A 57,467-nucleotide genomic window follows, 5' to 3' on the forward strand; every position below is an offset into this window, starting at 1 on the left:
TCAGGCCGGCTACCCGTCGTCGCCTTGGTAGGCCATCACCCCACCAACAAGCTGATAGGCCGCGGGCTCATCCTGCACCGCCGGAGCTTTCAACCAGAGAAGATGCCTTCCCCGGTATTATCCGGTATTAGACCCCGTTTCCAGGGCTTGTCCCAGAGTGCAGGGCAGATTGCCCACGTGTTACTCACCCGTTCGCCACTAATCCACCACCGAAGCGGTTTCATCGTTCGACTTGCATGTGTTAAGCACGCCGCCAGCGTTCGTCCTGAGCCAGGATCAAACTCTCCGTGAATGCTTACCCGTAATCGGGTATCACACACACGAGAGCGGAACCACCGGAGGAATAATCCGGACGGTTCACAGCGTCCTCGCTGTATTTGTGTGTTTCTTCAAAGGAACCTCATCCCCACAGCACAGAGACTGTGAGAACGGGGTATCAACATATCTGGCGTTGACTTTTGGCACGCTGTTGAGTTCTCAAGGAACGGACGCTTCCTTCGAGTCCCTCTCAGGACCCTCCGGGCTTTTCCCTTCGGTCTTGCGTTTCCGACTCTATCAGATCCTTTCGGGCCTGATTCCCGGTCGAAACTCGGGATTTTTGTCTTCCTGGCCTCTCGGCCGTTCCGACGTTCAAAACTCTAGCGGATTTCCTCCCCGACTCATAATCGAGTCGTTCGAAACAGATTTCGGCATGCCGAAATCATCCCGGTTGGGAGATCGTGCAGAGTTTTGGTTGCCGCATCAGCGGCGGGAGTGGCTGCCGCAGAACCGTTCCGGTCCCGTGACAACTCGAAGAACCTTACGGGCGGATGAAGGGGGTGTCAACTTCCGCCGACGGCCGTGCGCCGTGCCCCGACGGGTCGGGGGGATCGGCCCTCGTCGCCCCGTCCTGATCGACCCGTCCTGATCGTTCAGTCCAGGTCGGTCAGTCGACCGCCGGCGTCCGGCTGGGTGTGCTCCACCCGACGCAGGACGCGGATGAGGAGTTCACCGAGGACGCCCTTTTCCTTCGCCGAGAGGTCCTGGAGCAGGTCACCCTCGAAGTCGCTGGCCATGCGCATGGCCTCCTGCCACTTCGCGCGGCCCTCGTCCGTCAGCTCCACGATCACGCGGACGCGGTTGTTCTCGTCGCGGTCGCGGGTGACCAGGCCCTCCCCCGCCATGCGGTCGATGCGGTGGGTCATGGCGGCCGGGGTCAGTCCGAGGCGCTTGGCCAGCTCGCCGGGGCCCATTCGGTACGGAGCGCCGGCGAGGACCAGGGTCTTGAGGACCTCCCACTCCGCGTTGCTGATGCCGAGGTCCGCGACCTGTCGGCCGTACGCGACGTTCATGCGGCGGTTGAGCCGGCCGAGGGCCGAGACGACCTGCTCGACCTGGGGGTCGAGATCGCCGAATTCGCGCTGGTAGGCGGCGATCTGCTCGTCCAGGGTCGGCTCCTGGATGGGGTCCTGACCGGTCACTGCTTGGCCCTCGGGGCTCGCGGTAGGCATACGCCGCAGTATCGCACGCCGTTCATTGGCATTGAAGTCCTTCGCCATGTACTGTTAAGGATCTAACTTTACGTTTGAAGTCTTCAGGCTTCAGTCCTTCAGAGCTAACAAGGCAGGTGAGTGGTGACCAGGGAGATGGGCGCGGCCATGCGTCGGATCCAGGCAGGTAGCGCGCTGAGCGCGTTCGGACTCGGATTCACGGTTCCGTTTCTGTACATCTATGTGGCGTACGTACGGGACCTCGGGTCGACGACGGGCAGCATCGTCATCGGCGTCTTCGCCCTGGCCGCACTGATCGCCCTGCCCTTCGTCGGACGAGTGATCGACCGCCGGGGGCCGAAGCCCGTGCTGGTGGGGGCGTCCGTGGTGGCGTCGCTCGGTGCCCTGTTGTTCGGGCTGTCCCAGCACACCGTGACCGTGCTGCTGTCGGCGGCACTGCTCGGTGCGGGCACCGCGGTGACGCAGCCCGCGCTGGCCACGATGATCGTCTGGGCGTCGGACGCCACCAGCCGCACGCGCGCCTTCGCCTTCCAGTTCTTCCTTCAGAACGTGGGCCTGGGCGTCGGTGGTCTGATCGGCGGCAACATCGTCGACAAGAGCCGGGCGAGCACCTTCACCCTGCTGTTCAGCATCGAGGCCGTCATGTTCCTGGTGCTGGCGGCGATCATCCTGACGGTGAAGCTGGCCCGACCGGCGCCCGCTCCGGGTGCCGCGGCCCAGGGCGCCAAGGGCAACGGCTTCAAGGTGCTGCTGGAGCACAAGGCGATGGTGAAGCTGCTGGTGCTGGGCTTCATCCTCTTCTTCGCCGTGTACGGACAGTTCGAGTCGGGCCTGTCGGCGTACGGCACCGAGGCCGCCGGCATCGAGCCGTCGATGTTCGGTACGGCCCTGGCGGCGAACACCGCGGTCATCGGCATCGCGCAGTTCGTCATCCTGAAGTACGTCGACCGGTACAAGAGGACCCGGGTCATCGCCGCGGTCGGGCTGATCTGGGCGGTCGCCTGGGCCGCCGCGGGGTACGCGGGACTCGGCGCGACCAGCCAGGCGATGGCGACGGCCGCGTTCATCTCGACGTACGCGCTGTTCGGGCTCGGTGAGGCGATGCTCGCGCCGACCGTGGCGCCGCTGGTGGTCGATCTGGCCCCGGAGTCGATGGTCGGGCAGTACAACTCGGCGTTCGCGCTGGTCAAGCAGTTGGCGCTGGCGCTCGGGCCGGCGATCGGCGGGCCCATGGGGGCCGCGCTGCACGCTCCGTACATCGTGACGTTCGTGCTGTTCTCGCTGGCGATCACGGTGCTGGCGCTGCGGCTGGCCCGGCAGCTCACGCCGGTGCAGGACCGGCCGGTGCTCGCTGCGACGTCCAGGGTCGTGGCGCAGTACAAGCCGCCTGTCGAGCCCGCTGAGAAGGTGGGCACCGCCGCCTGACGGCGGTCACACGGGTCTGGGGAGTGCGAACTCGCACCAGACCGACTTGCCGCCGCCCGGGACGCGGCGGCTCCCCCAGGACGAGGCGATGGCCGCGACGATCGAGATTCCGCGGCCCGCCTCGTCTTCGGTTTCCGCCCGGCGGCGGCGCGGGAGGTGGTCGTCGCCGTCCGTGACCTCGATGATCAGCCGGCGATCGGTGCGGCGCAGCCGCAGGCGCATGGGCGGGGCGCCGTGCTGGAGGGAGTTCGCGACGAGTTCGCTGACCGCCAGTACGCCGAGGTCGTGCAGTTCGGGCGAGAAGCGCCAGGACGCGAGGACGCCGGAGGCGAAGGCCCGGGCGCGCGGCGCGGCTTCGACGCCGCCGAGCAGGTCGAGCGCCGCGTTGTGGAACAGTTCGGCCGCCGCGCCGGTGCGCACGGGGTGCTGGACGACGAGGACGGCGACGTCGTCGTCGTGTTCCGCGGTGATGTGCATGGCGCGGATCAGCCGGTCGCAGACGACCTGGGGCGTGCCGGTGGCGCCGGAGAGCGCGCGTTCGAGCGCGGCGACGCCTTCGTCGATGTCCTCGTCGCGCCGTTCGACCAGGCCGTCCGTGTAGAGGACGGCGCTGGAGCCGGGCGGGAGGTCGATCGTGCCGGAGGAGTGGAGCCAGCCGCCGGTGCCGAGCGGAGGCCCGGTGGGGTCCTCGGCGCGGTGCACCGTGCCGTCCGCGTGGCGCACGAGGACGGGGAGGTGGCCGGCGGAGGAGTACACGAGCCGGCCTTCGTTCGGGTCGTGGACGGCGTACACGCAGGTGGCGATCTGGCTGGCGTCGATCTCGGAGGCGAGGCCGTCGAGCAGTTGCAGCACTTCGTGCGGGGGCAGGTCGAGGCGGGCGTAGGCGCGGACGGCGGTGCGGAGCTGACCCATGACGGCGGCGGCGCGCACTCCGCGGCCCATGACGTCGCCGATGACGAGGGCGGTCCGGCCGCCGCCAAGGGTGATCACGTCGTACCAGTCGCCGCCGACGGCCGCGTCCTCGCCGCCCGGTTGGTAGGTGGCGGCGACGTGGAGGTCGTCGGGCTGCTCCAGTTCCTGCGGGAGGAGGGAGCGCTGGAGGGTGACGGCCGCCGCGCGCTGGCGGCGCTCGCTGGCGCGCAGGCGCTCGGCGGCTTCGGCGTGGTCGGTGACGTCGGTGGCGAAGACGAGGAGGCCGGTGGTGGAGGCGGCTTCCGACGGTCCTCGGCCGGTCGGGGTGTCCACGGGGAGGCAGGTCAGGGTGTACGAGCGGCCGTCGGGGGCCTTGCGGGACTTGACCGTGCGCTGCGTTCCGCTGCGCAGGACCTGGTCCATCAGCGGGGTCAGGCCCAGCTCGGCCAGTTCGGGGCAGACGTCGTCGGCGGCGCCGCCGACCGGGCGGGGGCCGAAGGCGGCGGTGTAGGCGTCGTTGACGTACGCGATGCGGTGCTCGGGGCCGTACAGCAGGGCGACGAGGCCGGGGATCCGGCCGAGGAGGTCGCGTACGGCGAAGTCCTCGGGGGCGGGGGCCGCGGGCGGCGCGGCGGCGTCGGCCTCCTGTGCGGCCGGGGCGTCGAACGTGCGGAAGATGGGACGGAGGCGGGCCGGGCGCAGCAGGCTGCCGCGGGCGGCGGGCACGGAGCTCTCGCCGCGGGCGTCGCTCCTGGACCGCTCGTCGTCGGCCTCGGGCCCGGCCCCGGCCGCTGCGCGGTCCTTGCCGCGGTCGGTGCTTCGGTCGGTGTCGTCCGCTCTGTTCTCCCCGCGCTGGGGCGGGCGGGGAGAGGAGGAGATCCCGCGGTCGGTCCTTCGCGCTGCGGCGCGGCGCTGTGTCCCGGGGAGCCTTGAGCTCCAACGCGTGAAGTTCACTGACTTTCAAGCCTCAATGGTGGTAGCCAAGGGTCACGAGGGTCACTCTGTGCAGATGTGAGCCCACCTATGGTCACACGTCCAGTGTGACCGTACGGACTGACAAGAGGTGTCGACCGGGCGGCTGCCGGGAGTCCGGCACATGGCCCGTCAGGTCTTTCTGCCGTCGTCGTCCGGTGCTTCGGGTGCGGTGTTCGGGCCGGCTGCCGGGCCGGTCGGCGGGGCGGTCGGCGGGGCGGTCGGCGGGGCGTGGTGTCCGTTGTTGCCGGGGCGGCCGCGGGCCGCCAGTTCGAACTCGGCCCGGGGGTGTTCCAGGGAGCCGAGCGAAACGATTTCCCGCTTGAACAGGCCAGCGAGGATCCACTCGGCGAGGATGCGCGTCTTGCGGTTGACGGTGGGCATGCGGTTGAGGTGGTACACGCGGTGCATCAGCCACGCGGGGTACCCCTTGAGTTTGCGACCGTACACATGGGCGACGCCTTTGTGCAGGCCCAGGGAGGCGACGGAGCCGGCGTACTTGTGCGCGTACTGCTTGAGGGGCCGGTCGCGCCGGGACGCGGCGACGTTGGCGGCGAGGACCTTGGCCTGGCGCAGGGCGTGCTGGGCGTTGGGGGCGCAGGTGGCGTCGGGGTCGTCGGAGGTGAGGTCCGGGACGGCCGCGGCGTCCCCGGCGGCCCAGGCGTGCTCGACGCCGGCGACGGCGAGTTCGGCGGTGCAGTACAGCCGGCCGCGGCCGTTGAGGGGGAGGTCGGTGGCGGCGAGCAGCGGCGACGGTTTGACGCCGGCGGTCCACACGACCGTACGGGCGGGGAAGCGGCTGCCGTCGCTGAGGACGGCGATCCGGTCCTCGCAGGATTCGAGCCTGGTCTCCAGGCGGACGTCGATGTTCCGGGCGCGCAGCTCGCGGACGGCGTAGCGGCCCATCTCCTCGCCGACCTCGGGCAGGATGCGTCCGGTGGCCTCGACGAGGATCCACTTCAGGTCCTGCGGCTTGATGTTGTGGTAGTAGCGCGAGGTGTAGCGGGCCATGTCCTCCAGTTCGGCGAGGGCTTCCACGCCCGCGTAGCCGCCGCCGACGAAGACGAAGGTCAGGGCGGCGTCGCGGATGGCGGGGTCGCGGGTGGAGGAGGCGATGTCCATCTGCTCGATGACGTGGTTGCGCAGTCCGATGGCCTCTTCGACGGTCTTGAAGCCGATGCCGTGGTCGGCGAGGCCGGGGACGGGGAGGGTGCGGGAGATCGATCCCGGCGCGATGACCAGTTCGTCGTAGGCGACCTCGACGGCGCCGGTGCCCTCCTCGTCGGTGGCGAGGGTGGTCACGGTGGCGGTGCGCTTGGCGTGGCTGACGGCGGTGACCTCGCCGACGACGACGGTGCAGCGGGAGAGCACCCGCCGCAGCGGGACCACGACGTGGGCGGGCGAGATGGAGCCGGCGGCGGCCTCGGGGAGGAACGGCTGGTACGTCATGTAGGGGTCGGGCGAGATGACCAGGACCTCGACGGTGCCGCGGGCCAGTTCCTGTCTCAGTTCCTTCTGGAGGTGCAGCGCGGTGTACAGCCCGACGTAGCCGCCGCCGACGACGAGGATGCGTGTGCCGTTCGCCGGGTCGGTGGGGCGCCCGGTCGGCGGGGTGTCGGGGGCCGCGCCCCGGGAGTTAGCAGCCGTCACCATCCCATGACGCATCGGTCCCCGGCGTTTGTCCACAGGCCCGGCAAATTGTGTGACCGGAGGTGTGGTGCTGCCGTACACTCCGCGGCTCGCGTGGACCGGGGAAGGTGCCCAGGTCAGGGGTGGCGAGGGGGGTGGCGGACGAGTACGCAAACGGGGGGCTTCCGGTCCTTGCTCCGATCGGGGGGCGCTCCGTGCGGAACTACCCCCTTCTGAATTGACCCGGGCTCAACTATGTTCGTACCTCGTCGGGGTGCGTGGTCAAGGCGCCGCCGGCAGACCAGGTGGGGAGGTCTCCGGGGGGAGACACAGTGACCGGGGGAACACGTATGACCATTCAGGATTCGCATTGGCAGGCCGCCGTTCCGCCTGTCACTGACGGCCACGGCACACCCGGCGTGCACGGTGCTCATCTCGGCGCGGACGGAAGCGGTGGAAGGGCCGGAACGGGCGGGACCACCCGTTCGGCGCCCTTGCGGGTGGATGCCCAGCGCAACTTGGAACACGTCCTGCGCGCTGCGCGGGAGGTCTTCGGCGAGCTGGGGTACGGCGCTCCGATGGAGGACGTGGCGCGCCGGGCCCGGGTCGGCGTGGGGACGGTGTACCGCCGGTTCCCCAGCAAGGACGTGTTGGTGCGGCGAATAGCCGAGGAGGAGACCTCCCGGCTGACCGAGCAGGCGCGCACCGCGCTGCGGCAGGAGGACGAGCCCTGGTCGGCGCTGGCGCGCTTCCTGCGGACTTCGGTCGCCTCCGGCGCGGGGCGGCTGCTGCCGCCGCAGGTGCTGCGGGTGCGGGTGGCCGCGGACGAGGCGGAGGACGTCGGCGGTCACCAGGGGACCGTGGACGCGGCCGGTGCGGCCGCCGCTTCGGGCGGTGATGGGCGGGACGAGACCCGGGTGCCGCAGCAGCGGGCCGGGGTGCAGCCGGCGGGCGGTCAGGTGCCCGGCGGGCCGGTGTCGAGCGCTCCCGAGCTCCGGGTGGTGGGGCCGCGGTCTCCGTCGTCCCACGAGGTGGACGACGCGGGCGCGGCCGAGCTGCTGGAGGTCGTGGGGCAGTTGGTCGACCGGGCGCGGGCCGCGGGAGAGCTGCGCGGCGACGTGACCGTCGCGGACGTGCTGCTGGTGATAGCCACGGCGGCGCCTTCCCTGCCGGACGCTGCGCAGCAGGCCGCCGCCTCGGCTCGACTGTTGGACATCCTGCTGGAGGGGCTGCGGCCGCGGTAGCGGTCGGGACGACTGCGCTTTGGGCGTGGCCCTGTGCGGGGGACGGAGCTGCGGTTTCCCGGCGGGGTGCGTTGGTCTGTGCGGGCCGGTGGTGGGCTTGTCGCGCAGTTCCGCCCCCTACGCCCAGAGGCGTGGGGGGACCCCCAGCGCCCCTGACATGCCCGCCGTTTCCCTGCGGGTGCGTTGGTCTCCGCGGGCCGGTGGTGGGCCGCAGACACCAACGCACACCGTAGGGAAGCAGCGGCTGCGTGCAGACGTGTAGGGGCTGTCCGGAGCGTGGGCGGGCGGCTCGGACGCCGGGGGGCCAACGGGCCGGGTGGGGGCGGCTGTTGGGAGGGGAGGGCCGGACGGCGGGGCGATCGCGGCCGGGGCGTAGGTCGTTGAGTATTACACTAATCGCCGATGGATAGCGCACGGTTTCGACAGAACTCCCCAGATGAGTGGTTGGCCAAGGCGTAGGTCCGTGCCCGCTGTCGCCGTGTGGCACGCTGGCCCGGTGTTCGTGTCCGAGGGTGCTGACGGGAGCGTCCGCGATGAACGAGGGCTTCCTCGATGAGCAGTGACGAGCGGGACGAATCGCTCGGCGGTGCGGACGGCGCGGAGGGCGGCGGCACGCCGTCCCGGCAGGTGCCCGAGCAGGGTGGGCCCGGCGGTGCGCGGTCGGGGGCGGCACGGGCTCCGGGGCTGCCCGGTCAGGTCGATCCGGCCGGTTCCGCGGACGCGACGGGTGCAGCCGAACCTTCCGGACCACCGGCGCCACCGACACCGTCGGGGTCTTCCGACCCGGCGGCGCAGTCCGGGCACTCGGTCCCGCCGCAGGGCACCAATGGAGTCAGGGCGGACGACGCGGAGGACACCGGCTGGGCGGACTCCGTTCCGGGGACGGCAAACGCATCGGGCGGCGCCCGTCCGAGTGGATCCCCCGGCGCAACCGGCGGTGCAGGCGGGACCGGCGCCGGCGACACGTCCGGGGCCGAGGCCCACGCCGTACCGCCGCAGCGCGAGGGCGGCAGCGCCGGTTCCGTCCTCCCCCCGCCGCGCGAGCTGCCGCCGTCCGACGCCGACTTGGTCCAGCGGATGCGCGACGGGGACAACGACGCGTACGAGGAGCTGTTCCGCCGCCACTCCGACGCCGTGCTGCGGTACGCGCGCACCTGCTGCCGGGACTCGCACACCGCGGACGACCTGACCGCCGAGGTCTTCGCCAGGACCCTGCAGGCCGTACGCGGCGGGGCCGGGCCTGAGCACGCCGTACGGGCCTATCTGCTGACCACGGTCCGCCGGGTGGCCGCGACCTGGACGAAGAGCGCCAAGCGGGAGCAACTCGTCGAGGACTTCGCGCTGTTCGCCGCGGAGGCGTCGCGCAGTTCGGACGGCGCGTCCGGGGAGACGATGGAGCTCGGGGCGGACGTCCGGGCGATGCACGAGGCGGAGCAGTCGCTCGCGATGCAGGCGTTCCGGTCGCTGCCGGAGCGCTGGCAGGCGGTGCTGTGGCACACCACCGTCGAGGAGGAGTCGCCCAGCGAGGTCGCTCCGCTGTTCGGGCTGACGGCGAACGCCACGGCGGTGCTCGCGAGCCGGGCCCGCGAGGGCCTGAAGCAGGCGTACCTCCAGGCCCACGTCAGCTCGGCGCTCACCTCCGGGGGCGACTGCGCCCGGTACGCCGACCGGCTCGGCGCGTACGCGCGCGGCGGGTTGCGGATGCGGGCCGAACGCGGGCTGCGCAAGCACCTGGAGGAGTGCGCCAAGTGCCGGCTCGCGGCCGGTGAGCTCCAGCACGTCAACGCCGGCATCCCGGCGCTGCTGCCGGTCGCGGTCATCGGTTGGTTCGCGGCGGGCTACGCGCTCAAGGCCGGCGGGGTGGTCGTCGGCGGTGCGGTGGGAGCCGCGGGCGCCGGTGCCGCCGCGGCCGCCACCAGCGGCGGCACCGGTGCGTCGGCCGGCGCGGCCGGCGGCGCCGCGGCGTCCGAGGGGCTGGGTGCACCGGCGAAGGTCGGCATCGGGGCCGCGGTCGCCGTCGCCGCTGCCGCCGGGCTGGTGTGGGCGTTCACCGGGAGCCCGAAGCCCGCGGAGCCCGAGGCGAAGCCGCCCGCCGTGCAGCCCGTGCTGCCGGCCCCGCAGGCCCCGAAGCCACCGGCGCCGAAGCCGACGCCGCCGAAGCCGAAGCCCGTACCGCCGGCGCCCAAGCCTTCGCCCAAGCCCAAGCCCGTACCGCCAGCGCCGAAGCCTTCGCCCAAGCCCAAGCCGACCCCGCCGAAGCCCACTCCGCCCGCGCCGTCGCCGACCCCGACGCCCAAGCCGACCCCGCCGAAGGAGCGGCCGAAGCCTAAGCCCGAGCCGCGGGTGTACCAGGTCAATCGGCTCGAATACAGCATCTTCGGCGACCACACCGGGCCCGAGGTGGTGCTCGGGCAGAGCAGTTGGATCTGGCAGCGGTGGGGTCTGAAGATCGACGGGCAGAGCTACAGCCACGGGGTGACCGTGCGGGCGCGCTCCTCGGTGACGATCGAACTCAACCGCGCGTGCACCTCCTACGCGGCGAAGGCCGGCGTGGACGACCTGACGCTGGGGCTCGGCAAGATGCGGTTCTCCGTCTACGGGGACGGGGAGTTGCTGTGGCGCTCCCCCGTCGTACGGGGGAAGGAGCCGGCCGTGCCGGTGCAGGTCTCCCTCGTCGGGCGCAAGAAGCTGCGGCTGGTCGTGGAGCCGCACTCGCCGTGGAGCGAGATGACGTTGGGCGCGTGGGCGGACTCCCGCATCGCGTGCAACTGACGCCCCGGGCCCCCGGCCCCCGAAGCGTGACGCGTGAAGCGTGACGCGTCAGGAGCGGATCGACGGGCGGGGCGGTACGCCAGCGGCGACGGCGCGCTGCCGGGGCGCCGCGCTGCCCGTCCAGCAGGTGCCGCGGCGCGACAGCAGCCGGCGCAGCCACAGTTCGGTGGAGACCAGGTCGGCGAGGCCGTCGAGCGGCACAGGCTCCCCGTCGGCCGCCGCGCGCAGCGCCTTGCGGACCACCCTGGCCTCGATCAGCCCGGCGTCGGCGAGCAGTGGTGCGTCGAAGAGGGCGAGCAGCGTCGGCAGCGCCGCGCGCAGCCCCTTGCGGGCGCCCGCGACGGAGGTGGTCTGCCCGGGTGCGGCGCCCCAGCCGGCCGGCAGGTCGTGGACGCCCGCGCCGGCGAGGACGGTGCGCAGCACGTCCGCGCGGGCGCCGGGCCGCACCCGCAGCGCCTCGGGCAGGTCGCGGCAGGCGCGGACGACCTGGTTGTCGAGGAAGGGCGCGTGGACGCGTTGGCTGCGGACCTCGGCGGCCTGCTCCAGGATGCGGTGGTCGAAGGCGTGCCGGGCGAGGGCCGCGCGGGCGCGCGCCTCCCCGGGCCGCTGGACGACGACGGGCCGGGTCGCGGCGCTCATCAGCCGAACCGATACTTCGGCCAGCGCCTCTCCCGTCAGCCACCGCACCGCGGGCCCGGGCCGGGACCAGGTCAGTGCGGCGAGAGAGGCGTCCAGGGGGCTGGTGCCGTCGGAGCCGTGGGGGTCCCCCCACGCCCTTCGGCCGTCGGGGGACCCGCTGCGGCCGGCCTCCAGCAGTCGGTCGGCCGCCGTTTCGAGGCCGGTGCGGTAGGGCGTACGGGCGAGGCGGCGCGCGGCGCGGTAGATCTGGAGCGGTACGAACAGGGCCTGCGGCGTGGCGCCTTCGGCCCGGGCGAGCGCGGTGACCGGGCGCAGCAGGTGCCGGCGTCTTCGGTCGAGCAGCAGGTCGGCGAGGCGGGCCGGGTGGGCGTCGAGCACCTGGCGGGCGCCGGCGCCGGTGAGGTGGTCGGCGCTGCCGGAGGCGAGGCGCACCCGGTGGCGTTCGGCGGTGACGAGGGAGGGTGCGGGCTCGTCGGTGAGGGGGCCGTTGTCCAGCCGGGCGTACGGCAGGGCTTCCTCCCCGGCCGGGACGACGACGTGGTGCAGCCGGGGGTTGGCGCCCATGGCGCGGGCCCGTTCCAACTCGGGCTCGATGCCGGGTTCGATGCCGGGTTCGGTGAGGTCGTTGAAGGTGACGGCGAGGAGGCGTTCACCGGCGCCGGCACCGCTGCCGACGATCGTGCCGGGGACGCCGGGCAGACCGGCGGCGAGCAGCGCGAGGGTGCCGGACGCGCTGCCGCCGGAGAGGTCGGCGCCGATGCCGGGAGCGGGGGCGCCACGGCGGGCGCGCCGGTCGGCGGGGCCCATGCCGGGCACCGGCCCGGGGTCCGGGGGCATGGTCTGCGGGGCGTGGCGCGGGGCGGTGAGCCGGGCGCGGACGGCTTCGACGAGGGCGTCGCGCACTCCTTCGACCGCGAGGTCGGGGTCGATCTGCGGGCCGGTGACGGCGAGGGAGGCGACCGGTTCGTAGCCGATGATCTCGCGGGAGCCCTCGCGCAGGATCAGGGCGTGGCCGGGCGGGATGCGCTTGACGCCCTCGTACGGGGTGGAGTCCCGCAGCGCCTCCGGGGTCTCGGGGCAGGCCAGCACGGCGGCCAGGTGGCCGATGTCGAGTTGGGCACCGATGAGGTCGGCGAGCGGGAGGGCGGCGGTGGCGTACGCGGTGCCGTTCTCCCACGGGGTGTGGAAGACGGGGCGGGCGCCGGCGAGGTCACCGAGGACGGTGATGCGGCGGCCGGAGCGGACGACGGCGGAGTAACTGCCGGGCCAGGCGGTCAGATGGCGCAGGGCGCCGCCGCGGGCGGAGAGGAGGCCGGCGCGCAGCTCGGCGTCGGAGGCGGCGCAGCAGCCGAGGACGGCCATCGTGGTGGACTCGTCGAGGCTGACGACCCGGACCTCGTCGGGGCGCCAGTCGCCGACGGCCCAGAGGGGGTCGGGGTCGCCCCACAGGAGTTGGGAGCCGACGGGCTGGACGGAGCGCCCCTCGTCGGCGGCGCCGACGGCCCCCGCCGTGCCGAAGTTCGCGGCGACACTGCTCCAGCCCACCAACCACCGCATCGCCGTTTCGCCTCCACAAGCTGTGGACAACCGGGTGCCGAACCCGGGTCGTTCGGGAACATGCTGCCACGAAGGAGACGCGACGAACGGGCCCCGGGTCGCACGCGCAAAAAGTGAAGGAGCCGGTGGAGGCGGGGGCCTGGTGGGGCATCACGGGACGGCAGCGACATCACGCCGGCCGCATAGCCGGACAAACAACACCAGAGGAACAGTCGATATCCGGCCATTCTCAGAAGGCGCGAGCTCCGCTCTTTGGGCACGGAGAGCTCCCGGACCGGTGGATGACCGTCCGGATCGCCCACCGCGGCGGACCGTGGAGCTGCCGGCGGTACGGGGTGCTTCGCCCCGCTTCAGCATGAATTCGGAGACCGAGGGTCGGAGCCGGCTAGAGGCCGGAGGTCGGCGGTCGGCGGTGGGCAGTCGGGGTCGGCGGTCGGCGGGAGTTGGAGCTCGGCGGGCTCCTCCTCGTATCCGTGCTCCGATCCGTTCTCCGGTTCCGTTCTCCCATCTGATCTCGCGCTTGATCCCCGATCCGGCCCTGGAGCGGCTCCGAGTCCGGGTCCGTCCCGGCCTGCCCGGATCCCCGGTGGACGCGCAGTGGAGGGGCGCGCGGTGAGGCCGGTACGCCGGGGTGTGACGCGCGTGCGCTGACGGGGCGGCGCGGGCCCGGGTACGAGCGACGGTCCGGGAGGCGCCGCACGCCCCCCGGACCGTCCGCCGCCCGCGGGGATTGAAGGCGGCGGTGTCCCCCAGCCCGCTGGGTCCAGTACGCAGCGGGCCGACCCACGCGTCTTTCATGGAAGCGCCGGCCCCCGCCCCCGGCGAGAGCGCACGGGCGGGCGCACGGCCACACGGCGGGAGCACGCCCGGCACGCCACGGAGACGGCCCGGAGCAGTGCGGGAGCGCGCGCGGCACGCGACAGCACACGGCGGCACGGGCGCAGCACGGAAGGAGCGCAGGAGCGACGCGGGGGCGCGCTGCCGGCGGTCCGCTCCCACCTGGCAACCACTCGCCAACGGCGGCGTGTTCACCGTGCGTCTCCACCCGTCCAGATCGCCACGCGCAACTTTCCCGCCATCCGGAACACCGCCTCTTAACGGTCGGGATCCGGCGAACTACGCTGGGTTTACTGATGTTCTGAACCGATGGGCATATTCCGATGGGCTCGGCCAGGCGCTTTTGCAACCGGGCCCCGGGGCGGGGTGGGCAGCCGTGCTCCCGGACGTGGCCGTCGGCGAGGACCCGGTACGAATGCCGTGCGCCGGACGGTGACGCGGCGGCCGTCTGTGTGTCGAGGGGTGGCGCATGTCCAGGGAGCAACGCGGGCCGAACGAAAAGCTCGGCACCGTTCTCGCCCTCGCGGGAATCAGCAACGCCGGACTCGCCCGGCGCGTCAACGACCTCGGGGCGCAGCGCGGTCTGACCTTGCGCTACGACAAGACGTCGGTGGCCCGCTGGGTGTCGAAGGGCATGGTGCCGCAGGGCGCCGCGCCCCACCTCATCGCAGCCGCGATCGGCTCCAAGCTCGGCCGTCCCGTGCCGCTGCACGAGATCGGCCTCGCCGACGCCGACCCGGCCCCCGAAGTCGGGCTCGCCTTCCCCCGCGACGTACGCGCGGCCGTGAAGTCGGCCACCGACCTCTACCGGCTGGACCTGGCCGGCAGACGAGCCGGCAGCGGCGGGATCTGGCAGTCCCTGGCCGGATCCTTCGCGGTGAGCGCCTACGCCACCCCCACCTCCCGCTGGCTGATAACGCCCGCCGACGCCTCGGTGGAGCGCATGCCGCCGGAGGGCGGCGGCGGCCCGGGCGCCGATGGCGGCGGGCCGGTGTCCCCGTCCCCCGACGAAGCCCCCACCCGGGTGGGCCACAGCGACGTCGGCAAGCTGCGCGAGGCCGCGGAGGACGCCCGCCGCTGGGACTCCAAGTACGGCGGCGGCGACTGGCGTTCGTCCATGGTCCCCGAGTGCCTACGGGTCGACGCGGCGCCCCTGCTCCTCGGCTGGTACTCGGACGAGGTCGGCCGGGCCCTGTTCGGCGCGACCGCCGAACTGACCAGGCTGGCCGGGTGGATGGCCTTCGACACCGGCCAGCAGGAAGCCGCCCAGCGCTACTACATCCAGGCGCTGCGCCTCGCGCGCGCGGCGGCCGACGTGCCGCTCGGCGGGTACGTGCTGGCGTCCATGGCGCTCCAGGCGATCTACCGGGGCTTCGCGGACGAGGGCGTCGACCTGGCGCAGGCCGCCCTGGAGCGCAACCGGGGGCTCGCGACGGCGCGCACCATGAGCTTCTTCCGCCTGGTGGAGGCGCGGGCGCACGCCAAGGCGAACGACGCGCCCGCGGCGGGCGCCGCCCTGAAGGCGGCCGAGGGCTGGCTGGAGCGGGCCCGCGAGGGCGACCAGGACCCGACCTGGCTGGGCTTCTACACCTACGACCGGTTCGCGGCGGACGCGGCCGAGTGCTACCGCGACCTCGGCTCGCCGCGCGCGGTGCGCCGCTTCACGGAACAGGCCCTGTCCCGGCCGACGGACGAGTTCGTCAGGTCGCACGGGCTGCGGCTGGTGGTCGGCGCCTTCGCCGAGTTGGAGTCGGGGAACCTGGACGCGGCGTGCGCAGCCGGCACCCGGGCCGTGGAGGTCGCGGGCCGCATCTCCTCGGCACGCACGACCGAGTACGTACGGGACCTGCTGCACAGGCTGGAGGCGTACGGGGACGAGCCGCGGGTGGCGGAGCTGCGGGAGCGGGCCCGTCCGCTGCTGATCGCCCCGGCGTAGCCCGGTCCCCGTGCGCCGAGGGGTAGGTGCGGGTTGCGAGGAGCGGGCGTGGGATGAGCGGCCCCCGGTGTCATGGGTGACACCGGGGTCGCCAGGATTGTTGATGCTGTTGGGGCTACGGGTGCACTCGGTCCGCCGCACCGGCGGCACTGTCAGTGGTCGGGTGCACCATCGGGGTGGGAGGTGGCGCGGTGACGGGGACGTCCGGGCGGACCGGGGGGACCGGGATCGGCTTCGACTGCGACGTGCTGGTGGTCGGCGGCGGGATCGTCGGCCTGTCGACGGCGTATGCCCTGACGCGCTCGGCGCCCGGCACCCGCGTCGTCGTCCTGGAGAAGGAGCCTGCCCCGGCGCGCCACCAGACCGGCCGGAACAGCGGCGTGATCCACAGCGGGATCTACTACCGCCCCGGCTCGCTCAAGGCGCGGTACGCGACGCGCGGCGCGGCCGAGATGGTGAAGTTCTGCGCGGAGCACGGTCTACCGCACGCGGTCACCGGCAAGCTGATCGTCGCCACCCGGCGCGACGAGCTGCCCCGGCTGCACGCACTGGTCCAGCGCGGCCGCAAGAACGGCATCCCGGTGCGCGAGCTGGGGCCGGCGCAGATCACGGAGTACGAGCCCGAGGTGCGGGGCCTCGCCGCGATCCACGTCGGGACGACGGGCGTGTGCGACTTCGCCGCGGTCGCCCGGGCACTGGGCGAAGCGGCGGGGGCGGCCGGTGCGGAGGTCCGGTGCGGCGAGGAGGTCGTCGCGGTGGACCGGCGGCCCTGGGGCGTCGCGGTCCGCACCGCGTCCGGCGCGGTCGTCCGGGCCCGCGCCATGGTGAACTGCGCGGGGCTGCACAGCGACCGGCTGGCCCGGCTGACCGGGGACGACCCCGGCGTGCGGATCGTCCCCTTCCGCGGTGAGTACTACGAGCTGGCGGACCCCTCGCTGGTGCGGGGCCTGGTGTATCCGGTGCCGGACCCGGCGTTCCCGTTCCTCGGCGTCCATCTGACCCGCGGTCTCGACGACCACGTCCACGTCGGCCCGAACGCCGTCCCGGCGCTCGCCCGCGAGGGGTACGGCTGGGGCGTGGTGCATCCGCGCGAGCTGGCGGCCACCTCGGCCTGGCCCGGTAGCTGGCGCATGGCCCGACGCCACTGGCGGTACGGGGCGGGCGAGCTGCGGCGCTCGCTGTCGAAGCGGGCGTTCACGGCGGCGGTGCGGGAGCTGCTGCCGGCGGCGGAGGAACACGGCTTGCGGCGGGCGTCGGCGGGGGTGCGGGCGCAGGCGGTGGGTCGGGACGGGGCGCTCGTGGACGACTTCCTGATCCATGAGACGAACAGGGTCGTGCACGTCCTCAACGCGCCCTCACCTGCGGCGACGTCCAGCCTCCCGATCGGCCGCGCCCTCGCGTCCCGCGCCCGAAGCCACCTCTAGCCCTGCGGCCCGCCTGTAGCTGCTCGCGCAGTTCCGTCCCCTGACGTACCCGCCGTTTCCCTGCGAGTGCGTTGGTCTCTGCGGCCCGTCTGTGGCTTGTCGCGCAGTTCCCCGCGCCCCTAAAAGCCCCTGCCCTGCGGGCACGAGGAACCCGCCTACGCCAGGAGGGCACGAGGGACCCCAGCGCCCCTAATTGCACGCACCCGCGCCGTACAGGGAACGAAGCTCGGCGTCTGCGGGCCGGCCGTCCCCTACGCCCGCAGGGCGTGGGCTTTTAGGGGCGCGGGGAACTGCGCGATCAGCCACAGACGGGCCGCAGACGCCCGCGCACCGCAGCCGGCGCGGCGCAACCGCGGTCCCAGAAGCGGAGCCGCAGGCGCAAGCGCGGTCCCAGGAGCGGAGCCGCAGGCGCAAGCGCGGAGCCGCAGGCGCAAGCGCCCGCGGGTCGTAGGATTGGCGCATTGTGTCGAAGCTGCGCCATCACACCCCAGAAGAAGCCTCCGCTCCCAGTCGGGACCGGGGCGAGCCCCGTTTCCCCGGCGGACCCGCCGCCGACCCCGCCGGGTCGCACCACGAGCGGCGGATCAGGAGTTTCCAGCCGCGGCGGAGCCGGGTGACCACCGGGCAGGAGGACGCGCTGCGGCGGCTGTGGGGCGCCTGGGGGCTGGACATCGACGGACGGCGGGTGCTCGACCTCGCCGAGATGTTCGACGGGCTGCCCGTCGTCCTGGAGATCGGCTTCGGGATGGGCGAGGCCACCGCCCAGATGGCCGCCGCCGACCCCCGCACCGGAATCCTCGCCGTCGACGTGCACACCCCCGGCCAGGGCAATCTGCTGGGCCTCGCCGAGCGGAAGGGCCTGACGAACGTCCGGGTGGCCAACGGCGACGCGATCATCCTGCTGCGCGAGCAGCTCGCGCCGGGCGCCCTCGACGGGATGCGGGTGTACTTCCCGGACCCCTGGCCGAAGAAGCGCCACCACAAGCGCCGACTGATCCAGCCCGAGTTCCTGACCCTGGCCGCGCGCTGCCTGAAGCCCGGCGCCGTACTGCACTGCGCCACGGACTGGGAGCCGTACGCGGAGCAGATGCTGGAGGTGCTCTCGGCGCACCCGGACTTCGAGAACGCCTGCGCCGACGGCGGCTTCGCGCCGCGGCCCGAGTTCCGGCCCCGCACCCGGTTCGAGGGACAGGGGCTGGACAAGGGGCACGTCGTACGGGACCTCCTCTTCCGGCGCGTGGCGCCCACGGCCGCCTAGGTCCTGCCTACGGGGCCGACGCAGGGTCGCAGCGAAGCCCCCGCCCGGCCGTTCCCGGTCACACGGAGACCGATTCCGCCTCGCCCACTGTCAGTGGTCCTCGTTAGGGTCGTGGAGTGTCCCAGCCGCCGCCCCCGCCCCGGTCCGCGCCCCAGCAGGCGCAGCCGGTGTTCGACGCGCTGCCCGAGCGCTCCCGCTGGCGCTACAAGCCCCGTCGCGCCTCGCTGCTGTGGCGCAACAGGGCCATCCGCATCGGGGTGCTGATCACGCTGCTCGCGCTCTGCGGGCTGGTGATCCTCGCGCTGGTGCGGGAGCAGACGGGCACCCGGGGCTTCCTCGTCGGCCTGGGGCTCGCCACGCTGCCCGTGCCGCTGCTGCTCGCCGCGTTCCGCTGGCTGGACCGGGTCGAGCCGGGCCCCTGGCGCCACCTCGCCTTCGCGTTCGCGTGGGGCGCGTTCGCCGCCGCCCTGGTCGCACTCACCGCGAACACCTTCGCGGCCCGCTGGATAGCGACCGCCACCGCCGACCCGTCGAGCGCGGACACGCTCGGCGCGACGGTGGTGGCCCCGGTCGTCGAGGAGAGCGCCAAGGCCGCGGCCGTCTTCCTGCTCTTCTTCTTCCGCAGACGGGACTTCACGGGCCTGGTCGACGGCGTCGTGATCGCCGGCTTCACCGCGACCGGCTTCGCCTTCACCGAGAACATCCTCTACCTCGGCCGGGCCTTCGACGACGACCAGTCGACGGGCTCGGACGGCTTCGAGTCGATGACGGCGGCGACGTTCTTCGTACGGATCGTCATGTCGCCGTTCGCGCACCCGCTCTTCACGGTGCTCACCGGCATCGGCTTCGGGCTGGCGGCGCTGGCGGCCCGCCGGCGCAAGTTCCGCCGCACCGCGCTGCCGCTGCTGGGGCTCGTCCTCTCCATGGGCATGCACGCGCTGTGGAACGGCTCGGCGTCGATGCTCGGCCCGTACGGCTTCTACGCGGTGTACGCGCTGGTCATGGTCCCGGTCTTCGGGCTGCTGACGTGGCTGACGATCTGGTCCCGGCAGCGGGAGTTGCGCACGGTCTCGTCGGCGCTGCCGGCGTACGCGGCCGCCGGCTGGCTGGCGTCCGCGGAGCCCCCGGCGCTGGCCTCCATGCGGGCGCGCACCGCGGCCCGTGACTTCGCCCGGCGTACGCAGGGGCCGGCGGCGGCGCACGCGGTGGCGGAGTACCAGCGCTTCGCGACCTCGCTCGCCTTCCTCCGCCACCGGGCGCAGCGCGGTGCGGTCGACCCCGACTTCGTCGCACGGGAGCAGGAGTTGCTGCACCACATGTGGCGGCGCAAGGAGGTGGCGAGCCCGGCACTGACGTACGCGGCGCGGTCGACGGGCGCGGTCTGGGTGCCCCCGCCGTACCGGGACTACGAGGGCTACAACCCGTACCGGGTGTGACGCGGACCCCCCGAAGCCCGGGCGCACGCACCCGTGCGCACGCAAAAAGACCGACGGCCCTGGCGTCGGGGGGTGACACCAGGACCATCGGCGATTCAGGGACGACGGCGTACGACGAGGCCGAGCCAGGTCAGGCCGAGCAAGGCGGGACGAGGCAGTGCAGGGCGGCCCGCCGAAGACGCCCGAGCCCGCACACCAGCCGAAGCTGGCAGCTCAAGAACTCACGGGCCCCGGCGCACCGCACCACTCGTCACAGCCGTCGCGCTGAGCGCCATGCGCTCAGCGACTCAGACCGAGAGGCCCTTGCTCTGCAGCCAGGACGCCGGGTTGATCGTGGCGCCGCCCGGGGTCTTGACCTCCATGTGCAGGTGCGCACCGGAGACGTTGCCGGTCGCGCCCACGCGCCCGACGCCGTCGCCCGCGACGACCTTCTGGCCCGCGCCGACGCTGACCGACGACATGTGGGCGTACATGATCTCGGTGCCGTCGTTCAGCTCCAGGATGACCTGGTAGCCGTAGGCCGGACCGGACCAGCCGGCGGACTTGACCGTACCGGCGCCCACGGCCTTCAGCGGGGTGCCCGAGGAGGCGACGAAGTCAAGGCCGGTGTGCTGGCCGGAGGACCACATGGAGCCGGACTGGCCGTACGTCGCCGAGATGCTGTACGAGGAGAGCGGCAGCGCGAACATCTTCGCGAGCTTCGCCTTGCGCTCGGCCTCCGCCTTGGCCTTGGCCTCTGCTTCGGCCTTCTTCTTCTCGGCCTCCGCCTTCGCCTTGGCCTTGGCCTGGGCTTCCTTCTCGGCCTTCTCCTTCGCGGCCTTGTCGGCGGCGGCCTGCTTCGCGGCCTCGGCCTGGGCCTGCTGCTGCTCGGCCTGCTGGAGGATGCGGGAGCGCAGGGCCTCGCCGGCGCCGCCTTCGGCGGTGGCGCCCATGGCCATCAGTTCGCTGGCGCCCTCGGTGGACTGGTCGTCACCGGACGGGTCGTCGTTCTTGTCGTCACCGCCCCCGAGACCGTCGGGGAGGGAGATGGAGACCGGGGGCTTGTTCTGCGCGGTGGCGATGCCGCCCGCGCCGACCGCCGCGATGACACCGACGCCGAGGACGGTGGAGCTACGGGCGAAGGCCCTGCGCTGCTGGCGCAGGACGCGGTGGCGGCCGCGCGACGAACCGACGGTCTCCGCGCTGGGGTTCCACTCGCCGTACGAGCGCTCGGCCCCGTTTTCGCTGAAGGCACCGGTCCTTGAGGACCCGGCAGGAGCTTCCGGGGCAGGGCTGTTGGACGCCACTGAGGCGTACTCCTTTCCTTCCTTCTCGCCTACCGGGTTAGCTGACGGGTTCGGAGCAGGAAGGTCTCCTACGGAACGCTTCGCAGGCTGCGAAGCATCCGATTCACCCCAAGAGGTGGTTCCCCGGTTCCCTTGCGGGATTCGGCGCGTGCGCACGGCGTCGCCCTGACGGCGACTGGGACGACCGCGCTGCGTTATCGAACGTTAATAGACAGGGGGACCGTATTCCAAGCCGGTCCCCATGATCGTTAACGATGATCGCGGAACCAACCGGGACACAAGCGGCCGGATTCGGGCGACTTGAGCGGCCCGAACGAGGTTTAATCGGCACCGCACCCTCGCCATGCCCCTGACAGCACGTCATATCGCGCGCTCCGAGCAGCCGTTCGACTACGCTGCGTGGAGCCTCGACGGGAGGGCAGCGGGCCGGGTGACCGCCAGCAGCGCCATGTCGTCCGTGGAGCCGCCTCCGGTGTGCCGGCGCACGTCGTCGATGAGCGCGTCCAACAGCTCCCCGGGCCCCGGGAAGGCCCGCCCGAGCAGCCGGCTGCCCGGTTCGTAGAAGGCCCCGGAAGCGTCCCGCGCCTCCGAGAGCCCGTCGGTGTAGAGCAGCAGCGTCGCCCCCGGCGGCATCGGGTGCTCCTCCACCCGGTCCGGCCACTCCCCCAGCGCCCGCATCCCGAGCGGCAGCGCGGGTTCCTGCGGCGCCAGCCGCCCCAACTCCCCGTCGTCGCGGAGCAACAGCGGCTCCGGGTGCCCGCGGTTCACCAGCCGTACGACCCCCCGCCCGTGCGGGATCTCCGCGATCACCGCGGTGGCGAACCCCTCGAAGGAGTCCACGTCACCCTCCCCCCGCCGCCCCGCCTCCCGGGTCAGCGCCCGCTCCATCCGCTCCGCCACCCCCTCCAGGGCGCCCTCCTGCTCGGCCGCCTCCCGGAACGAGCCGATCAGCACGGCCACCGCCTCCACCGCGCCGAGCCCCTTGCCCCGCACGTCCCCGACCACCAGCCGTACCCCGTGCGGGGTGTCCTGCACCGCGAAGAGGTCACCGCCGATGAACGCGTCCGCGAGCGCCGCCTCGTACCGGGCCGCGATCCGCAGCCCGCCGATCTCCTCGGCGGGGGTGGGCAGCACGGCGCGCTGCGCGGTCTCGGCGATCACCCGGGCGGAGGCCAGCCGCTCGTTGCTGCGCGCGACGACCCGGTTGATGAAGAGCGCGAGCGCCGAGACCGTGACGACGGTGGTCAGCTCGGTGTACGCCTGGGTCTGCCCGATCGAGTGGTTGTAGACGTCCAGGGCCAGCTCGGTCAGCACGGCGAAGGCGCCGGTCGCCAGCGTGACGGACCACGAGAAGAACGGGGCGGCGATCAGCGGGGCGGCCGTGAACATCGGCACCGCCGTGAACTTCCCCGGGGTCGAGAGGTCGTAGACCACCCCGACGATGATCATCAGCGCCGGCAGCATCCGCGCGAAGCGCCGGGCACCGAAGTTGTTCCGCTGCTCTTCCTCCGCCACGGGTGCTCTCCTCCCCCCTCAGCCTCGGGGCGGGGGGCGCGGACGGCGAGCCGGCTGGGCCGGCCGGGGGACGCCCGTAGGGCCAGAGACCCGGGAGGGAACGACTACGGCCCGGCACTCTTTCGAGTGCCGGGCCGTGGCCTTCAGTAGCGGGGACAGGATTTGAACCTGCGACCTCTGGGTTATGAGCCCAGCGAGCTACCGAGCTGCTCCACCCCGCGTCGGTGAACACAACTCTACGCCATCCGGAGCAGTGCTCGCGACCACCGGGCCCCCGACCGGCGGGGCCCGGTGCTCAGGCAGTGCTCACGGGGGGACTCAGTCGGTGAGGTTCCGCTCCGCGTACGCCGCCATCGCGTCCCGCACGAAGGCCGCCGTCCCCTCGCCGTGCCGGTCGTAATTGCGCCCGAAGCGCGGATCGGCGACGTACATCTCGCCGAGCCCGGCGAAGTGCGCCTTCGACGGGGCGCCCATCAGGGACTGCCAGGCGTACATCCGCCGGGTGACCTCCTGCGCCACCTCGCCGTCGGCCGGCTGCCCGGCCCTGAGCGCCCGCGCGTAGTCCCGGGCGATGTCGTCGTGGGCCCGCTGATGGTCCCGGCGCTCCTGCTCGCTCAGCGAACGCCAGGTGCGGTCGCTGCGCCGCCAGGCGTCGGCGCCCCAGCGCTCGGTCACCTCCTGCTCGTACTGCGTGTGGTCGAAGCCGTCGAGCACGTCCTCAGCCATCAGTTCCTCCCCTCGTTCGGTCTTGTGCAGGGTGGTCCGCACCGAGGCGATCTGCCGCCCGATGCGTTCGCGCTCCAGCTCCAGCAGCCCGAGGTGGGCGCGGAGCGCGGCGGCCGTGTCCCGCTGGCCCGCCAGCACCTCGGCGATGGCGGGCAGCCCGAGCCCCAGCTCGCGCAGGAGCAGGATCCGCTGGAGGCGCACCAGCTCGTCGGGGCCGTAGTAGCGGTAGCCGTTGGCACCGACCCGGCACGGCTCCAGCAGCCCGATGTCGCCGTAGTGCCGCAGGGTGCGGCTCGTCGTGCCGGCGCGTCGGGCGACTTCTTGGATCGACCACTCCATGACCTGAACGGTAGAACTTGACGTTACGTAAAGGTCAAGCCGGAAAAACCCGGGCATGGCGGGCGGCGGGCGCACGGCGAGCGGCCGGCCTCAGCGCACGGAGGTCGACGTCAGGGCGCGAGGCGATCGGCGCGCATCCGGAGGTAGTGCGCCTCGGGCGCGCTGAGGGTCCGCCCGGCCGCCAGCAGATACGCCTCGCGCGCCCCCGCCGCGTCCCCCGCGCGCTCCAGCAGATGGGCGCGGACCGCGTCCAGCCGGTGGTGTCCGCCGAGCCGGTCCGCCAGCCGACCCACCTCCACGAGCCCGGCCTCGGGCCCGCGCACCATCGCCACCGCCACCGCGCGCCCCAGCTCGGCCATCGGCTCGGGCGCGATCTCCACCAGCAGGTTGTACAGCGCGAGGATCTGCGGCCAGTCCGTGTCGTCCGCGCGCGCCGCCTCGTCGTGCAGCGCGGCGATGGCGGCCTGGAGCTGGTACACCCCGGCCGGCCCCTGTGCGAGCGCCTCCTCGACCAGCGCCGTGCCCTCGACGACGGCGTCCCGGTCCCAGAGCGTGCGGTCCTGCTCGTCGAGCGGGACGATCCCGCCGTCCGGCCCGGTGCGGGCCGCGGCGCGGGCCTCGGTGAGCAGCATCAGCGCGAGGAGCCCGGTCACCGCGCCCTCGCGGGGCAGCAGCAAACGCACCCGCCGGGTCAGCCGGATCGCCTCCTGCGCCAGGTCGGAGCGGTGCAGCAGGGCGCCCGACGTCGCCGTGTACCCCTCGTTGAAGATCAGGTACAGCACCTGGAGCACGGCGGCCAGCCGCTGGTCGCGGTCGGCGGGCCCGGGCGGCCGGAACGGCGCCCCCTGCACCTTCAGCTTCGCCCGGCTGATGCGCTGGGCCATCGTCGCCTCGGGCACGAGGTGCGCACGGGCGATCTCCGCGGTGGTCAGGCCGCCGACGGCGCGCAGCGTCAGGGCGATCTGCGCGGGCGGCGTCAGGTCGGGGTGGCAGCACAGGAAGAGCAGGGTGAGGGTGTCGTCCTCGCTGGGGGCGCGGTCGTCGCCGGGCGGCGGCGTGGTGAAGGAGTCGCGCGGGGCGAGCTGTGCGGCGCTCTCCTCCCGCCGGCGCCGGGCCTCCTCGCTGCGCAGCAGGTCCGTCAGCCGGCGGGAGGCGACCTTGATCAGCCAGCCGCGCGGGTTGTCCGGGGTGCCGGCGGCGGGCCACTGCCGGGCGGCGGCGAGCAACGCTTCCTGAACGGAGTCCTCGGCGAGGTCGAAGTGTCCGTAGCGGCGCACCAACGCACCGAGGACCTGCGGCGCGTGATGGCGCAGCAGGTCCTCGATCGTGGGCGTACGACTCGTGTTGCTCATGCAGTCGTACGTATCACGGGCCACCGACAGCGGTCGGCCGTGCGGTGTCCGGGCGACGGTGTCCCGGTGGCGGCCCGGTCCGTCGGGGAGGGGTGCGGTCAGACTTCCGGGGCGTCCAGGATGGGCCGGATGACGATCGGCGAACAGATGGTGCCCTCGGGCACGGGGCAGGCCGCGGCGCGGGCGGCGATCTCGGTCGCCCGCTCCAGGCCCGCGCAGTCGATCACCCAGTAGCCGGCGAGGACTTCCTTCGTCTCGCCGTACGGACCGTCCGTGATCACGGGCTTGCCGTCCTTGCCCGCCAGGACGTGACGGGTCTTGGCCGGCTCCGCGAGCCCGTTGCCGTCGACGAGTTCGCCGTTCTCGGCGAGGTCGTCGTTGAGGGCGCCCATGTGGCTGAACATCGCCTGCATGTCCTGCTCGCTCCACGCGGGGTAGCCGGGCGAGGGCTTGCCCGTCATGGCCTCGTGCGCGGCTTGGTTGCCCTGGATCATCAGCAGGTACTTCATGTTCGCTCCTTGTGACGCGGGGGTTGTCCCCTTCGGCTGCCCCCGGTGGGCAACTCTCACAAGAGACGTCGGAGCCGACGACGGGTTCTCTACACGGCCCGGGAGATTTTCTGCGGAGAATTTTCGGGCGGGCCGGCGTGCGGGTGCCGTGTCCGCCCTGACCTGCGACTGACGACTTACGACTGGACGGCGCCGACGAGCTGGGTGACGGGGTCGAGCAGCGGGGCGAGCTGGTTCGGGACCTCCATGAGCTGGTTGAGCTGGTTCAGTTCGCCGAGCTGGTCGAGCTGGCTCAGGGAGGTGGCGTCGGCGGCGGTCTTCTCGTCGACGTGCCCGGTCGCGCTCGCGCCGGAGACGGAGAGGGCGGAGGCACCGGCGGCGAGGGCGACGGCGGCGAGGATGCGCTTGGTCTTGGTCATGCCGGGAGAACGTCCGCGGAGGGGGCCGGGTCACGGGGGCGTTGCCGGTGCGGAGGGGTGACCCGGGGTGCTGAAACGTTTCCGAGTGAACACGTGCGCCCATCCGGCCCAGTAAGTCGGTTCATAGCACCGCAGAAGAACGAAGGCCGCGTAGTCAGATTGATGTGATCATCAACCTGACCCGCGTCACTGTGACCACCGCACTCGCCCTCCTTCCGCTCGCCGCGGCCACGGCCCCGGCCGGCGCGGCGCAAGCACCCACGGCGCAAGTGCCCGCCGCTACGCAGACGCCTGATGCCGCGCCGGCTTCGGCGCGCGTGGCCGAGACCCTGTCCCTCGCCGTGGCCGTCAACCGGCTCCCCGTCGCGACCGAGAGCCGAACCGGCTACACCCGCGACGCGTTCAAGCACTGGAACGCGGGCCTCAAGCCCGACGGCTGCAACACCCGCAACGAGGTCCTGATCTCGGAAGCCGTCCAGGCCCCGACGGTCGGCGCCCGGTGCGCCCTGAGCGGCGGCTCCTGGTGGTCGTACTACGACGACACCGTGGTGGAATCGGCGTCCTCGCTCGACATCGACCACATGGTCCCGCTCGCCGAGGCGTGGGACTCCGGCGCGCACGGCTGGACCGCGGCGCGCCGCGAGGCGTACGCCAACGACCAGGGCCAGGCGTCGTCCCTCGTCGCCGTCACCGCCAAGTCCAACCGCTCCAAGGCGGACCAGGACCCCGCGCAATGGCTCCCGCCGGCCGCGGACGCCCTGTGCCGCTACACCTCCGACTGGCTCGCGACCAAGCTCCGCTGGGCCCTGTCCATCGACGAGGAAGAACAGCGCAGGCTCTACCAACTCGCCGCCGGCTGCCCCTCCACCCGCGTCACCTTCACCCCGGCCCCGTAGCGACGACGCCGACGCTTCCCCGCGTCCTCAGCCCCTGGGGTCGCGGGGAGCACGGAACAGGCCACCCACGCTCGGCAGGGACCACCGCCCCGCCCCCGATCACTCCGCCACCACCACATACAGCGTCACCGACGCGAAGAACGGTGCCGCACCCCCGAGCGCGGCGAGCCACTCCCGCCCCGCCCCCTCCGCCACGTACCCCGCCTCGATCGCCCGCTGCGTGTTCCGTTCCAGCCCCAACACCGCGTCCGCCGCGCCCACCTCGCGGAAGACCGACGTGACCGGCACCACCATCGGCACCGCGAACCCAGCCGCCGCCGCGAGCCGCGGCAGTTCCCGCCCGATGACGCCGTTGCGGATGATCCGGTCCGTGATGTGCCGGGTGTAGCCGCGGACGACGTCGAGGTCGGGGTAGTCGACGACCAGCGAGTCCCAGTCGGGCTCCGCCATCACCAGCCGTCCGCCCGGCCGCAGGACGCGCCGCGCCTCCGCGAGCACCTGCGCCGGGTCCGTCACGTGCTGGAGCACCCGGTCCGTGCGCACCCGGTCGACGCTCGCGTCCGCCAGCGGCAGCCGGTGCACGTCGCCGAGCAACACCTCGACGCCCGCGGCCCCTCCACCCCCCTCAGCCCGCTCCCGCATGCGTTCCCGCGCCCGCTCGGCCATCTCCCGGCTGGCGTCGACGCCGACGACCGCACCCGTGGGGCCGACCGCGTCCGCGAGCGTGCCGAGGTCCGTGCCCGGACCGCAGCCGAGGTCGAGCACGGTGTGGCCGGGCCGCGCCCCGAGCGCGGGCAGCACCACGCTCTTGTACGAGCGGCCGATGGCGGACGCGGCCACCCGGTCCAGGTAGCCCACCTCGTCGGGGGTGATCGACTCGAAGACGTGCTCGCTGACCCGGGCCATGGACCTCGCCTGGAGCGCCAACTCCTGCCGCCCGCGCCCGGTCAGCCGGAAGGGCCGCTGGCGCCCCTCCCCCTCCAGCGCTTCCACCCAGCGCTTGGCCTCCAGGCGGGCGAGCGCGCCGTAGAGGCTGCCGGCGCCGAGGCGGTCGCCGGAGAGCTTCTCGATGGCCGCGTTGATGGCGTAGCCGTGCAGGGGCCCGTCGGCGAGGGCGGAGAGCACGAGCATCTGGGCGTCATGAGTACGCATGGCGGGATGGTACGCAGCGCGTACTACGCGGCACGTACTACAGAACGGGATCACGCCGCGGAATGGCGTGATCAAGACGCCTTCACGGCGCATGGCGACGTCCACCCGGGGCAGCAGCCCGTCAGGGCCGCTTCCGGTCTTCAAGAAGCGGTCCAGGCCCCGCCGCGAACCCCCCGCGCGGCGGGGCCGAATTCTCCAACCGAATAAAAATGCCATTCCTTGCGCACATCAGAGCGGCGTATCGTTTTCTCAACTCCGCACCTCATTAAATGCGAAAGCGAACCGCCGCCGCACCCATCCCCACCAGGAGGGACGATGACGGCGCAGCCAGCGGATGGCGCGGATTAAACCAGCGCACAGAGGCTTCACCTTCCCAGGCCACGCCATCATGCGCCGTCGCACCAGGCTTGGCCTCCGGGCCGATTAACGGGAAATTCAACCCGCTGAGCCAGTCCGGCTCCGCATGAATTCCCGGAGAACCACGGAGGCCCCCATGAAACTCCTGCGCGCTTGCACCGCCGCCGTCGCCTCGGCCGCCCTGCTCGCCGGCGTCGGCGCGGCCCTGACGACCCCGGCGCACGCGGCGGCCGTCAGCCGTTTCGACGACGGCAGCTTCGAGTACCCCACGGCGCCCGTCAACGCGTTCGCGACGTACTCCGCGGGCCAGGCGCTGGGCCCCTGGCAGGTCACCGGCGGCACGGTGGACCTGATCGGCAAGGGTTACTGGGGCGCCGCCGAGGGCGACCAGTCCGTCGACCTGAACGGCACCTCGGCGGGAACCGTCTCCCAGACCTTCACGACCGTGCCCGGCACGACGTACACCGTCTCGTACGCCCTGGCCGGCAACGTCTCCCCCGCCCACCTGTCGATCCTGAAGACCGGCCGGGCCCTCATCGACGGCCAGAACTTCCAGGACTTCTCCTTCGACACCACCGGCAAGAGCCCCACCAACATGGGCTACGTGAACCGCCAGTTCACCTTCGTGGCCAACGGCACCACCACCACGCTGGCCTTCGCCAGCACCATGGCCGGCGCGTGGGGCGCGGTCATCGACGACGTCCGGGTGCGGGCCAATTGCTGCTCCTGTTCGACGAGTTGCTGACCCGCCCCACGAAAGCCCCCGCGGAAGCCCCCGTTGACGCCCGTCAGCGGGGGCTTCCGCCCACCCCCGCGAGCTCCCGCGCCGCCTCCTTCAACGCCACCCGCGCCGCCGGCGTCCCGGCCGGACTCAGCCAGTACGGATGCCCGGCGATCCGGGACGACAGCTGAAGCAGCCGCCGCCGGTGAGCAGCCACGCCGTACACCGACGAGGCGGCGGCGAGCTGCCCGTACACGACGTACCAAGCGATCTGGGTCTCCAGGAGGTCAGCGGGGAAGAGGTGCCTGCTCATGGCTTGAATTAGATAACGTGTTCGATTTTCTGAGCAAGGCGGACCCGCCGCGAACGCCGAAGTGCCCCACCCGACCGAAACCGGGTGGGGCACTTCCACGCAGGATCGATCACCGCAGGCCGACGGCGCCCCCGGCCTTCTTCAGCACGGAGTCGATCGCGCCCACCACGGCGTTGTGCCGCTTCGCCCGCGCCGCCTGGTCCGCCGGCACCAGCCGCGCGGCGACCTGCACGGCATGGGCGTCCGGGTCACCGAAGGCAGCCCGCGGGTGCTCTCCCGTATCCGCGCAGTGCGTCGTGACCTCCTTGACCGCCCGGAGCACGACCGCCCGGTCCACGCCCGGCTGCATGGCCAGCCGCACCTGGAAGCGCGCCAGCCACTTCTCGCGGTCCTTCTCCCGCGCCGCGTCCGCCTTCTGGTCCTGCTCCGCCACGTGCTCTCCCGGCTGATCGGCGGCCGACTGTCATGGAGTGAGACGCGGTGACACGGCAGTGAGTTGCACAGACGACACTCCCGCACCAGCCCGCCAATGCGGAAGCGCCCCACCCGGCCTCAGCCGGATGGGGCGCTTCTTCGCAGGTCACAGGCTTTCGCTCGTCCTGCTCGGGGTGGGCCGTGTCGGACTCGAACCGACAACCTACGGATTAAAAGTCCGCTGCTCTGCCAATTGAGCTAACGGCCCGCGGCCACGCCACACCTGAGCATAGCCGGAGCGGGCGCGTGCACCGATCGGGTATCCGGTCTCCGTGTCGATCGGGGCGTGATAGGCGGCGGGACGGGGCCGCGGGGCGCGCCGGGTGGGTGGCGCGCCCCGCGGGTGGGTCAACGGACGGACGTGGGCGAGACGGTGACCTTGCCCGTGCGGAGCACGGTGGGGGTCGGGGAGTCGGACGGGGTCGCGGTGAGGGTCCAGGTGTAGGCGCCGGCGGGGGCCTGCTTGCCCGCGGCGTCCTTGGTGTCCCAGGCCGCTTCGATCTGCGCGCCGGAGCGGTCCGTGGACGTCAGGGTCCGTACGACCTTGCCCGCCGAGTCCTTCACCGTGACGGTCCAGGACGCCGGGGGCCGGCTGAGCTGCCAGCGCGCGTTCCACGCGCCGTCGCCGGCGTTGTTGGGGTCGGCGACGCCCTCGACGACCGCGATCGGGGAGCGCGGCACGTTCACCGGGCGGATCCGGATCGCCCCTTCGGCGTCCGTGAACGCGACGTCCCCGCCGAACTTGTCCACCGCCCACTTCGCGCCCGCGGGCACGGCCGCGAACTCGCGCGTCGCCACCGCGCCGCCCGCGCCCTGGTGGAAGTCGGTCAGCAGCAGCTTGCCGTCCGCCTCGCGCACGACGAAGCCGTCGCCGAGACGGGCCGAGCCGTTCGTCGGGACGGGGATGCTCTTGCGGACCTTGTGGTCCCACACGCCCGCCTTGGCCGCGGCGCCCGAGCCGCAACTCCAGTACACCCAGCGGCCGACGGCCTGGAGCTTGTTCGGGGTGCAGCCCGAGTCCAGGTGGAAGTCCCTCGTGGTGCGCTGCGTGGCGAAGTCGTACTGGGCGATGGTGCCGACCGTGTGCCCCGGCTTCCATGCCTGACCGCCCCAGAGGCTCGCGGCACCGTCCCACGGCATCAGCACGTTGTCGTCGGAGTTCCGGCGGACGTCGCCGATGAACTGCCCGGACCCGTAGGAGCGGATGAGCGAGTAGCGGCCCGTGGTCTCCATCACCTCCGGGATGCCGCTGCCCGGCACCCTGACGACGGACAGGCTCTTGTCGGCGTTCGCGACGTACATGCCCACGCTGTTGGAGAAGCCCGTGCGGCCGTCACCGAGGGCGTGCACCCCGTAGTGGAACGTCGACGGCTGGGTATGGCGGAGTCGGCGTTCGCCCACCGCGGGCGCACCGGCGAAGGACACGTCGTGGTCGTAGAGCGACGGCAACGGCGCGGCGTCCGTGTGGGCCGCGTAGCTCAGCACGCCGCCGCCCAGTGCCAGGCCCTGGAGCTGCGCCGGGACGAAGGGCACGTCGCGCACCTTGGTGAGCTGCGGCTTGCCGTCCGCGCCGACGGTGACGCGCCGTACGGCCCAGTCCGCGGCCCCGCTGCCGCCGACCACGAGCACGCTGCCGTCGGGCGCGGTGACGAGCTTCATGTCGGAGTAGCGCAGCAGTTGGTGCTGCTGGGAGCCGCCGATCGGGATGGCGTACAGCCCGCCGCCCGGCACGTACTTCGTGCCCCCCGGCCCCGGGGACTTCTCGACGTCCCGGCTGATCAGGAGCCAGTCACCGACGACGGCGAAACCGCCGTAGGACCGCTCGGGTCCGGTCGGCTTCGGGATCGTGGTGGTCACCGGGGCGGCGGTCGGATCGCGCCGGTCGACGGTGACGACCTTGTACTCCCACAGGTCGTAGTCGGCGACCACGTGGCGCTCGCTCAGGGGGCCGTCGCCCGGCTTGGGCAGCACGGTGAGTCGTGCGGTCTCGTAGTCGAGCAGGTACTGCATGGGGGCGGCGGGGTCGACCCGCTGGAAGCCGATGACGGCTCCGCGTCCGTCCTGCCGGGTACTGTCCGCATTGACCCACCGGTCGACGCCGTCGGGAGCGCCGGTCACGGCACGTTCGGTGATCGTGCCGTCCGCCGCCCGGCGCAGGATGCTCATCGACGCGACGTTGCCGTCCGCGGCGAACCGGTGCACGACGATCGAGTCGGCGGTGTACGCCCCGGTGAACACTGCGCCCTCGGGTGTGCCGATCGTGGTCTTCGAGCCCGTCGCCAGGTCGGTGATGACGACGCTCCACGAGCCGTCGGGCTGGGACGACTCCTTCGCCCGCAGCCCCGAGTGACCGAGCTGCTCGGCGAGCGCAGGGGCCTCGCGCGTCTCGCCCGTCGCGTACTCCGTCCACCAGTAACGGCCCTTGTGGCCCTCCCGCTTGTGGAGGTAGCCGGTGGCGCCCGCCTCCAGGAGGGTGTCCTCCCGCGGCAGGTAGCGCGCCTGCGGCGGTACGACGGCGTCGGACGCGGCCGACGCCCGCCCGGGCTCCGCGGCCACGGCCGAAGGCGCCGTCACCGCGGTGCACAGGCCCGCGCCCGCGGCCACCGCGACCGCGGTCGCCACGACGCGCTTGGATGCCGTACGTCTGACGGCAGAACGATCCCGCACAGATAACCCCTCCCCAGGGTCCGCACCGCGCGTTCGGCGGTGGACCCGCGACATGTGCCGTGTGACTGGGAGCGCGGGAGGAGCGGCACAGACGCCGCTTCATGGCCGTTGCAGGATCCAACTCCCGCCCCAGATGGGCGAGATCGTACAGGGTTGCGAACGGCGCAGGGCCCGCGCCTCGGGTGGAGGTGCGGGCCCTGCGGGGTTCGGCGGCGTTGAAGTCCGCCGTCAGGCGTCAGCCGTTGCGCTTCCAGCGCGGCTTGTCTTCGCGGCGGCCGTACGGAGCGGAGTTGCTGCTGCGGTGGTCGTCGCGGCGGCCGTACGGACGGTCCGACGAACCGGAGCGGTAACCGCCGCCCGAGGGGCGGTCGTCGCGACGGTCGCGGTTGAACGGGCGGTCGCTGCCGCGGTGACCGCTCGGGCGGTCGTCGCGACGGAAACCACCGGACGGACGGTCATCACGACGGAAGCCACCGGAGGGCCGGTCGTCACGGCGGTCGTCGCGGCGGAAGCCACCGGACGGACGGTCGTCGCGACGGAAGCCACCGCGGTCCTCCCGACGGTCGTCACGGCGGAAGCCACCGCGGTCGTCCCGACGGTCATCACGGCGGTCGTCGCGGCGGAAGCCACCGGACGGACGGTCGTCACGGCGGAAGCCACCACGGTCGTCCCGACGGTCGTCACGGTCACGACGGTCGTCGCGGCGGTCGTCACGACGGTCGTACGAACGGTTCCGCCGCTCGAAGTTGCCGCGGTCGTCCCGACGGTCCCGGTCGTAACCACCGCGGTCGTCACGGCGGTCGTCCCGACGCTCCTCGCGGCGCTCCGCGGCCGTCGCCGCCTCCACCGCGGCCTCCAGCTCCGCACCCGCGGCCTCGGCGACCTCGGCGACCGCGGCCTCCGGGTCCTCACCGCGCTCGCGCGCGGCGCGGGCCACCAGGCGGTCCGCCTCCTCGCGCAGTTCGCCGGCGCGCCGCTGGACGCGCTCAAGCTGGCGGGTGAGGTCGGCGACCTCGCGCTCGGCCTGCTTGGCCGCGTTGTTCGCGGAGTCCGCCTGGACCTCGGTCAGCGAACGCGCACCGGTGATCTCGGCGACCTCGGGGTCGAACGCGCCGGCGCCGCCCACGATGTGCCGCGACGCCTCCACGCCCGCGTCCTCCATCAGCCGGAAGATCTGGCGGCGCTGGTGCGGCAGCGACAGCGAGACGACGGTGCCGGAGCGGCCGGCGCGGGCGGTGCGGCCCGAGCGGTGCAGGTAGTCCTTGTGGTCGCCGGCCGGGTCCACGTTCAGGACCAGGTCGATGCCGTCGACGTGGATGCCGCGGGCGGCGACGTCGGTGGCGACGAGGACGTTCACGTAACCGTCCTTGAAGTCCGCCAGCGTGCGGGTGCGCGCGCCCTGCGTCATGCCGCCGTGCAGCGCGTCCGCCTTCACGCCCGACTCGCGCAGCTGCTCGGCGACCCGGTCCGCGCCGAGCTGGGTGCGGACGAAGATGATGGTGCGGCCCTTGCGGGCGGCGATCGCGGAGGTGACCGGCGCCTTGTCCTTCGGCTTCACGACGAGGACGTGGTGGGTCATGGTCGTGACGTTGCCCTGGGCGCTGTCGACCTCGTGGCTGACCGGGTCGTTCAGGTAGCGCTTGACGAGCGTGGTGATCTCGTTCTCCATCGTCGCGGAGAAGAGCATCCGCTGACCGCCGGCGGGCACCTGGTCGAGCAGCTCGGTGACCTCGGGCAGGAAGCCCAGGTCGGACATCTGGTCGGCCTCGTCGAGGATCGCGACCTGCACCTGGTCGAGCGAGCAGGCGCCGCGGTTGATGACGTCGCGCAGTCGGCCCGGGGTGGCGACGAGGATGTCGACGCCGCGCTCCAGGGCGTAGATCTGGTTCCCCATCGAGGTGCCGCCGCAGACGACCTTCATCTTCAGGCCGAGGACGTCGCCGTACGGCTGGAGGGCGTCCGCGACCTGCATCGCGAGCTCGCGGGTGGGGGTGAGGATGACGCCGCGGGGCTTCTTCTTCTCCGTGCGGCCGTCGGCGAGCGAGGCCAGCAGCGGGAGGCCGAAGGAGAGCGTCTTGCCGGAGCCGGTGCGGCCACGGCCGAGGATGTCCTTGCCGGCCAGGGCGTCCGGGATGGTCGCGGCCTGGATCGGGAACGGGACGGTGACGCCGTTCTGCGCCAGCTTGCGGACGATGCCCTCGGGGAGGCCGAGGTCGGCGAAGGTGGTCTCGGGGGCGTCGGAAGCCTCGGCGGCGTCCTCGTCGGACTCCGCGACGTCGGCGACGTCAGCGGCCTCGGGGGCCTCGGGGGCCTCCGCAACCTCAACCGCCTCAACCGTCTCCACGGTCGTCTCCGCGGTCTCTACGGACTCGGCGGCCTCAACGGCGCCGATCGTCTCCAGGGTCACGGGACCCTCGGTCGCGCCAGCGCCCTCGGTGGGCATGGCGGCGTGCTCAGTGCTGAAAGTGGACATGCGAAATGCGAAACCTTCCGGAGTCTCGGCACGCGCCCAAACTCCGTGATTTCGCAATTCGACCGCCTCGATGCGGTCAGCCACGGCTAGGGAGGTACGCGCCACACGGCGCGCTTCTGCTACGGCGCCGGGCAATGGGATCAAACGATCTACCACCATACGCACCCTCCCCCGCCCGAGGCAAACCGCTCGGGCGTGACCCCGATTACACGCACCCCGGCGCACGCCCGGCCGCGCATCCGCCCGCCCCCGACGCCCCGCTCCGCACCTACCCACGCCCCCGTCACACCGATCACACCCGCCATGCCCGTCACGCCGATCACGCCGATCTCACCGATCACGCCGGCCCCGACTGCGGCGACGCCATGGGCTCCGCCCGCGCCAGGTACTCCTCCGCCGCCACCTCCAGCGCCGCCGCGCGCACCTCGGGCGCGGACGACGCCGACGGCGGTTCGGTCGGCTCCGGCGGCTGCGGGGAGACCGGCGGCGGGGAGGGCTGCTCGACGGGCGGGTCCACCGGCTCCGTCTCCGGCGGCGCGGACGGGGTGGGCCGCCCGCCCTCGGTCGGCTCGGGCGCATCGGGGCGCGGCGGCCGGTGCGGCTCCCCGGTGGGCCGGGGCGAGGGGTCGGCCGTGCCGCTCGGCGCCGGTGACGCGTCCGGCGCCGACCCTGGGTCGCCGGGCTTCCCGGCGCCGACCCGTCCGCCGCCCGCCGCGGACCGGGCCCGGGGGTCCGTCCGCCCGCCGTCCACGTCCGCCTCCGTGCGCGGCCGGTCGGACGACGGGGTCGGCGCGGGCTTGGTCCGCCCGTCGTCGCCGACGCTCATGCACCCCGCCGTGGCCGCGATCGCCAGCGACGCGGCGATCGCGGCCACCATGCGACCGGACCTGCCGGAGGAGCCGGAACGGTCGTGAGCGGCCGTACGGCCGAGGGCGGGCAACTGGCGCACGGGGGCACCTCCGGAGCGGTACGGGGACAGGAGCGCGCGTTCTGCGCCCGGGCGCACCACCGCGCCCGAACACCGGTTCAACGTCCGCGCACGGGACCCGGTCCCGTGGTGCAGGTCCGGTCCCGTGTGCAGGTCTCCCTGCCCAACTCCCGGCGCCCCGCGGGGGACACGCACAACTCCCTGACGAGTACACGACCGCGCACCCGACCGGATGCCCGACCGACCCGCGCACCCGCGCGCGGGCAGCGCTCCGGGTCGTACGCCCGCGCATCCACCGATCCGCGCGCCCGCCCGGCGAACCCGGCCCGCACCGCCTCAGCCCGTCACCGCCCGCGCCAGCTCCACCCCCAGGGCCAGCGCCCCGATGCCCACCAGCACCGACCCGGCCGCATTCGCCGCCGCGATCCCGCTCCACCCCCGCTCGGCCAGCCGCAGCGTCTCGTACGAGAAGGTCGAGTACGTGGTGAGCGCGCCGCACAGCCCCGTACCGAGCAGGGCGTACGTCCCGCTGGACACCGCCGCCCCGGCGACCAGGCCCAGCACCAGGCAGCCGCAGGCGTTCACGGTGAGGGTGCCCCAGGGGAAGACCGACGAGTGGCGCGACTGGACCGCGCGGTCCGTCAGATAGCGCAGGGGCGCCCCGACGGCCGCGCCGACGACGACCAGCAGCCAGGTCACCGGACCGCCCGCCGTTCCGCCGCCCGTCCTTCGACCGCCCGCCGGGCGAGGGCCGCGGCCAGCCACACCGCACCGAGACAGCCGGCGACCGTGCCGCCCGCGTAGGCGTACGCGGCGCCGCCGTTCCCGTGCACCAGCAGCTCGCGGAAGTCCAGCGCGTACGCGGAGAACGTGGTGAACCCGCCGAGCACCCCGACCCCGAGGAACGGCCGCACCAGCGGGTGCGCCGTCCGGCCGCCCTCGCTGACCAGCACCATCAGCACGCCGATGAGCGCGGAGCCGACCACGTTGATGCCGAAGGTGCCCCAGGGGAAGGCCGCGGCGCCGCCGGCTGCGTGGTCGACGGGCCAGCCGCGGCCCACCGCGTACCTCGCGACCGCCCCGGCCGCGCCGCCGATCGACACGGCCGCCAGGACGAACGCCAGGTGGACGCCGGCCGTCTCCGCCCGCTGCGCGGGCACGTGCAGATCGACGTCCGGGTCGATCGCCTCGCCCGCGGGCCCGTGCGAGAAGGGCTCCGCGGGCTCAGAGGGATCCGGGGGCTCCGCTGGCCCGGGGGGCTCGGCGGACGGGCTCACCCGTACCCCAGCGCGTGCAGCCGCTCGTCGTCGATGCCGAAGTGGTGCGCGATCTCGTGCACCACCGTGATCTCCGTCTCGACGACCACGTCCTCGCGGCTCTCGCACATCCGCAGCGTCGGCCCGCGGTAGATCGTGATCCGGTCCGGCAGCACGCCCGCGTACCACTCGCCGCGCTCGGTGAGCGGGGTGCCCTCGTACAGCCCGAGGAGTTCGGGGTCGTCGGGGGACGGCTCGTCCTCCACGAAGACCGCGACGTTGTCCATCAGTCGCGTCAGCTCGGGCGGGATCCGGTCCAGCGCCTCGGCGACCAGTTCCTCGAACTCCTCGCGCGTCATCTCCAGCACCCGGCCATTGTCACGTACGCCGCCGAGGACGCCACCCGCGCCCGTGGCGTCCTCTCGCCACGCCCGTACGGCATACCGATCTCCGACCGCGGGCATACGGGCCCAATGGCACGCTCAGCCCGCGCCCTCCGGCCGCGGCCCGCACCGTCCCGGGCCCGCGCGCTGTGGCTGCGTGCCCGCCGCTTGAGGGTCCGCCGCCCCAAGGAGCGGTCGTTGCGGGACGCCCCCGGCCGCCCCTGGCTGCGGGCCCTCGGCCTCGCCGCCGTCGCCGTGCTCGGCGGCTGGCTCGGCCTGCTCGTCGTCGGCAGCGTCCAACCCCAGACCTCCGTCGGCCCGATGGAGACCAGCCTGTCGCTCCGCCCCGACCTGGGCGGCGGCACCCGGATCGACGTCTCCCCGCTCGGCTCGCTCGACCTCGCGTCGCACACCGCGCCGCTCCGCCTCGACGTGGACGTCGAACGGCTCGACCCGGCCCGCTCCGCCGCCCTCGTCGAGCAGCCGGAGCGCTTCAACCGGCTCGGCGACGAAGTCGCCCGGGACGTCGTCGCCGGCACCACCGAGTTGGCCGTGCGCTCCTGCGTCGCGGTCGTCGCCGGCGCCACCGCCCTCGGCCTGGTCGTCTACCGCCGCCCGCGCCGCGCACTGGCGGCCGGCGGCCTCGCCCTCGCACTGCTCGCCGCGTCCGCCGTCACCGCGTTCGCCACCTGGAACCCGAAGTCCGTCCTGGAGCCGAAGTTCTCCGGGCTGCTCACCAGCGCGCCTTCGCTGGTCGGCAACGCCCGTTCGATCGTCACCGAGTTCGACGTCTACCAGCAGGAGTTGGCGCGGCTGGTCACCAACGTGACCAAGCTGTACGACGCGACGTCGAGCCTGCCCGCGTACCGCCCCGACCCCGGCAGCATCCGGGTGCTGCACGTCTCCGACATCCACCTCAACCCGGCCGCCTGGCACATCGTCGCCTCACTGGTGGAGCAGTACCGGATCGACGTGATCATCGACTCCGGCGACACCATGGACCACGGCTCCGGCGCCGAGAACGCCTTCCTGGACCCGATCCGCGACCTGGCCGCGCCCTACGTGTGGGTGCGCGGCAACCACGACTCCCGCGCCACCCAGGCGTACCTGGAGCGGATGGCGAACGCGCACGTGCTGGACGAGGGCCGGGCGGTCACCGTCGGCGGGCTGCGCATCGCCGGCACCGGGGACCCGCAGTTCACCCCCGACCGCTCGGTGGTCGCCCAGGGCGACCCCGCGGAGCGGATGGCGGGCATCCGACTGGCCTCCGCCATCCGCGACCAGGCCCGCGTGGGCACCCCGGTGGACGTCGCCGTCGCCCACAATCCGGTCGCGGCCAGGGAGACGGACGGCACGGTCCCGCTCGCGCTCGCCGGGCACGTCCACCGGCGCGAGGTCGAGGTGCTGGAGCAGGGCACCCGGCTGAAGATCGAGGGGTCCACGGGCGGCGGCGGGCTGCGGGCCGTGCAGAACGACAAGCCGGAGAAGGTCCGTGCGTCGGTGCTCTACCTGGACCGTACGACCAAACGGCTCCAGGCGTGGGACGAGATCACGCTGGGTGGGCTGGGGCTGACGACGGCCGAGGTCAGCCGGCACCTGCCGGAGGAGAACCAGCCGGGCGCGCGCCCCTCCCCCGCGCCCTCGCCCATGCCCTCGCCCATGCCCTCGCCGCCTTCGGCCCCGCCTTCCGGGCCCCCGTCCGCGGCCTCCCGTTCCCCCGATCCGTAAACCGTTTTGGCGATACCTCCCGCCATCCCATATGCTTCTCACGTCCCCGACGCGCTGACAAAGCGCCCAGGTGGGCCCTTAGCCCTCATCGTCTAGTGGCCCAGGACGCCGCCCTTTCAAGGCGGTAGCACGGGTTCGAATCCCGTTGGGGGCACGCTACGCCTGTGCGAGACTAGTGCTCGCACAGCGTTGCGAAATATGGTCCTGTGGAGCAGTTTGGAGTGCTCGCCACCCTGTCAAGGTGGAGGCCGCGGGTTCAAATCCCGTCAGGACCGCTTGCAGATCGCCTCGGCGAACTGCGTGGCTGGGTAGCTCAGTTGGTACGAGCGATCGCCTGAAAAGCGATAGGTCGCCGGTTCGATCCCGGCCCCAGCCACCACCCGAAGGCCCCGTCCCCTTGGACGGGGCCTTCGTCGTCCCCCCATGCCCGCGCGTGCCCTTGCGCGCCTGACCTGCCTGCGGCTTCCCTGCGGGAGCGTTGGTCTCCGCGGCCCGGTGGTGGGTTGTTCGCGCGGTTCCTCCCCCTGTGCCCTGCCGGGCACGGGGCACCCCCACCTCGGCCCCAGCGGGCCTGGGGGGACCCCAGCGCCCTGACACTCCCGCCGTAACCCCGCGGGGCAGTTGGTCTCCACCAGCCGGTGGTGGGCTGTTCGCGCAGTTCCTCGCGCCCCTGACCACCCCGCCGTAGCCCCGCGGGAGCATTGGTCTCCGCCGACCACGAGTGGTTCTCGCGCGGTTCCTCCCCCTGTGCCCTGCCGGGCACGGGGCACCCCCACCTACGCCCAGAGGGCGTGGGGGCGGACCCCCAGCGCCGCCTGTTTCGCTGACCCCGTCATGTGCCTGCGGGCTGAGGCGGAGGTGTTTAGGGCGCTGGGGGTCCCCCCGTCCCCGCAGGGCACAGGGGGCGGAACTGCGCGAACAGCCCACCAGCGGGCCGCGGAGACGAACACGCCCGCAGGGAAGCCGAGGATCCGTCCAGACGGGCGCAGCAACGCGCGGGGCGCGGTGGACGCGCCCTAGGACTCCTCCGCCGAGGCGGACGCAGTCGTGGCCGCAGGCGTGGGCTCCGGCGCGTCGGAAACCCGGCGCCAGCCGCGGATCGCGAGGATCACCGCGACCACGGCCACCACCCCCACCAGCAGCACCCAGTCGGGCACCGCCGTGCCGACCTCGCTCGCCCACTGCTCCGCGGCGAAGGAGTTGTCGACGGAGACCAGCCCGGGCAGGGCCGTGGCGCCGTCGAAGACCAGGAAGAGGGTGCCGAGCAGCACGAAGAAGAGGCCCGACAGCAGCGACGTGGTGTGCAGTTGGAAGCGGCCGACGGCAAGTCCGCGGCCCCGCAGCCAGCGCCGCTTGCCCAGGTCGAAGCGGTCCCACAGCAGCGCCAGGAAGAACAGCGGCACCGCCATGCCCAGCGCGTACACGGCGAGCAGCAGCCCCCCGTAGACCGGGCTGCCGCTGAACGCCGAGACGGTCAGGACGCTGCCGAGGATCGGCCCGGCGCAGAAACCGGCGAAGCCGTAGACCAGGCCGAGGGCGTAGACGGGGGCGGCCGTGGTGGGCCGGATTCGGCCGGAAACGGCCGAAAGGCGACGGGAGGCGAAGCCCAGCCCCAGGACCTGGGCCACGCCGAGGGCGATGATCAGCCAGCCGCCGACGGACACCAGCAGGTCGCGGTTGCCGTAGAAGAAGCGGCTGGCGTACGACCCGGCGACGCCGAGCGGTACGAGGGTGGTCGCGAGCCCCGCGTAGAAGATCCCGGTACGGGCCAGCAGTCGGCCCGTCGAGTCCAGCGAGTACGCGAAGAAGGCCGGCAGCAGCAGTGCGCTACAGGGGCTGATCAGGGCGAGGAGGCCGCCGAGGAAGGCGGCCAGGTAGCCGATCTCGGTCATCGTCCGGCCGGCTCCTTCGCGTCCCCGCCGTCCGCGCCGGCGCCCTGGGGCCGCTTGCCGCCCGCGGCCTTCAGCGCCGCGTCGATGGCGTCGGTGAAGGTCTCCTTCGGCTGGGCGCCCGCGATCGGCCGGCCGTTGATCAGGAAGGACGGCGTGGAGGTCGCGCCCAGGCCGTACGCCTCGTCCTGGTCCCGCTTCACGGACGCCTTCGCCGCCTCGCTGTCCAGGTCCTTCGCGAACCGCTCCAGGTCGGGCACGCCGGCCTCCTCGGCCAGCGCCTTCACGCGCTCGACGGAGAAGCCCTTCTCCTTGGCTCCCTTGGCGTACCCGGCCGCGTGGAACTGCCAGAACTTGCCCTGCTGGGCCGCCGCCCAGGCCCCGCGCGCCGCGTTCTCGGAGGGCTCGCCGAAGATCGGGAAGTTGCGCCACTCGATGCGCAGGGTGCCCGCGTCGACGTACTTCTTGATCAGCTCGGGCTCGGTGTCCCGGGCGAACTTCCCGCAGAAGCCGCACTGGAAGTCGGCGTACTCGACCATCACGACGGGCGCGTCCGCCCGGCCGATCGCGAGCCCGTCCTTGGCGTCGCGCCGGGCCAGCTTCTCCAGTTCGGGGTAGGCCCCGGACTGCGGGTCCACGGTGACCTCGGCGGCCGGGCCCGAGGTGGAGTTCGCGCCGGACGCCTTGGGCGCGGAGGCGGCGTCATCGGGACGGGTGGCGGTGTACGAGGCGAGGCCGAGCAGCAGCGCGGCGACCGCCACGCCCGCGCCGATGAACAGCGGCTTCCGATTGCGCTTGGACGAAGACTTGGGCGAAGACATGGGTGGGTGCTCCTGAGTCCTGTGACGACGGGCCCGTGACGACGAGCCGTGGCGACGAGAGGGAAGTCAACGGGTGCGGAAAGGGACGGACGGGAAGGCCGGGACCGCGCGGAGCACGCAGGGTGAAATCCCTACGAACCTCACAGAACGGTCACTCACCGGCATGACTTCCCGGCCTACACGCGCACGATCGACAGTTCCTCCGGAGAGGGGGGCGCGGGCGGCGGCGGGCGGCCGTCCGGCAGCACCCCGGGCACCACCTGACTCATGCCCTGGTCCCAGGTCGCGCAGTGGGTGACGTACGGCGCCGGCGGCGGCTCGTGCGCGACGGACCCGCGCGGCGGCGCCGCGGGCTGCGCGCCCCGGTCGCCGTCCGGGGAGCCCTTGCCGCACCCCGGCGCCTGGTCGAGCGCGGTCAGCACCGCCCCGGCGACCACGCCGTGGTCACCGGAGGCGGGCGCGGGCGGTGCCGGCGGCGGGCAGAAGGCCAGCAGCGCCGCCACGACCAGCCCCAGCAGCGCGAACGCGGACGCCGCCGACAGACGGGACCGGCTGCGGTCTCGGCTGAACGGCGGCGGCATGGGCGCGCGGTCCCTTCGTACGGAAGGACGGGCATCGGAACACGGGCATCGAAGCACGAGCATCAGTGCACGGGCACGGGCACGGGCACGGGCACGGGCACGGGAACACGGACATCGGAACACACTGATGATCCGCGTTGATGATCCGCTCCATACTGCACTACCCGCCCGCGGGCGAAATGCGCTCGCCCTCGGTTTCCCGGGGGTGCGATGCTTAAGACCGTATGTCTACTTCTTCCTTCGCCGATCTCCAGACGCTGCTGGCCGGGGCCTCGCTGCGCGACGCCCACCGGCTGGGCCGACGTCTCGAAGGCGCCCGCCGCATCCGCAAGCCCGAGGCGCGGCAGGCCGTGCTGGACGAGATCGCCGTGGAGGCGGAGAAGGCCGCGGCCCGCACCGGCGCCCGGGCCGCCCGGGTGCCCGCCGTCACGTACCCGGAACAGCTCCCGGTCAGCCAGAAGAAGGACGAGATCCTGGCGGCGATACGGGACCACCAGGTCGTGATCGTCGCCGGCGAGACCGGCTCCGGCAAGACGACGCAGATCCCCAAGATCTGTCTGGAGCTCGGGCGCGGCGTGCGCGGCATGATCGGGCACACCCAGCCGCGGCGGATCGCGGCCCGCACGGTCGCCGAACGCGTCGCCGACGAGCTGCGCACCCCGCTCGGCGAGGCCGTCGGCTGGAAGGTCCGCTTCACGGACCAGGTCGACCAGGACGCGACGTTCGTCAAGCTGATGACGGACGGCATCCTGCTCGCCGAGGTCCAGACCGACCGCGAGCTGCGCGCCTACGACACGATCATCATCGACGAGGCGCACGAGCGGTCGCTGAACATCGACTTCCTCCTCGGCTACCTGGCGCAACTGCTGCCCAAGCGGCCGGACCTGAAGGTGGTCATCACCTCCGCGACGATCGACCCGGAGCGCTTCTCCCGGCACTTCGGCGACGCCCCGATCGTCGAGGTCAGCGGCCGTACGTATCCGGTCGAGGTGCGCTACAGACCGCTGCTGGAGGAGGACTCGTCCGACAGCGACCGGGACCAGATCACCGCGATCTGCGACGCGGTCGAGGAGCTCCAGGGCCAGGGCAAGGGGGACATCCTCGTCTTCCTCTCCGGCGAGCGCGAGATCCGCGACACCGCGGACGCGCTCAACAAGAAGCAGTACCGCTTCACCGAGGTGCTGCCGCTGTACGCGCGGCTGTCGCACGCCGAGCAGCACCGGGTCTTCCAGCCGCACACCGGCCGCAGGATCGTTCTGGCGACGAACGTCGCCGAGACCTCGCTGACCGTCCCCGGCATCAAGTACGTGATCGACCCAGGCACCGCCCGGATCTCCCGCTACAGCCACCGCACCAAGGTCCAGCGGCTGCCCATCGAACGGATCAGCCAGGCCAGCGCCAACCAGCGCAAGGGCCGCTGCGGCCGCACCTCCGACGGCATCTGCATCCGGCTGTACTCCGAGGACGACTTCGACGCCCGCCCCGAGTTCACCGACGCCGAGATCCTGCGGACGAACCTGGCGTCGGTCATCCTCCAGATGACGGCGGCCGGGCTCGGCGACATCGAGAAGTTCCCCTTCATCGACCCGCCGGACCACCGCAACATCCGCGACGGCGTACAGCTCCTCCAGGAGCTGGGCGCCTTCGATCCGGCGCAGAAGGACCCCCGCAAGAAGCTCACCCAGCTCGGGCGGCAGCTCTCCCAGCTCCCGGTGGACCCGCGGCTGGCCCGGATGGTCGTCGAGGCGGACAAGAACGGCTGCGTGCGCGAGGTGATGGTGATCGCCGCCGCGCTCTCCATCCAGGACCCGCGCGAGCGCCCCGCGGACAAGCAGACCCAGGCGGACCAGCAGCACGCCCGCTTCAAGGACGAGACGTCCGACTTCCTCGCCTTCCTGAACCTGTGGCGGTACGTCCGCGAACAGCAGAAGGAACGCGGCTCCTCCAGCTTCCGCCGGATGTGCAAGCAGGAGTACCTGAACTTCCTGCGCATCCGCGAGTGGCAGGACATCTACGCACAGCTCCGCCAGGTCGCCCGCTCCATGGGCATCCACGTCAACGAGGAGGACGGCCCGGAGGCCAGCGTGCACGTCTCGCTGCTGGCCGGGCTGCTGTCGCACGTCGGCCTGAAGGACGCAGATGCGAAGAACGAGTACCTGGGCGCGCGCGGCGCCAAGTTCGCCGTCTTCCCCGGCTCCGCGCTCTTCAAGAAGCCGCCGCGGCTGGTGATGTCCGCGGAGCTGGTGGAGACCAGCCGGCTGTGGGCGCGGGTGAACGCCAAGATCGAACCCGAGTGGATCGAACCCCTCGCCCAGCACCTGCTCAAGCGCACCTACAGCGAGCCGCACTGGGAGAAGGACCAGGCGGCGGTGATGGCGTACGAGAAGGTCACGCTGTACGGCGTGCCGATCGTCGCCCAGCGCAAGGTGAACTACGGCCGGATCGACCCCGAGACCTCCCGGGACCTCTTCATCCGCAACGCCCTCGTCGAGGGCGACTGGCGCACCCACCACAAGTTCTTCGCGGACAACCGCAAGCTGCTCACCGAGGTCGAGGAGCTGGAGCACCGGGCCCGCCGCCGCGACATCCTGGTGGACGACGAGACCCTCTTCGACTTCTACGACGAGCGGGTGCCCGCGCACGTCGTCTCCGGCGCGCACTTCGACTCCTGGTGGAAGCACAAGCGCCGGGACGAGCCCGAACTGCTCGACTTCGAGCGCGAGATGCTCATCAACGAGAAGGCGGGCGCGGTCACCAAGGACGACTATCCGGACTCCTGGCGGCAGGGCCGGCTGAAGTTCCGGGTGACGTACCAGTTCGAGCCGGGCGCGGACGCCGACGGCGTCACCGTGCACGTACCGCTCCAGGTGCTGAACCAGGTCACCGACGAGGGCTTCGACTGGCAGATCCCGGGACTGCGCGAGGAGGTCGTCACCGAGCTGATCCGCGCCCTGCCGAAGCCGGTGCGCCGGCACTACGTGCCGGCGCCGAACTTCGCGAAGGCGTTCCTGGACGGGGCCGTGCCGCTCCAGGAGCCGCTGACGGTGACTCTGGCGCGCGAGTTGCACCGGATGGTCGGGGTGCCGGTGCACCCGGACGACTTCGACCTGTCGAAGGTCCCGGACCACCTGAAGATCACCTTCCGGATCGTCGACGAGCGGCGCCGCAAGCTCGCCGAGGCGAAGGACCTGGAGACGCTACGGGTCCAACTGCGCCCCAAGGCCCGTCAGGCGCTCTCCAAGGCCGCGGCGGCGACCGCGGGTCCCTCGGGCGAGTCCATCGAGCGCACGGGCCTCACGGACTGGTCCATCGGCTCCCTGAGCAAGGTCTTCGAGACCCGGCGGGCGGGCCAGCCCGTGAAGGCGTACCCGGCGCTCGTCGACGACGGGGCCGGCGGCACCGGCAAGGACACCGTCTCCGTGCGCCTCTTCGACACGGAGGCGGAGCAGCGCACCGCGATGTGGCAGGGCACGCGGCGGCTGATCCTGCGCAACATCCCGGTGAACCCGGCGAAGTTCGCCTCCGACAAGCTCACCAACCAGCAGAAGCTGGCCCTCTCCAGCAATCCGCACGGCTCCATCCAGGCCCTCTTCGACGACTGCGCGACGGCGGCGGCGGACCGGCTGATCGCGGACCACGGCGGGCCGGCGTGGGACGAGGAGTCCTACCGCAAGCTGTACGACTCCGTGCGCGCCGACCTCGTCGACACCACGGTCCGCACGGTGGCGCAGGTGCAGCAGGTCCTGGCGGCCTGGCAGGCGTGCGAACGCCGGCTCAAGGCCACCACCAGCCCGGCGCTGCTCTCGAACGTCCAGGACGTCCGCCGGCAGGTCGACGCTCTCGTGCCGCCCGGCTTCGTCACCCTGACCGGCCTGCGCCGGCTGCCCGACCTGATGCGCTACCTCGTCGCCGTCGACCGCCGCCTCCAGCAGATGCCGTCGGGGGTGCAGCGGGACACCACGCGAATGCAGAAGGTCCACGAGATGCAGGACGAGTACGCGTGGCTGCTGGAGCAACTGCCGCAGGGGCGGCCGGTGCCGCAGGCGGTGCGGGACATCCGCTGGATGATCGAGGAGCTGCGGGTCAGCTACTTCGCGCACGCGCTGGGGACGGCGTACCCCGTCTCCGACAAGCGGATCGTGAAGGCGATCGACGCGGCGGCGCCGTGACCATGCGGTCACGCTGAGCGAGTTCGACCGCTGGGCGGGTGCTGCTGTAGAGTCTCTTCTCGCAGCCCAGCGCACGAATCGGAGCTGCGAAACCTGGTCCTGTGGAGCAGTTTGGAGTGCTCGCCACCCTGTCAAGGTGGAGGCCGCGGGTTCAAATCCCGTCAGGACCGCGCGTAGTTAATGAAGGGCCCGCACCTCTTTGAGGCGGCGGGCCCTTCGTCGTGGGCCGATGCCGGTGGTCGCATCCCCTGCGGGTGCCACTGCCCCTGGCGGGGCGCCTTGCGGTCCGTCTTCGACCCCCGGGCCAGCGCCGTGCCCCCTGCGGGCGCGTCGGCCTCCGCGGCCGACTGGTGAGCTGTTCGCGCAGTTGGTCCCCCCTGCGGCCACGGTGGCACCCTCGGCGCCCCTGAACCCGCTCGCCATGGCCCTGCCCACTGGCGGGCCCGTCCCACCCCTGGACACCACCGCCGTAGCCCTGCGGGCGCGTTGGCCTCCGCGGCCCGCTGGCGGGCCTGCCGCACCGCTGGACACCACCGCCGTAGCAGTCGGGTCAGTTCGGTCCCTGCGGCCCGGTGGTGCGAGAAACCCACCAGCGGGGCGGCACAAGGCAACGTGCCCGCAGGGCCATGGCGAGTGGGTTCAGGGGCGCTGAGGGTGCCACCGTGGCCGCAGGGCGCAGGGGGAGGAACTGCGCGAACAGCTCACCAGCCGGCCGCGGAGGCCAACCCGCCCAGAGGGGCGAGGTCGTGGAAAAGTGCGGGGGGCGTTGACGGGGGCGTGGGGGGACGGTACCCATCTACGTGAGGTGGTCGGGATGGCGGCGAGTACCACGGCACCAGCACGCAAGGTCAAGGCACTGCTGCGCGCGCACCTCGCCGCCGCAGCCCGCGCCCGCGGCTACCGGCATCTGACGGGCCGCTGTCCCGCCTGTCGGCACCTCCAGCGCCTCGCCTGCGAGTCCGCCGACCCCCTGGAGCAAACGGCGGCCCCCGAGCAACCCGCCACCGTGCCACGCAGCACGCAGGACGAAGGTCCCGGCACTGAGTGACTTCGGGCCGATTCCATCCCGTTCGCGAAGTGACACGCTGGACGTTGGCAAGGGTTGCAGCATGTGACGGGTGTCACCGTATAGGTTTTGATAACCCGGGTTTTTAGCCCCCGCTTACGAGCGACCAATTTAATATGTGCAATTGCACTCCCCCTCGCACTCCCTCCGGCACGCCTCCCCGGCCCGCACAAAAGGAATCGCGCTGGACCCGGCGGAGTCCAGCGCGATCAACGACTCACGACCCGTTGGGGCGGATCCTGCGTCAAGTGGAGCCATGGGGTGGGCTGCACCGGGATGGGGGTCCCGGAATCGCCCGGATCCGGCGGGAGCGGACCGAGGTCCAACCCACCGGTACGAGGCTTACGCCTCGCTGCGCTGCTGCGGAATGCCCGCCAGCAGGGCGCGTACCTCTGCTTCGCGGTACCGGCGATGTCCACCGAGCGTGCGGATGGACGTGAGCTTGCCTGCCTTGGCCCAGCGGGTCACCGTCTTCGGGTCCACGCGGAACATCGTGGCGACCTCAGCCGGGGTCAACAGCGGCTCAGCATCAGGGGTGCGAGCGGTCATGAGCGGCCTCCTCGGGAGAACCGAACCTTCTCGGTTCATTCCTCTAAATTCTGCACCTTGACCCGCGTTGCCCGAAATGGCGGATGCGGGTCGAGTCGGTTATAGGACGAACGGCTTGTCCTCGGCACTACAACTACACCATCTGTCCAGCCACGTCGGCCAAACCGTTGGAATTGCCCTCCGAGGTGTTCATCAGCGGCGGAAGCCCGATGGACCATGCCATAGCGGACAGTCACGCCACAGTGACGATCAGTCACAGAGCGACCAGGAGCCACCAGACCCCCCATAGAGCACAATGCCGAGCGTTCCGCCCATACTTGGGCGGAAGGAACCCTCCCCGGACTCCTTGTCCTATTTTGACACGAGGGTAGGCGTTGGGCGCAAGGGCCCAGATAGTGCACTCCGTCACGCTTGGCGCAAAAGCCCGGATCGGGACTAAGGGCCTGTCTCGGGAAAGGCTTCAATCATCCACAAAAACGCTCAGTTTGCGAACTGCAGCCCTTTCACGGCTCGCCAGCGGTCCACGAGCCGGGCGTACGCCTCGCTCGCGCCCTCGTCGTCGCCGGAGCTCAGGGCCGCGATGCCGGCCGCCACATCCGCCGCGGAGTGGTCCTCGGCGAGCTGCGCCCCGCTCACCGCGTGCACCAGCCCGCCGTAGTCCAGTTCGACCAGCGAGCGCGGATGGAACTCCTCCAGCCACTTGCCCACGTCCACCAGGCCCGACGTCAGCGGGCCCGAGTCCTCGGAGTCCCGCAGCGCCTTCAGCGTCCGGGCGATCCGGCGTCGGGCCTGCACCATCGGCGTGCGGTAGCGCAGCACAGGCTCGCCCGACGGGCCGCCGGCCGGCTCGTACTCCCGCTCCTCGTCGGAGAAGAGCGTGAACCAGCGCACCGGCACCTGCCAGATCGCGGACCTGATCCACGGCCGGGCGTCCGGGTTCCGTTCCCGCCAGCGCTCCCAGTCCGCCGCGGCCTGCCCGCGGACCACCGGCGGCAGCACCGCGTCCAGCAGCGGCGCCGGCAACTGCGTCACCAACTCCTCCAAGGCCAGCCAGCCCCGCAGCCGGGTGCGCCAGGGGCAGACGCACACCACGCCGTCCACCTCGACGACGAAGGCGTCCCCACTCTCGTGCACGGGCACGGGGACCGGCGGGGTGGGCAGCAAGTCCGCCAGGGAGCGGCGCAGTTCGTCCTGGGCGGTCAGGGTCCCGCCACGGGCCGCGTAACGCGCCCAGTGGGCCCGCTCCGGCTCCGGGAAGGCCGCGAGGGGCTCGTAGACCCGCAGGTAGGTCGCGTAGGGCACGATCATCGAGGACACCGCAGGCATACCGGGAATCCTTCCACGCGGCGGGCCCCGCGCACCCCTCAGCCGGGTGATCCTGGGCACTGGGCCTGATCTTCGCCCGCCGAGGACTTACGCTCGTCCCACACTGGGGGACTTCCCCCCACCCCCGGGAAGTCCACCGCCGCTTCGTACTCGGGAGTCACCACAGTGACCGACTTGACCGGCTCCTCCGCTCACGTGCTGCACACCCTCTTCCGATCGGACCAGGGCGGCCACGAGCAGGTAGTGCTCTGCCAGGACCGCGCGTCCGGCCTCAAAGCCGTGATCGCCATCCACTCGACCGCCCTCGGCCCGGCCCTCGGCGGCACCCGCTTCTACCCCTACGCCTCGGAGGAGGAAGCCGTCGCCGACGCGCTGAACCTCTCCCGGGGCATGTCGTACAAGAACGCCATGGCCGGCCTCGACCACGGCGGCGGCAAGGCGGTCATCATCGGTGACCCGCAGACGCTGAAGTCCGAGGAACTGCTGCTCGCCTACGGACGGTTCGTGGACTCGCTCGGCGGGCGCTACGTCACCGCCTGTGACGTCGGCACCTACGTGGCCGACATGGACGTGGTCGCCCGCGCCACCCGCTGGGCCACCGGCCGCTCCCCCGAGAACGGCGGCGCCGGCGACTCCTCCGTGCTCACCGCGTACGGCGTCTTCCAAGGCATGCGCGCCAGCGCCCAGCACCTGTGGGGCACCCCCGAGCTGCGCGGGCGCCGGGTCGGGATCGCGGGCGTCGGGAAGGTGGGTCATCACCTGGTGAACCACCTCGTGGAGGACGGCGCGGAGGTCGTGATCACGGACGTGCGGGACGACTCCGTGCGCCGGGTCCTGGACCGGCACGCCGGCACCGCCCGGGTCACCGCCGTCGCGGACACCGCAGCGCTGATCCGGACCGAGGGGCTGGACGTGTACGCGCCGTGTGCGCTCGGCGGGGCGCTGGACGACGCCACCGTGCCCGTGCTCACCGCCGCCGTGGTGTGCGGCGCGGCCAACAACCAGCTCGCCCACCCCGGCGTCGAGAAGGACCTGGCGGACCGGGGGATCCTGTACGCCCCGGACTACGTGGTGAACTCCGGCGGCGTCATCCAGGTCGCCGACGAACTGCACGGATTCGACTTCGACCGGTGCAAGGCGAAGGCGGCCAGGATCTTCGACACCACGCTGGCAATATTCGCACGTGCAAATGAAGAGGGCGTTCCGCCGGCCGTCGCGGCCGACCGGATCGCGGAGCAGCGCATGTCGGACGCCCGACGCGTGTCCGACAGCTGAGACGGGACGGGGCGCATCCCCCGCCTTCCGGCGAGACGAGACTCACCCGGAAGGCGGGGCGCAGGCCAAGAAGAGGTTAATATCGCAGGTGACCAGCGAGGACGGGGCGCCTCGCAGGTCCTGTGACGTGGCACGTCATGCGGGCGGCGTACCGTATGGCCGCGGAAGCAGGTACCGTTGAAGCCCTACGGGCCGGATCTCTCAGACGGGAGTCCGTTCCGCATCATGAACGCGTGTCAAGACTCTGGGGCCGTCGAGCCCCGTCACCGAGGGGGTCGAGCCATGGGGCGCGGCCGGGCCAAGGCCAAGCAAGCAAAGGTCGCCCGCCAGCTGAAGTACAACAGCGGCGCGGGCACTGACCTGTCGCGACTGGCCAATGAGCTGGGCGCATCGACTTCGAGCCAGCCGCCGAACGCGGAGCCGTTCGAGGACGATGAGGACGACGACGACCCGTACGCACGGTACGCGGAGCTGTACAACGACGACGGGGACGAGGACGAAGAGTCCGGCCCCGCGTCGCAGCAGCGCCGCGGCGCTTGACGTCGTCCTGACCCTTTGACGTCGCACTGACGACCACCGACCCGGTCCCGGGGTGAGCCCCCGGACCGGGTTTCTGTGCTGTCCGGACCCGTGTTCGGTCCGTTCGGTCCCGGGCATCGGCCTGCGTTCCGTCCCCGGGGCGGGCCCAGGTCCGGGCCCGGCGGGCGGCAGTCTTCGACCGCCGCCCCGACCGCCCGGATCACCGTGCTCATCGCCGGTTCCGCCGCCGTCCCGTCGTCCGCCGCTGCCGTCAGGCCGCGTGGTCGCCGACGAGTTCGGCGCCCGTGGTCCGGTCGCCGCGTTCGACGATCTCGCCCGCCACCCAGGAGTCCACGCCCCGGTCCGCGAGCAGGGTGAGCGCCGCTTCCACCGAGTCCTGCGGCACGACGGCGATCATGCCGATGCCCATGTTCAGCGTCTTCTCCAGCTCCAGGCGCTCGACCCGACCGGCCCGGCCGACGAGGTCGAAGACCGCGGACGGCGTCCAGGTGGAGCGGTCGACGACGGCGTGCAGCCCGTCCGGTACGACCCGGGCGAGGTTGTTCGCCAGACCGCCGCCGGTGACGTGGCTGAAGGCGTGCGTCTCGACGGTCCTGATCAGCGCCAGGCAGTCCAGCGAGTAGATCCGGGTCGGTTCCAGCAGCTCTTCGCCGAGGGTGCGGCCCAGTTCGTCCACGTGCTGTTCGAGCGCCATGCCGGCGCGGTCCAGCAGCACGTGCCGGACCAGTGAGTACCCGTTGGAGTGAAGCCCGGAGGAGGCCATGGCGATCACCGCGTCACCCTTACGGATGCGATCGGCGCCCAGCACGCGGTCGGCCTCCACCACGCCCGTGCCGGCGCCGGCGACGTCGAAGTCGTCCGCGCCCAGCAGTCCGGGGTGCTCGGCGGTCTCGCCGCCGACCAGTGCGCAGCCGGCGAGGACGCAGCCCTCGGCGATGCCCTTGACGATGGCGGCGACCCGCTCGGGGTGGACCTTGCCGACGCAGATGTAGTCGGTCATGAACAGCGGCTCGGCGCCGCACACGACGATGTCGTCCACGACCATGCCGACGAGGTCGTGCCCGATGGTGTCGTACACGCCCAGCTTGCGGGCGAGGTCGACCTTGGTACCGACGCCGTCCGTGGCGGACGCCAGCAGCGGGCGCTCGTACCGCTTGAGGGCGGAGGCGTCGAAGAGCCCGGCGAAGCCGCCGATGCCGCCGAGGACCTCGGGGCGGCGGGACTTCTTGACCCACTCCTTCATCAGCTCGACGGCGCGGTCGCCGGCCTCGATGTCGACGCCCGCGGACGCGTAGCTGGCACCGGTGGACTCAGTGGTCATGACGGGAAGGACTTTCTGATCGGCGCGGTCGGCGCGGTCTGCTCGGGGCGTTCCGCGCGTCGGCTCGTCGGCTCGTTCCGCACGTCGGCCCGCTCTGCGCGGTCGTCACGGACGGCGGAGCGCGTCGGCGGCGTCGGCGCCGCCCGCGAGCTCGGTTTCGAGGAGCTGCTTGCCGAGCAGCTCGGGGTCGGGCAGCGCCATCGGGTACTCACCGTCGAAGCAGGCCCGGCAGAGGTTCGGCTTGGCGATCGTGGTCGCCTCGATCATGCCGTCGATGGAGATGTAGGCGAGCGAGTCCGCGCCCAGGGAGGTGCCGATCTCCTCGATCGTCATCCCGTTGGCGATCAGCTCCGCGCGGGTGGCGAAGTCGATGCCGAAGAAGCAGGGCCACTTCACCGGCGGGGACGAGATCCGGACGTGGACCTCGGCGGCGCCGGCCTCGCGGAGCATCTTGACCAGGGCGCGCTGGGTGTTGCCGCGGACGATCGAGTCGTCCACGACGACCAGGCGCTTGCCCCGGATGACTTCCTTGAGCGGGTTCAGCTTCAGCCGGATGCCCAGCTGGCGGATGGTCTGCGAGGGCTGGATGAAGGTGCGGCCGACGTAGGCGTTCTTGACGAGACCGGAGCCGTACGGGATGCCGCTGGCCTCGGCGTAACCGACGGCGGCGGGGGTGCCGGACTCCGGAGTCGCTATCACCAGGTCGGCGTCGGCGGGTGCTTCCTTGGCCAATTTCCGGCCCATCTCCACCCGGGAGAGATAGACGTTCCGGCCGGCGATGTCGGTGTCCGGACGGGCCAGGTACACATACTCGAAGACACAGCCCTTGGGCTTCGCAGCTGCGAATCGGGAGGTGCGGAGGCCGTTCTCGTCGATGGCGATCAGCTCGCCGGGCTCGATCTCGCGCACGTAGGAGGCGCCGCAGATGTCGAGTGCGGCGGTCTCGCTGGCGATGACCCAGCCCCGGTCCAGCCGGCCGAGGACCAGCGGGCGGATGCCCTGCGGGTCGCGGGCCGCGTACAGGGTGCCCTCGTCCATGAAGACGAGGGAGAAGGCGCCCTGGACGTCCGGGAGGATCCGGGCGGCGGCGGCTTCGATCGACAGCGGCTTGCCGTCGTCGTCGACCTGGCCCGCGAGCAGCGCGGTCACCAGGTCGGTGTCGTTGGTGGCGGCGACCTGGGTGGCCCGTCCGTCCTGGCGGGGCAGCTCGGCGACGAGCTTCGCCAGTTCGGCGGTGTTGACCAGGTTGCCGTTGTGGCCGAGGGCGATGGAGCCGTTGGCCGTGGCCCGGAAGGTGGGCTGCGCGTTCTCCCAGACGGAGGCGCCGGTCGTCGAGTAACGCGCGTGACCGACGGCGATGTGTCCCTTGAGGGAGCCGAGCGAGGTCTCGTCGAAGACCTGGGAGACGAGGCCCATGTCCTTGAAGACGAGGATCTGGGAGCCGTTGCTCACCGCGATGCCCGCGGATTCCTGGCCCCGATGTTGGAGGGCGTAGAGCCCGAAGTAAGTGAGCTTGGCGACCTCTTCTCCGGGAGCCCAGACCCCGAAGACGCCACACGCGTCCTGGGGGCCTTTCTCACCGGGGAGCAGATCGTGATTGAGTCGACCGTCACCACGTGGCACGGCACCGAGTGTAGGCGAGATCGACCACTGGTCCGAATTGGGGATGGCTCTTACTGCGCCGGAGTGGCCGGAGACACCCCCCGACCACCTGCGGCGGGGATCAGGGCGCGGTGGCGGTCAGGCCGGTGCCGGCGGGGCCGCGCAGGGTCAGTCCGTGCGACCTGACCTCGTACGAGACCTGGCCGGTGAGGACCTTCAGCAGATGCTGTTCGACCTTGTTGCGGTCGCCCTCGCACAGCATCTTGGTGCTGGCCAGCGGCCCGATGTTGACCGTCGCTCCGGACCTCTTCACCGGGGCGGTGAAGGTGTTGCAGCCGAGCTTGCCGCGGACCGTGCCGTCCTTGGTGAAGACGAGTTCGGCGGCGCCTTCGGCGCCGGCCGGCATGGAGGCCGCGGTCTCCCCGGTGACCAGGGAGTTCACCGTCCAGGTGGTGCCGGTGAAGGGGAGGATCTTGGACGCGCCGGTGTCGCGGCTGAGCATGAGGGTGCCGCCCTTCTTCCCCCCGCTGTCGCCCTGGGTGAGCGTGGCCGTCTTGCGGTCGGCGGACATCTCGATCGAGACCCGGTCGGCGAGGGTCGACTGCATCGCCGCCTCGAACCGCGAGACGTCGGCGGCGCAGCCCATCGCGGTGGACTCGAAGCCCTTCATGACGAGGACGTCGCCCTTCAGCTCCACGTCGGCGCCGAAGTTGTTGCAGCCGTAGTTCCCCTCCAGCCGGTCGTCCTTCTTCAGGAAGACGTTCGCGCCGTCGGGGGCGGGGATGGTCGTGCCGTCGACGGTGACGCTGTCGACGTTCCAGCGCACGCCCTGGATGGTCACCTCGTCGGGCTCTCCCGGTGCCCCTGGGTCGCCGGTGCCACCGGTGCCGTCCTTGCCGCAGGCGGCGAGGGTCAGGAGCGTGAGGACGGTCGCGGGGATGAGCAGCAGCCTTCGCATGTCCTTGGGACGGCGGAGCGGCTTGACCGGTTCCCGTCATTTTCCTGGAGCCGCCGCCGGGCGCACCGCCCGGGCCGTACGACCTGGCTCCCGCCGCCCGTACGGCTCAGCCGAGGAGCGGCAGCAGCGCGGAGAGGTCGGCGCGCTCGCCGCTGGCGCTGACCTGGGCGTCGTCGACGGCGTCGGCCCAGGCGGTGCGTCCGGTGGCGAGCCGGATCCAGGTCAGCGGGTCGGTCTCGACGACGTTCGGCGGGGTGCCGCGGGTGTGCCGGGGGCCCTCGACGCACTGGACGACCGCGAACGGCGGGACGCGCACCTCCACGGAGCCCCCGGGCGCCGCCGTCGCGAGCGCGTCGAGCAGCAGCCGGGTGCAGGCGGCGAGGGCCCCGCGGTCGTACGGCACGGGCCCGGCGTCGCGCCCCGCGGCCAGCGCGTCGTTCAGGTCGTCGGTGTGCACGATCAGCTCGACGGTGCGGGTGACGAGGAGGTCGGCGAAGCGCAGGGCGCCGAGGCGGGTGGTGACCGGGCGGTCGTCGGGCGTGGCCGCGAGGGTGCGGGCGAGGTCGTCGGCGGTACGGGCGTACAGCTCGCCGAGGGGCCCCCGGGCGACCAGTTCGCGGGTGTCGTCGTCGACCGCCTGCGCATGGGCGCGGTTGGCGGACGGCCAGCGCTCCAGGGCGAGTTCGGGCCCGGTCGGCGCGGGCGCCTCGGCGCCGCGCACCACGCAGGTCGCCGCCATCGCGAGGTGCCCGGCCAACTCGCGCACGGTCCAGGCGCCGAGCCTGGTGGGCAGGGCGAGTTGTTCGGGGGTGAGGGCGTCGACGGCCGTGCGCACGTGGTCGAACTGGGCGAGCACCGCGGCTCGGGTCTTCGCTGGGTCGTAGCTGCGGGTGCGCTTCTTGGCCGGTGGCATGGGCTGAGGTTAGACGCTGTCCGGGGTGGCGGCGGTCGGCGCGGGCTCGGCGGTACGGACCGGGGGCGTGAAGTGTTCGCCGGTCGCGGGCAGGCCCACGCCCCGCCAGCGGAAGGGCAGGCCCCGCGCGGTGTCCACGTCGGGCCCGGCCATGAGCTGGAAGTGCAGGTGCGGCTCGGAGGAGTTGCCGGAGTTGCCGCACTCGGCGAGCTGCTGGCCGGCCGTGACGCGGTCGCCGGCCCGCACCCGCAGGGAGCCCCGCTTGAGGTGGGCGTACGCCGCGTGCGTACCGTCGCCGAGGTCCAGGATCACGCGGTTGCCGAAGACGGTGGGGTAGCCGCCGAGCATCCGCAGGACGCCCTCCAGCGTCATCAAGTAGACGAGCATCGGCCACGAGGTGCGGCTCAGGTGGTCGCGCTGGCCGTCGGAGGCGTGCACGACGGTGGCGTCGGCGACCGCGTACAGCGGGACGCCGAAGCTGGGGTACTCGCTCGGCTTGCGGGCCAGGGGCCACCACGGCGAGAACGGGGGCCGCTCGGGGCCGCCCTCCGGCTCGGCGATGACGTCGATGGCGTACGTCTGACCGAACCCGTGGGTGCCGTGGCTCGGGACCTTGTCGGCCGGGCTGTTGTGCGCCAGCCAGCGGCCGGTGAACGGCGCCTCGACCTCGATCGGGTCGGGGTCCGGCACGGCGCGGCGCTCGGCGCGCATCGCGTACGCACGGACCGCGTCCATGGCGACGAGCAGCAGGCCGGGAGCCACCACGGGCAGGACGGGGAGGTCGAAGACGAAGCCGAGGGCCACCACGAAGAGGGCGGAGGGCCAGCAGACCCGGCTGATCAGCGCCATCACCTGGCGCGTGCGTACGGACAACCTCATGGTGTCGCTCCCCCTGGAGTCGGTTCCTGCCTTACGGTCGCGCCGTCGTCAGGGCCACCAGCAGCGGGACGACCCGCACCGGCGGCACCTCGTACTGCCCGCGGACGGCGGTGTGCAGCCAGCCGACGGCGGTGAGCTGGCGCAGGTGGTGATAGATCTGGCCGGTGGTGCCGAGCCCTTCCAGCTCGGCCAGCTCCGCCGCGGTCCGGCGTCCGCCGAGCACCTCGCGCAGCAGCCGCAGCCGGACCGGGTGCCCGAGCGCGGCGAAGGCGTCGGCCGCATCGGCCCAGTGCGCGGCGAGCAGCGTCGGCGTCCGCTCCCCCCACTGCCACTCGTAGCGCTCCCCCGTCGGCAGGCGCACGGACCCGGTGAAGACCACCGCCCCGTCCTCCCCTCCGTCGAGCCCGGACAGTTGCCGCTTGAGCCCTTGGAGGGCCCACAGGGGCTCGTCGAGCTCGTCGGCGGGCGGCGGGCCGTCAGGCGCTGACGCGTCGGCGGCCGACCGCTCGGCCTCCAGGGCGTCCAGCCGTCGTTCCAGCTCGACCACCCGCTG

At 72.4% G+C, this 57,467-nt stretch carries 44 protein-coding genes, 6 tRNA genes, 1 rRNA gene and 1 riboswitch (1 of these 52 running past the window's edge); of the genes, 18 read left to right on the top strand and 33 right to left on the bottom strand.

What is annotated here, in order from left to right:
- Positions 1-292 (bottom strand): 16S ribosomal RNA (locus ACH4E8_RS22340); the annotation flags it as partial.
- Positions 293-911: 619 nt separating this feature from the next.
- Complete coding sequence (locus ACH4E8_RS22345; protein ID WP_398450814.1) at positions 912-1,490, bottom strand: MarR family winged helix-turn-helix transcriptional regulator; 579 nt, start codon at positions 1,488-1,490, stop codon at positions 912-914.
- A gap of 147 nt (positions 1,491-1,637) precedes the next feature.
- Between ACH4E8_RS22345 and ACH4E8_RS22350 the strand changes: the two genes are divergently transcribed.
- The gene (locus ACH4E8_RS22350; RefSeq protein ID WP_398451289.1) at positions 1,638-2,915 is read left to right on the top strand and encodes an MFS transporter; all 1,278 of its coding nucleotides are present in this window, start codon (positions 1,638-1,640) and stop codon (positions 2,913-2,915) included.
- Between the two features lie 6 nt (positions 2,916-2,921).
- Here ACH4E8_RS22350 and ACH4E8_RS22355 read toward each other — a convergent pair whose 3' ends face one another.
- Both ACH4E8_RS22355 and ACH4E8_RS22360 read right to left on the bottom strand, forming a co-directional pair.
- Positions 2,922-4,781 (bottom strand): SpoIIE family protein phosphatase, encoded by a 1,860-nt coding sequence (locus ACH4E8_RS22355; protein ID WP_398450816.1) that lies wholly within the window; start codon positions 4,779-4,781, stop codon positions 2,922-2,924.
- 150 nt (positions 4,782-4,931) lie between these two features.
- The gene (locus ACH4E8_RS22360; RefSeq protein ID WP_398450818.1) at positions 4,932-6,452 is read right to left on the bottom strand and encodes an NAD(P)/FAD-dependent oxidoreductase; all 1,521 of its coding nucleotides are present in this window, start codon (positions 6,450-6,452) and stop codon (positions 4,932-4,934) included.
- A 326-nt stretch (positions 6,453-6,778) separates the two neighbouring features.
- Between ACH4E8_RS22360 and ACH4E8_RS22365 the strand changes: the two genes are divergently transcribed.
- Both ACH4E8_RS22365 and ACH4E8_RS22370 read left to right on the top strand, forming a co-directional pair.
- Positions 6,779-7,672 carry a TetR family transcriptional regulator gene (locus ACH4E8_RS22365; protein WP_398450820.1) on the top strand — a complete coding sequence of 298 codons (894 nt, stop codon included), beginning with the start codon at positions 6,779-6,781 and terminating at the stop codon, positions 7,670-7,672.
- 552 nt (positions 7,673-8,224) lie between these two features.
- Positions 8,225-10,444, top strand: a complete 2,220-nt coding sequence (locus ACH4E8_RS22370; protein ID WP_398450822.1) for a sigma-70 family RNA polymerase sigma factor — start codon at positions 8,225-8,227, stop codon at positions 10,442-10,444.
- 48 nt (positions 10,445-10,492) lie between these two features.
- On the opposite strand, the gene ACH4E8_RS22375 is transcribed toward ACH4E8_RS22370, so the two are convergent.
- The gene (locus ACH4E8_RS22375; protein ID WP_398450824.1) at positions 10,493-12,640 is read right to left on the bottom strand and encodes an asparagine synthase-related protein; all 2,148 of its coding nucleotides are present in this window, start codon (positions 12,638-12,640) and stop codon (positions 10,493-10,495) included.
- 1,306 nt (positions 12,641-13,946) lie between these two features.
- Between ACH4E8_RS22375 and ACH4E8_RS22380 the strand changes: the two genes are divergently transcribed.
- The 4 genes from ACH4E8_RS22380 to ACH4E8_RS22395 all read left to right on the top strand — a co-directional run bounded on the left by ACH4E8_RS22380 (position 13,947) and on the right by ACH4E8_RS22395 (position 19,531).
- The gene (locus ACH4E8_RS22380; protein WP_398450826.1) at positions 13,947-15,413 is read left to right on the top strand and encodes an MFS transporter; all 1,467 of its coding nucleotides are present in this window, start codon (positions 13,947-13,949) and stop codon (positions 15,411-15,413) included.
- Between the two features lie 191 nt (positions 15,414-15,604).
- Positions 15,605-16,837: an L-2-hydroxyglutarate oxidase gene (lhgO, locus tag ACH4E8_RS22385; protein ID WP_398450828.1), complete on the top strand. Its 1,233-nt coding sequence runs from the start codon at positions 15,605-15,607 to the stop codon at positions 16,835-16,837.
- Between the two features lie 463 nt (positions 16,838-17,300).
- Positions 17,301-18,095 (top strand): tRNA (guanosine(46)-N7)-methyltransferase TrmB, encoded by a 795-nt coding sequence (trmB, locus tag ACH4E8_RS22390; RefSeq protein ID WP_398450830.1) that lies wholly within the window; start codon positions 17,301-17,303, stop codon positions 18,093-18,095.
- Between the two features lie 116 nt (positions 18,096-18,211).
- Positions 18,212-19,531 (top strand): PrsW family intramembrane metalloprotease, encoded by a 1,320-nt coding sequence (locus tag ACH4E8_RS22395; protein WP_398450832.1) that lies wholly within the window; start codon positions 18,212-18,214, stop codon positions 19,529-19,531.
- Positions 19,532-19,818: 287 nt separating this feature from the next.
- On the opposite strand, the gene ACH4E8_RS22400 is transcribed toward ACH4E8_RS22395, so the two are convergent.
- From ACH4E8_RS22400 to ACH4E8_RS22430, 7 genes are all read right to left on the bottom strand, one after another.
- A complete protein-coding gene (locus tag ACH4E8_RS22400) occupies positions 19,819-20,817 on the bottom strand; it encodes a M23 family metallopeptidase (protein WP_398450833.1) in 999 nt (332 codons plus the stop codon).
- 11 nt (positions 20,818-20,828) lie between these two features.
- A riboswitch (cyclic di-AMP (ydaO/yuaA leader) is annotated at positions 20,829-20,974 on the bottom strand.
- A 233-nt stretch (positions 20,975-21,207) separates the two neighbouring features.
- Positions 21,208-22,332, bottom strand: coding sequence for a PP2C family protein-serine/threonine phosphatase (locus ACH4E8_RS22405; protein ID WP_398450835.1), 1,125 nt, complete (start codon positions 22,330-22,332; stop codon positions 21,208-21,210).
- A gap of 147 nt (positions 22,333-22,479) precedes the next feature.
- Positions 22,480-22,553 (bottom strand) — tRNA-Met (locus ACH4E8_RS22410).
- Between the two features lie 97 nt (positions 22,554-22,650).
- On the bottom strand, positions 22,651-23,397 hold the full coding sequence (locus ACH4E8_RS22415) for a MerR family transcriptional regulator (protein WP_398450837.1): 747 nt from the start codon (positions 23,395-23,397) through the stop codon (positions 22,651-22,653).
- Between the two features lie 110 nt (positions 23,398-23,507).
- Complete coding sequence (locus ACH4E8_RS22420) at positions 23,508-24,749, bottom strand: RNA polymerase sigma factor (RefSeq protein ID WP_398450839.1); 1,242 nt, start codon at positions 24,747-24,749, stop codon at positions 23,508-23,510.
- Positions 24,750-24,847: 98 nt separating this feature from the next.
- Positions 24,848-25,258 carry a YciI family protein gene (locus ACH4E8_RS22425; protein ID WP_398450841.1) on the bottom strand — a complete coding sequence of 137 codons (411 nt, stop codon included), beginning with the start codon at positions 25,256-25,258 and terminating at the stop codon, positions 24,848-24,850.
- 176 nt (positions 25,259-25,434) lie between these two features.
- Entirely contained in the window at positions 25,435-25,677 is a 243-nt protein-coding gene (locus tag ACH4E8_RS22430; RefSeq protein ID WP_398450843.1) for a hypothetical protein, read from the bottom strand.
- A gap of 164 nt (positions 25,678-25,841) precedes the next feature.
- On the opposite strand from ACH4E8_RS22430, the gene ACH4E8_RS22435 reads away from it, so the two are divergent.
- Positions 25,842-26,573, top strand: coding sequence for an HNH endonuclease family protein (locus ACH4E8_RS22435; protein ID WP_398450845.1), 732 nt, complete (start codon positions 25,842-25,844; stop codon positions 26,571-26,573).
- 99 nt (positions 26,574-26,672) lie between these two features.
- Here ACH4E8_RS22435 and ACH4E8_RS22440 read toward each other — a convergent pair whose 3' ends face one another.
- Positions 26,673-27,725 carry a methyltransferase domain-containing protein gene (locus tag ACH4E8_RS22440; RefSeq protein ID WP_398450847.1) on the bottom strand — a complete coding sequence of 351 codons (1,053 nt, stop codon included), beginning with the start codon at positions 27,723-27,725 and terminating at the stop codon, positions 26,673-26,675.
- Between the two features lie 493 nt (positions 27,726-28,218).
- Between ACH4E8_RS22440 and ACH4E8_RS22445 the strand changes: the two genes are divergently transcribed.
- On the top strand, positions 28,219-28,827 hold the full coding sequence (locus tag ACH4E8_RS22445; protein ID WP_398450849.1) for a choice-of-anchor C family protein: 609 nt from the start codon (positions 28,219-28,221) through the stop codon (positions 28,825-28,827).
- A gap of 43 nt (positions 28,828-28,870) precedes the next feature.
- Here ACH4E8_RS22445 and ACH4E8_RS22450 read toward each other — a convergent pair whose 3' ends face one another.
- The 9 genes from ACH4E8_RS22450 to ACH4E8_RS22490 all read right to left on the bottom strand — a co-directional run bounded on the left by ACH4E8_RS22450 (position 28,871) and on the right by ACH4E8_RS22490 (position 37,282).
- Positions 28,871-29,116, bottom strand: a complete 246-nt coding sequence (locus tag ACH4E8_RS22450; RefSeq protein ID WP_398450851.1) for a hypothetical protein — start codon at positions 29,114-29,116, stop codon at positions 28,871-28,873.
- Positions 29,117-29,225: 109 nt separating this feature from the next.
- On the bottom strand, positions 29,226-29,549 hold the full coding sequence (locus ACH4E8_RS22455; protein ID WP_398450853.1) for a hypothetical protein: 324 nt from the start codon (positions 29,547-29,549) through the stop codon (positions 29,226-29,228).
- A gap of 176 nt (positions 29,550-29,725) precedes the next feature.
- Positions 29,726-29,798, bottom strand: a tRNA-Lys gene (locus ACH4E8_RS22460).
- Positions 29,799-29,938: 140 nt separating this feature from the next.
- Complete coding sequence (locus tag ACH4E8_RS22465) at positions 29,939-32,212, bottom strand: FlgD immunoglobulin-like domain containing protein (protein ID WP_398450854.1); 2,274 nt, start codon at positions 32,210-32,212, stop codon at positions 29,939-29,941.
- 280 nt (positions 32,213-32,492) lie between these two features.
- Positions 32,493-34,730 (bottom strand): DEAD/DEAH box helicase, encoded by a 2,238-nt coding sequence (locus ACH4E8_RS22470; protein WP_398450856.1) that lies wholly within the window; start codon positions 34,728-34,730, stop codon positions 32,493-32,495.
- Positions 34,731-35,067: 337 nt separating this feature from the next.
- On the bottom strand, positions 35,068-35,679 hold the full coding sequence (locus ACH4E8_RS22475; protein WP_398450858.1) for a hypothetical protein: 612 nt from the start codon (positions 35,677-35,679) through the stop codon (positions 35,068-35,070).
- Positions 35,680-35,994: 315 nt separating this feature from the next.
- Positions 35,995-36,357, bottom strand: coding sequence for a fluoride efflux transporter FluC (locus ACH4E8_RS22480; protein ID WP_398450860.1), 363 nt, complete (start codon positions 36,355-36,357; stop codon positions 35,995-35,997).
- Positions 36,354-36,935, bottom strand: coding sequence for a fluoride efflux transporter FluC (locus ACH4E8_RS22485; RefSeq protein WP_398450862.1), 582 nt, complete (start codon positions 36,933-36,935; stop codon positions 36,354-36,356). Before ACH4E8_RS22485 ends, ACH4E8_RS22480 begins: the two co-directional genes overlap by 4 nt.
- The gene (locus tag ACH4E8_RS22490; protein WP_398450864.1) at positions 36,932-37,282 is read right to left on the bottom strand and encodes a metallopeptidase family protein; all 351 of its coding nucleotides are present in this window, start codon (positions 37,280-37,282) and stop codon (positions 36,932-36,934) included. The genes ACH4E8_RS22485 and ACH4E8_RS22490 overlap by 4 nt, the downstream gene beginning before the upstream one ends.
- 105 nt (positions 37,283-37,387) lie before the next feature.
- Here ACH4E8_RS22490 and ACH4E8_RS22495 point away from each other — a divergent pair, with 105 nt between their 5' ends.
- The 4 genes from ACH4E8_RS22495 (at position 37,388) to ACH4E8_RS22510 (ending at position 39,404) form a co-directional block, all read left to right on the top strand.
- Entirely contained in the window at positions 37,388-39,025 is a 1,638-nt protein-coding gene (locus ACH4E8_RS22495) for a metallophosphoesterase (RefSeq protein WP_398450866.1), read from the top strand.
- Positions 39,026-39,106: 81 nt separating this feature from the next.
- Positions 39,107-39,179 (top strand) — tRNA-Glu (locus ACH4E8_RS22500).
- Positions 39,180-39,225: 46 nt separating this feature from the next.
- A tRNA-Asp gene (locus tag ACH4E8_RS22505) sits at positions 39,226-39,300 on the top strand.
- A gap of 27 nt (positions 39,301-39,327) precedes the next feature.
- Positions 39,328-39,404 (top strand) — tRNA-Phe (locus tag ACH4E8_RS22510).
- A 637-nt stretch (positions 39,405-40,041) separates the two neighbouring features.
- Here ACH4E8_RS22510 and ACH4E8_RS22515 read toward each other — a convergent pair.
- From ACH4E8_RS22515 to ACH4E8_RS22525, 3 genes are all read right to left on the bottom strand, one after another.
- On the bottom strand, positions 40,042-40,917 hold the full coding sequence (locus ACH4E8_RS22515; protein WP_398450868.1) for a cytochrome c biogenesis CcdA family protein: 876 nt from the start codon (positions 40,915-40,917) through the stop codon (positions 40,042-40,044).
- Positions 40,914-41,735, bottom strand: coding sequence for a DsbA family protein (locus ACH4E8_RS22520; RefSeq protein ID WP_398450870.1), 822 nt, complete (start codon positions 41,733-41,735; stop codon positions 40,914-40,916). Before ACH4E8_RS22520 ends, ACH4E8_RS22515 begins: the two co-directional genes overlap by 4 nt.
- 176 nt (positions 41,736-41,911) lie before the next feature.
- On the bottom strand, positions 41,912-42,316 hold the full coding sequence (locus ACH4E8_RS22525) for a hypothetical protein (RefSeq protein WP_398450872.1): 405 nt from the start codon (positions 42,314-42,316) through the stop codon (positions 41,912-41,914).
- A 224-nt stretch (positions 42,317-42,540) separates the two neighbouring features.
- Between ACH4E8_RS22525 and hrpA the strand changes: the two genes are divergently transcribed.
- From hrpA to ACH4E8_RS22540, 3 genes are all read left to right on the top strand, one after another.
- The gene (gene hrpA / locus ACH4E8_RS22530) at positions 42,541-46,485 is read left to right on the top strand and encodes an ATP-dependent RNA helicase HrpA (RefSeq protein ID WP_398450874.1); all 3,945 of its coding nucleotides are present in this window, start codon (positions 42,541-42,543) and stop codon (positions 46,483-46,485) included.
- A 95-nt stretch (positions 46,486-46,580) separates the two neighbouring features.
- A tRNA-Asp gene (locus ACH4E8_RS22535) sits at positions 46,581-46,655 on the top strand.
- A gap of 644 nt (positions 46,656-47,299) precedes the next feature.
- Positions 47,300-47,533 carry a DUF6274 family protein gene (locus ACH4E8_RS22540; protein ID WP_398450876.1) on the top strand — a complete coding sequence of 78 codons (234 nt, stop codon included), beginning with the start codon at positions 47,300-47,302 and terminating at the stop codon, positions 47,531-47,533.
- Positions 47,534-47,893: 360 nt separating this feature from the next.
- On the opposite strand, the gene bldC is transcribed toward ACH4E8_RS22540, so the two are convergent.
- Together bldC and ACH4E8_RS22550 are read right to left on the bottom strand one after the other, a co-directional pair.
- Positions 47,894-48,100: a developmental transcriptional regulator BldC gene (gene bldC / locus ACH4E8_RS22545; protein WP_003949541.1), complete on the bottom strand. Its 207-nt coding sequence runs from the start codon at positions 48,098-48,100 to the stop codon at positions 47,894-47,896.
- Positions 48,101-48,580: 480 nt separating this feature from the next.
- A complete protein-coding gene (locus tag ACH4E8_RS22550; protein WP_398450878.1) occupies positions 48,581-49,426 on the bottom strand; it encodes a hypothetical protein in 846 nt (281 codons plus the stop codon).
- 165 nt (positions 49,427-49,591) lie between these two features.
- On the opposite strand from ACH4E8_RS22550, the gene ACH4E8_RS22555 reads away from it, so the two are divergent.
- Both ACH4E8_RS22555 and ACH4E8_RS22560 read left to right on the top strand, forming a co-directional pair.
- The gene (locus ACH4E8_RS22555) at positions 49,592-50,701 is read left to right on the top strand and encodes a Leu/Phe/Val dehydrogenase (protein ID WP_398450880.1); all 1,110 of its coding nucleotides are present in this window, start codon (positions 49,592-49,594) and stop codon (positions 50,699-50,701) included.
- A 282-nt stretch (positions 50,702-50,983) separates the two neighbouring features.
- Complete coding sequence (locus tag ACH4E8_RS22560) at positions 50,984-51,241, top strand: DUF3073 domain-containing protein (RefSeq protein WP_398450882.1); 258 nt, start codon at positions 50,984-50,986, stop codon at positions 51,239-51,241.
- Between the two features lie 250 nt (positions 51,242-51,491).
- On the opposite strand, the gene purM is transcribed toward ACH4E8_RS22560, so the two are convergent.
- The 6 genes from purM to ACH4E8_RS22590 form a co-directional block, all read right to left on the bottom strand.
- Positions 51,492-52,562, bottom strand: a complete 1,071-nt coding sequence (gene purM, locus ACH4E8_RS22565) for a phosphoribosylformylglycinamidine cyclo-ligase (RefSeq protein ID WP_398450884.1) — start codon at positions 52,560-52,562, stop codon at positions 51,492-51,494.
- A 105-nt stretch (positions 52,563-52,667) separates the two neighbouring features.
- Positions 52,668-54,185, bottom strand: a complete 1,518-nt coding sequence (gene purF, locus ACH4E8_RS22570) for an amidophosphoribosyltransferase (RefSeq protein WP_398450886.1) — start codon at positions 54,183-54,185, stop codon at positions 52,668-52,670.
- Between the two features lie 100 nt (positions 54,186-54,285).
- Positions 54,286-55,122, bottom strand: coding sequence for an META domain-containing protein (locus tag ACH4E8_RS22575; RefSeq protein ID WP_398450888.1), 837 nt, complete (start codon positions 55,120-55,122; stop codon positions 54,286-54,288).
- A gap of 106 nt (positions 55,123-55,228) precedes the next feature.
- Positions 55,229-56,035, bottom strand: coding sequence for a sterol carrier family protein (locus tag ACH4E8_RS22580; RefSeq protein ID WP_398450889.1), 807 nt, complete (start codon positions 56,033-56,035; stop codon positions 55,229-55,231).
- Between the two features lie 9 nt (positions 56,036-56,044).
- Complete coding sequence (locus tag ACH4E8_RS22585; protein ID WP_398450891.1) at positions 56,045-56,914, bottom strand: M23 family metallopeptidase; 870 nt, start codon at positions 56,912-56,914, stop codon at positions 56,045-56,047.
- A gap of 31 nt (positions 56,915-56,945) precedes the next feature.
- Positions 56,946-57,467, bottom strand: the 3' portion of a protein-coding gene (locus ACH4E8_RS22590; protein WP_398450893.1) for an ArsR/SmtB family transcription factor. It continues 12 nt past the right edge of the window; the window shows 522 of its 534 coding nt (coding positions 13-534); the start codon falls outside the window, past its right edge; it ends in the stop codon at positions 56,946-56,948.

The organism is Streptomyces sp. NPDC017979 (genome assembly GCF_044328175.1).
In the GTDB taxonomy this organism is placed as follows: domain Bacteria; phylum Actinomycetota; class Actinomycetes; order Streptomycetales; family Streptomycetaceae; genus Streptomyces.

Coding starts and splice junctions, on each gene's coding strand:
- ACH4E8_RS22345 (WP_398450814.1), bottom strand. CDS start 1,490: ATGCCTACCGCGAGCCCCGAGGGCCAAGCAGTGACCGGTCAGGACCCC.
- ACH4E8_RS22350 (WP_398451289.1), top strand. CDS start 1,638: ATGCGTCGGATCCAGGCAGGTAGCGCGCTGAGCGCGTTCGGACTCGGA.
- ACH4E8_RS22360 (WP_398450818.1), bottom strand. CDS start 6,452: ATGGTGACGGCTGCTAACTCCCGGGGCGCGGCCCCCGACACCCCGCCG.
- ACH4E8_RS22365 (WP_398450820.1), top strand. CDS start 6,779: ATGACCATTCAGGATTCGCATTGGCAGGCCGCCGTTCCGCCTGTCACT.
- ACH4E8_RS22370 (WP_398450822.1), top strand. CDS start 8,225: ATGAGCAGTGACGAGCGGGACGAATCGCTCGGCGGTGCGGACGGCGCG.
- ACH4E8_RS22375 (WP_398450824.1), bottom strand. CDS start 12,640: ATGCGGTGGTTGGTGGGCTGGAGCAGTGTCGCCGCGAACTTCGGCACG.
- ACH4E8_RS22380 (WP_398450826.1), top strand. CDS start 13,947: ATGTCCAGGGAGCAACGCGGGCCGAACGAAAAGCTCGGCACCGTTCTC.
- ACH4E8_RS22415 (WP_398450837.1), bottom strand. CDS start 23,397: ATGGAGTGGTCGATCCAAGAAGTCGCCCGACGCGCCGGCACGACGAGC.
- ACH4E8_RS22420 (WP_398450839.1), bottom strand. CDS start 24,749: ATGAGCAACACGAGTCGTACGCCCACGATCGAGGACCTGCTGCGCCAT.
- ACH4E8_RS22425 (WP_398450841.1), bottom strand. CDS start 25,258: ATGAAGTACCTGCTGATGATCCAGGGCAACCAAGCCGCGCACGAGGCC.
- ACH4E8_RS22430 (WP_398450843.1), bottom strand. CDS start 25,677: ATGACCAAGACCAAGCGCATCCTCGCCGCCGTCGCCCTCGCCGCCGGT.
- ACH4E8_RS22440 (WP_398450847.1), bottom strand. CDS start 27,725: ATGCGTACTCATGACGCCCAGATGCTCGTGCTCTCCGCCCTCGCCGAC.
- ACH4E8_RS22445 (WP_398450849.1), top strand. CDS start 28,219: ATGAAACTCCTGCGCGCTTGCACCGCCGCCGTCGCCTCGGCCGCCCTG.
- ACH4E8_RS22450 (WP_398450851.1), bottom strand. CDS start 29,116: ATGAGCAGGCACCTCTTCCCCGCTGACCTCCTGGAGACCCAGATCGCT.
- ACH4E8_RS22470 (WP_398450856.1), bottom strand. CDS start 34,730: ATGTCCACTTTCAGCACTGAGCACGCCGCCATGCCCACCGAGGGCGCT.
- ACH4E8_RS22495 (WP_398450866.1), top strand. CDS start 37,388: ATGGCACGCTCAGCCCGCGCCCTCCGGCCGCGGCCCGCACCGTCCCGG.
- ACH4E8_RS22515 (WP_398450868.1), bottom strand. CDS start 40,917: ATGACCGAGATCGGCTACCTGGCCGCCTTCCTCGGCGGCCTCCTCGCC.
- ACH4E8_RS22520 (WP_398450870.1), bottom strand. CDS start 41,735: ATGTCTTCGCCCAAGTCTTCGTCCAAGCGCAATCGGAAGCCGCTGTTC.
- ACH4E8_RS22525 (WP_398450872.1), bottom strand. CDS start 42,316: ATGCCGCCGCCGTTCAGCCGAGACCGCAGCCGGTCCCGTCTGTCGGCG.
- hrpA (WP_398450874.1), top strand. CDS start 42,541: ATGTCTACTTCTTCCTTCGCCGATCTCCAGACGCTGCTGGCCGGGGCC.
- ACH4E8_RS22540 (WP_398450876.1), top strand. CDS start 47,300: ATGGCGGCGAGTACCACGGCACCAGCACGCAAGGTCAAGGCACTGCTG.
- bldC (WP_003949541.1), bottom strand. CDS start 48,100: ATGACCGCTCGCACCCCTGATGCTGAGCCGCTGTTGACCCCGGCTGAG.
- ACH4E8_RS22550 (WP_398450878.1), bottom strand. CDS start 49,426: ATGCCTGCGGTGTCCTCGATGATCGTGCCCTACGCGACCTACCTGCGG.
- ACH4E8_RS22560 (WP_398450882.1), top strand. CDS start 50,984: ATGGGGCGCGGCCGGGCCAAGGCCAAGCAAGCAAAGGTCGCCCGCCAG.
- purM (WP_398450884.1), bottom strand. CDS start 52,562: ATGACCACTGAGTCCACCGGTGCCAGCTACGCGTCCGCGGGCGTCGAC.
- ACH4E8_RS22575 (WP_398450888.1), bottom strand. CDS start 55,122: ATGCGAAGGCTGCTGCTCATCCCCGCGACCGTCCTCACGCTCCTGACC.
- ACH4E8_RS22580 (WP_398450889.1), bottom strand. CDS start 56,035: ATGCCACCGGCCAAGAAGCGCACCCGCAGCTACGACCCAGCGAAGACC.
- ACH4E8_RS22585 (WP_398450891.1), bottom strand. CDS start 56,914: ATGAGGTTGTCCGTACGCACGCGCCAGGTGATGGCGCTGATCAGCCGG.